The sequence below is a fragment of the Actinomyces sp. 2119 genome (assembly GCF_003591215.1).
Taxonomy (GTDB): Bacteria; Actinomycetota; Actinomycetes; order Actinomycetales; family Actinomycetaceae; genus Actinomyces; species Actinomyces lilanjuaniae.
This window is the reverse complement of record NZ_QYRR01000006.1, coordinates 171,359-229,029: the sequence shown is the minus strand read 5'-3', so window position 1 is coordinate 229,029 and position 57,671 is coordinate 171,359. Positions and strand designations below refer to the sequence as shown.

Annotated in this window: 42 protein-coding genes (2 of these 42 running past the window's edge); 22 read left to right on the top strand and 20 right to left on the bottom strand. The window is 69.2% G+C overall.

What is annotated here, in order from left to right:
• On the top strand, window positions 1-1,900 hold the 3' portion of the coding sequence (locus tag D4740_RS09050) for a DUF6541 family protein (protein ID WP_147392891.1). 293 nt of this gene lie to the left of the window's left edge; 1,900 of the gene's 2,193 nt are visible here — the last part of the coding sequence; the start codon falls outside the window, past its left edge; its stop codon occupies window positions 1,898-1,900.
• 147 nt (window positions 1,901-2,047) lie between these two features.
• Window positions 2,048-3,994, top strand: coding sequence for a DUF6541 family protein (locus tag D4740_RS09045; RefSeq protein WP_147392890.1), 1,947 nt, complete (start codon window positions 2,048-2,050; stop codon window positions 3,992-3,994).
• 141 nt (window positions 3,995-4,135) lie between these two features.
• On the opposite strand, the gene rfbB is transcribed toward D4740_RS09045, so the two are convergent.
• On the bottom strand, window positions 4,136-5,131 hold the full coding sequence (gene rfbB / locus D4740_RS09040) for a dTDP-glucose 4,6-dehydratase (RefSeq protein ID WP_119836607.1): 996 nt from the start codon (window positions 5,129-5,131) through the stop codon (window positions 4,136-4,138).
• Between the two features lie 377 nt (window positions 5,132-5,508).
• Between rfbB and D4740_RS09035 the strand changes: the two genes are divergently transcribed.
• Together D4740_RS09035 and D4740_RS09030 are read left to right on the top strand one after the other, a co-directional pair.
• Window positions 5,509-7,683 (top strand): N-acetylmuramoyl-L-alanine amidase, encoded by a 2,175-nt coding sequence (locus D4740_RS09035; protein ID WP_119836606.1) that lies wholly within the window; start codon window positions 5,509-5,511, stop codon window positions 7,681-7,683.
• An 86-nt stretch (window positions 7,684-7,769) separates the two neighbouring features.
• Window positions 7,770-10,697 carry a YfhO family protein gene (locus tag D4740_RS09030; protein WP_119836605.1) on the top strand — a complete coding sequence of 976 codons (2,928 nt, stop codon included), beginning with the start codon at window positions 7,770-7,772 and terminating at the stop codon, window positions 10,695-10,697.
• Here the strand turns inward: D4740_RS09030 and D4740_RS09025 are convergent.
• Genes D4740_RS09025 through D4740_RS09015 form a run of 3 tightly spaced genes read right to left on the bottom strand, consistent with a single transcriptional unit; the run spans window position 10,593 to window position 13,971 of the window.
• Window positions 10,593-11,540 carry a lysylphosphatidylglycerol synthase domain-containing protein gene (locus tag D4740_RS09025; RefSeq protein ID WP_119836604.1) on the bottom strand — a complete coding sequence of 316 codons (948 nt, stop codon included), beginning with the start codon at window positions 11,538-11,540 and terminating at the stop codon, window positions 10,593-10,595. The two genes, D4740_RS09030 and D4740_RS09025, sit on opposite strands and share 105 nt — an antisense overlap.
• Window positions 11,537-12,829 (bottom strand): glycosyltransferase family 4 protein, encoded by a 1,293-nt coding sequence (locus tag D4740_RS09020; protein ID WP_119836603.1) that lies wholly within the window; start codon window positions 12,827-12,829, stop codon window positions 11,537-11,539. The genes D4740_RS09025 and D4740_RS09020 overlap by 4 nt, the downstream gene beginning before the upstream one ends.
• Window positions 12,829-13,971, bottom strand: a complete 1,143-nt coding sequence (locus D4740_RS09015; protein WP_119836602.1) for a glycosyltransferase family 2 protein — start codon at window positions 13,969-13,971, stop codon at window positions 12,829-12,831. Before D4740_RS09015 ends, D4740_RS09020 begins: the two co-directional genes overlap by 1 nt.
• Window positions 13,972-14,336: 365 nt before the next feature.
• On the opposite strand from D4740_RS09015, the gene D4740_RS09010 reads away from it, so the two are divergent.
• The 4 genes from D4740_RS09010 to D4740_RS08995 are packed head-to-tail and all read left to right on the top strand — an operon-like array spanning window position 14,337 to window position 18,807.
• The gene (locus tag D4740_RS09010) at window positions 14,337-15,167 is read left to right on the top strand and encodes an ABC transporter permease (RefSeq protein WP_119836601.1); all 831 of its coding nucleotides are present in this window, start codon (window positions 14,337-14,339) and stop codon (window positions 15,165-15,167) included.
• Window position 15,168: 1 nt separating this feature from the next.
• Complete coding sequence (locus D4740_RS09005; protein WP_119836600.1) at window positions 15,169-16,443, top strand: ABC transporter ATP-binding protein; 1,275 nt, start codon at window positions 15,169-15,171, stop codon at window positions 16,441-16,443.
• Entirely contained in the window at window positions 16,433-17,857 is a 1,425-nt protein-coding gene (locus D4740_RS09000; RefSeq protein ID WP_119836599.1) for a glycosyltransferase, read from the top strand. The genes D4740_RS09005 and D4740_RS09000 overlap by 11 nt, the downstream gene beginning before the upstream one ends.
• Window positions 17,854-18,807 carry a glycosyltransferase family 2 protein gene (locus D4740_RS08995; RefSeq protein ID WP_119836687.1) on the top strand — a complete coding sequence of 318 codons (954 nt, stop codon included), beginning with the start codon at window positions 17,854-17,856 and terminating at the stop codon, window positions 18,805-18,807. The genes D4740_RS09000 and D4740_RS08995 overlap by 4 nt, the downstream gene beginning before the upstream one ends.
• 52 nt (window positions 18,808-18,859) lie before the next feature.
• On the opposite strand, the gene D4740_RS08990 is transcribed toward D4740_RS08995, so the two are convergent.
• From D4740_RS08990 to D4740_RS08980, 3 genes are all read right to left on the bottom strand, one after another.
• Window positions 18,860-19,687, bottom strand: a complete 828-nt coding sequence (locus D4740_RS08990; protein WP_119836598.1) for a hypothetical protein — start codon at window positions 19,685-19,687, stop codon at window positions 18,860-18,862.
• 3 nt (window positions 19,688-19,690) lie between these two features.
• Window positions 19,691-20,605 carry a site-specific DNA-methyltransferase gene (locus D4740_RS08985; RefSeq protein ID WP_220475028.1) on the bottom strand — a complete coding sequence of 305 codons (915 nt, stop codon included), beginning with the start codon at window positions 20,603-20,605 and terminating at the stop codon, window positions 19,691-19,693.
• Between the two features lie 184 nt (window positions 20,606-20,789).
• Entirely contained in the window at window positions 20,790-23,543 is a 2,754-nt protein-coding gene (locus D4740_RS08980) for a glycosyltransferase (protein ID WP_147392889.1), read from the bottom strand.
• A 120-nt stretch (window positions 23,544-23,663) separates the two neighbouring features.
• Between D4740_RS08980 and D4740_RS08975 the strand changes: the two genes are divergently transcribed.
• The 3 genes from D4740_RS08975 (at window position 23,664) to D4740_RS08965 (ending at window position 27,161) form a co-directional block, all read left to right on the top strand.
• Window positions 23,664-24,080: a hypothetical protein gene (locus D4740_RS08975; RefSeq protein ID WP_119836595.1), complete on the top strand. Its 417-nt coding sequence runs from the start codon at window positions 23,664-23,666 to the stop codon at window positions 24,078-24,080.
• Window positions 24,081-24,084: 4 nt separating this feature from the next.
• Window positions 24,085-25,497: a glycosyltransferase gene (locus D4740_RS08970; protein WP_119836594.1), complete on the top strand. Its 1,413-nt coding sequence runs from the start codon at window positions 24,085-24,087 to the stop codon at window positions 25,495-25,497.
• 137 nt (window positions 25,498-25,634) lie between these two features.
• Window positions 25,635-27,161 (top strand): bifunctional dTDP-4-dehydrorhamnose 3,5-epimerase family protein/NAD(P)-dependent oxidoreductase, encoded by a 1,527-nt coding sequence (locus tag D4740_RS08965; RefSeq protein WP_119836593.1) that lies wholly within the window; start codon window positions 25,635-25,637, stop codon window positions 27,159-27,161.
• Between the two features lie 130 nt (window positions 27,162-27,291).
• On the opposite strand, the gene rfbA is transcribed toward D4740_RS08965, so the two are convergent.
• Window positions 27,292-28,167: a glucose-1-phosphate thymidylyltransferase RfbA gene (gene rfbA, locus D4740_RS08960; RefSeq protein WP_119836592.1), complete on the bottom strand. Its 876-nt coding sequence runs from the start codon at window positions 28,165-28,167 to the stop codon at window positions 27,292-27,294.
• 194 nt (window positions 28,168-28,361) lie between these two features.
• Here rfbA and manA point away from each other — a divergent pair, with 194 nt between their 5' ends.
• A complete protein-coding gene (gene manA / locus D4740_RS08955; protein WP_119836591.1) occupies window positions 28,362-29,552 on the top strand; it encodes a mannose-6-phosphate isomerase, class I in 1,191 nt (396 codons plus the stop codon).
• Window positions 29,553-29,562: 10 nt separating this feature from the next.
• Here the strand turns inward: manA and D4740_RS08950 are convergent, their stop codons facing one another.
• Window positions 29,563-30,348, bottom strand: coding sequence for a TIGR03089 family protein (locus tag D4740_RS08950; RefSeq protein ID WP_119836590.1), 786 nt, complete (start codon window positions 30,346-30,348; stop codon window positions 29,563-29,565).
• 337 nt (window positions 30,349-30,685) lie between these two features.
• Between D4740_RS08950 and D4740_RS08945 the strand changes: the two genes are divergently transcribed.
• From D4740_RS08945 to D4740_RS08935, 3 genes are read left to right on the top strand one after another with little or no spacing between them, the layout of a single operon-like run.
• Window positions 30,686-31,006, top strand: coding sequence for a WhiB family transcriptional regulator (locus tag D4740_RS08945; RefSeq protein ID WP_119836589.1), 321 nt, complete (start codon window positions 30,686-30,688; stop codon window positions 31,004-31,006).
• Entirely contained in the window at window positions 31,003-34,944 is a 3,942-nt protein-coding gene (locus D4740_RS13545) for a glycosyltransferase (RefSeq protein WP_119836588.1), read from the top strand. Before D4740_RS08945 ends, D4740_RS13545 begins: the two co-directional genes overlap by 4 nt.
• Window positions 34,941-36,668 (top strand): DUF5719 family protein, encoded by a 1,728-nt coding sequence (locus D4740_RS08935; RefSeq protein ID WP_119836587.1) that lies wholly within the window; start codon window positions 34,941-34,943, stop codon window positions 36,666-36,668. Before D4740_RS13545 ends, D4740_RS08935 begins: the two co-directional genes overlap by 4 nt.
• A 143-nt stretch (window positions 36,669-36,811) precedes the next feature.
• On the opposite strand, the gene D4740_RS08930 is transcribed toward D4740_RS08935, so the two are convergent.
• Window positions 36,812-37,270: a metallopeptidase family protein gene (locus D4740_RS08930; protein ID WP_119836586.1), complete on the bottom strand. Its 459-nt coding sequence runs from the start codon at window positions 37,268-37,270 to the stop codon at window positions 36,812-36,814.
• Between the two features lie 59 nt (window positions 37,271-37,329).
• On the opposite strand from D4740_RS08930, the gene D4740_RS08925 reads away from it, so the two are divergent.
• The gene (locus D4740_RS08925; protein WP_119836585.1) at window positions 37,330-37,770 is read left to right on the top strand and encodes a DUF3499 domain-containing protein; all 441 of its coding nucleotides are present in this window, start codon (window positions 37,330-37,332) and stop codon (window positions 37,768-37,770) included.
• Window positions 37,771-37,879: 109 nt separating this feature from the next.
• Here the strand turns inward: D4740_RS08925 and D4740_RS08920 are convergent, their stop codons facing one another.
• Entirely contained in the window at window positions 37,880-38,707 is an 828-nt protein-coding gene (locus D4740_RS08920) for an RDD family protein (RefSeq protein ID WP_243107078.1), read from the bottom strand.
• A gap of 143 nt (window positions 38,708-38,850) precedes the next feature.
• On the opposite strand from D4740_RS08920, the gene D4740_RS08915 reads away from it, so the two are divergent.
• Window positions 38,851-39,846, top strand: coding sequence for a stage II sporulation protein M (locus D4740_RS08915; protein WP_119836583.1), 996 nt, complete (start codon window positions 38,851-38,853; stop codon window positions 39,844-39,846).
• Between the two features lie 116 nt (window positions 39,847-39,962).
• Here the strand turns inward: D4740_RS08915 and D4740_RS08910 are convergent, their stop codons facing one another.
• The 5 genes from D4740_RS08910 to D4740_RS08890 are packed head-to-tail and all read right to left on the bottom strand — an operon-like array spanning window position 39,963 to window position 45,414.
• A complete protein-coding gene (locus D4740_RS08910) occupies window positions 39,963-41,255 on the bottom strand; it encodes a DUF58 domain-containing protein (RefSeq protein WP_119836582.1) in 1,293 nt (430 codons plus the stop codon).
• Window positions 41,256-41,273: 18 nt separating this feature from the next.
• A complete protein-coding gene (locus D4740_RS08905) occupies window positions 41,274-42,287 on the bottom strand; it encodes a MoxR family ATPase (RefSeq protein WP_119836581.1) in 1,014 nt (337 codons plus the stop codon).
• On the bottom strand, window positions 42,284-43,438 hold the full coding sequence (locus D4740_RS08900) for a DUF4350 domain-containing protein (RefSeq protein WP_119836580.1): 1,155 nt from the start codon (window positions 43,436-43,438) through the stop codon (window positions 42,284-42,286). The genes D4740_RS08905 and D4740_RS08900 overlap by 4 nt, the downstream gene beginning before the upstream one ends.
• Window positions 43,435-44,229 (bottom strand): DUF4129 domain-containing protein, encoded by a 795-nt coding sequence (locus D4740_RS08895; RefSeq protein WP_259390763.1) that lies wholly within the window; start codon window positions 44,227-44,229, stop codon window positions 43,435-43,437. The genes D4740_RS08900 and D4740_RS08895 overlap by 4 nt, the downstream gene beginning before the upstream one ends.
• Window positions 44,230-44,232: 3 nt before the next feature.
• Entirely contained in the window at window positions 44,233-45,414 is a 1,182-nt protein-coding gene (locus D4740_RS08890) for a hypothetical protein (protein ID WP_119836579.1), read from the bottom strand.
• Window positions 45,415-45,753: 339 nt separating this feature from the next.
• Between D4740_RS08890 and mtrA the strand changes: the two genes are divergently transcribed.
• From mtrA to D4740_RS08875, 3 genes are read left to right on the top strand one after another with little or no spacing between them, the layout of a single operon-like run.
• The gene (mtrA, locus tag D4740_RS08885; RefSeq protein ID WP_119836578.1) at window positions 45,754-46,434 is read left to right on the top strand and encodes an MtrAB system response regulator MtrA; all 681 of its coding nucleotides are present in this window, start codon (window positions 45,754-45,756) and stop codon (window positions 46,432-46,434) included.
• 53 nt (window positions 46,435-46,487) lie between these two features.
• Window positions 46,488-48,362: an MtrAB system histidine kinase MtrB gene (gene mtrB / locus D4740_RS08880; protein ID WP_119836577.1), complete on the top strand. Its 1,875-nt coding sequence runs from the start codon at window positions 46,488-46,490 to the stop codon at window positions 48,360-48,362.
• Window positions 48,362-50,068 (top strand): GerMN domain-containing protein, encoded by a 1,707-nt coding sequence (locus D4740_RS08875; protein ID WP_119836576.1) that lies wholly within the window; start codon window positions 48,362-48,364, stop codon window positions 50,066-50,068. The genes mtrB and D4740_RS08875 overlap by 1 nt, the downstream gene beginning before the upstream one ends.
• Window positions 50,069-50,221: 153 nt before the next feature.
• On the opposite strand, the gene hpf is transcribed toward D4740_RS08875, so the two are convergent.
• Together hpf and D4740_RS08865 are read right to left on the bottom strand one after the other, a co-directional pair.
• Complete coding sequence (hpf, locus tag D4740_RS08870) at window positions 50,222-50,866, bottom strand: ribosome hibernation-promoting factor, HPF/YfiA family (protein ID WP_119836575.1); 645 nt, start codon at window positions 50,864-50,866, stop codon at window positions 50,222-50,224.
• Between the two features lie 183 nt (window positions 50,867-51,049).
• A complete protein-coding gene (locus D4740_RS08865) occupies window positions 51,050-51,742 on the bottom strand; it encodes a ComF family protein (RefSeq protein WP_119836574.1) in 693 nt (230 codons plus the stop codon).
• A gap of 578 nt (window positions 51,743-52,320) precedes the next feature.
• Between D4740_RS08865 and secA the strand changes: the two genes are divergently transcribed.
• Window positions 52,321-55,236, top strand: a complete 2,916-nt coding sequence (secA, locus tag D4740_RS08860; RefSeq protein WP_119836685.1) for a preprotein translocase subunit SecA — start codon at window positions 52,321-52,323, stop codon at window positions 55,234-55,236.
• 77 nt (window positions 55,237-55,313) lie between these two features.
• Here secA and D4740_RS08855 read toward each other — a convergent pair whose 3' ends face one another.
• Together D4740_RS08855 and D4740_RS08850 are read right to left on the bottom strand one after the other, a co-directional pair.
• Entirely contained in the window at window positions 55,314-55,643 is a 330-nt protein-coding gene (locus tag D4740_RS08855) for a hypothetical protein (RefSeq protein ID WP_147392887.1), read from the bottom strand.
• 149 nt (window positions 55,644-55,792) lie between these two features.
• Complete coding sequence (locus tag D4740_RS08850; protein WP_119836572.1) at window positions 55,793-57,187, bottom strand: AAA family ATPase; 1,395 nt, start codon at window positions 57,185-57,187, stop codon at window positions 55,793-55,795.
• A gap of 80 nt (window positions 57,188-57,267) precedes the next feature.
• On the opposite strand from D4740_RS08850, the gene D4740_RS08845 reads away from it, so the two are divergent.
• Window positions 57,268-57,671, top strand: partial view of a GuaB3 family IMP dehydrogenase-related protein gene (locus tag D4740_RS08845; RefSeq protein ID WP_119836571.1) — the beginning only. It continues 721 nt past the right edge of the window; the window shows 404 of its 1,125 coding nt (coding positions 1-404); the start codon lies at window positions 57,268-57,270; its stop codon lies off the right edge, out of view.

Here is a 57,671-nt window from a genome sequence, read left to right as displayed (position 1 = left end):
GGGCTGGAGAAAGACGGGTGGCTGGTTGCGGGGGCGCAACCGTCCCGGGGACCTGGCCAGGTCGCACGGTCCCGTCCTCCTTGCCGTCCTGCTCACCGCCGTCGCCTGGACGACGGCCTACGGGTGGGGGGCCGTCAGCCCCCGGTGGCCCGCACAGGCCTTTGATGCGGTCTTTCACCTCAGTGCCGTCGCCGCAGTCCGGGAAGGAGGAGACGCCTCCCTGCTGGGGGGGCTGGAGGCGCTCTACCAGGGGCAGTCCGTCTACTACCCGACACCGTGGCACGCCATGGTCTCCCTCCTGCCCGCGGGTCCCGTCCAGGCCACCAACGCGGCGCTGCTGGGAACAGGGGCGCTTGTGTGGCCCAGCGCCCTGGCAGGGATGCTCACCGGAGTGCGAGACCTGCTGCCGGGTCCTGGGCCCGTGCGTGAGTGGGGTGTCGCGCTGACAGTGCTCCTGGGCGGCACCGCCATCGCCTTCACCATGCTGCTGACGTCTCTGGCCGTGTGGCCCTACGCCCTCAGCGTCGTGGCGCTGCCCGGGGTCCTGCTGGCGCTCCACCTGCTTGTCCCGACCAGGGTCCTGCCCGTTTCCCCCTCAGCGCCCGGACAGGACCCCGGAACGCAGGGGAGCGGCCCGGGGCTGGATCGTGGTCCGCAGTGTCGTTCTGGTCCCGGGGTGCTGCCGCTGGTGCTCCTGCTTGTCATGTGCACCGTGGGAGCAGCGGCAGCTCACGGCGTTGCCGTGTTCAGCGTGATGGTCCTGGGGGCTGGATGGCTCCCCGCCGTGTGGCGGGTGGCCACGGCAGGGGTCCGCGCCCGCGTCCGGGCGACTGCCGTCGTGGTGGTGGCAGCCCTGGGGGGGCTGTGGGCCGTGCGCCGTCCACTGGGCAGCGTCCTGGGGTACTCCCGTCCCGACGGCGGCTGGGAAGGCCTGGTCGCGACACTGGGACAGGCCCTGGCGGACCTACCCGCCTATGGGACGGTCTGGGGCTGGACCTCCCTCCTGGGACTGGTGACGGCGTCGCTGACCCTCCTGGGTGCGTGGCTGGCCTGGCGGCAGTCGGCAGCGCGCTCCTGGCTCAGGGCATGGGTGGCGGCACTGCTGCTGACGGTCATGGTCGGGGGGCCGTCCTGGTGGGGACGCCAGCTGGGAGCACCCTGGTACCTGCAGAAGGCCCGGCTGGTCCCGCTGGTCCTGCTACCCGCGCTGGTCCTGGCCGCGCTGGCCTGCTCCCACCTGCTGGCACGGGTGCGGACCTCCAGGCAGCGCCGCTTCGGTGGCCGGGACAGCGGCCGCCTTCTTGCCCGGGATGGTGGCCGGCCGGGTGGTCGGCCCGGTCGACCCGGTGGGCGCCGTGGCTCCCGGCGCGTGCTGCCCGGCGTGGCCGCTGCCGTGTTGGTTGTGGTGCTCGCCGGGGGCAGGCTCCCCCTGCAGCGGGACCTGGTCGCCAGTGTCCACGATCCTGAGCAGGTCCAGTACGGGACCCTCGTCACGGCCAGGGAGATCGACTTTATCCAGGGGGCCTCCTCGCTGCTTCCACCTGACGCAGTGGTTGTGGGACCTCCCTCGCGGGGGGCCTCAATGCTGTGGTCTCTTGGTGGTGTCCACGTGGTGTACCCCTCCCGCTCCAGGCCGTCGGCCCACAGTGCTGAGCACCAGCTCGCGGATGCCTGGCCTGGCCTGAAGAAGGGGACCGGGAGCCAGGAGGTGTGCAGGCTGTTGAGGGAACTCGGGGCATTCTACCTGTACACGGACTACTCCCGTGACGCGGAGGGGGCTCGTCACGGGCAGCCCCCCTACCGTTGGGACGTCGGGTTCGCCCAGGTCCCCCTGGAGGACATCGAGCTCGTGGCCAGTGACGGCCACTACGCCCTGTGGCGTATCAACGCCTGCGACTAGACGCTGCTGCGAGGCGGAGCGGGGCCGTGACAGCTGCCTCCGGGGTCTGTGAGGTCACCCGGGCCAGGGGGTGAGTGCTGGCAACATCTCGGCATAACCGGTGGTACAGGCCCGCCTGTCTGCGCGCCGCTGGGCTAGCCTAGCGACGTGCTGGAATGGCTTGCTGCGGTGCTCCTGGCCGCCATCTCCCTGTTGCTTCTGCTTCTTCCCGGCCTCGTTTTCCTCGGGTCCCTCGGGGCGGGGCCTCGCCTGGCCGTGGCGGGGGCGCCCGGTACGGGCATTATCGTGGTGACCGCAGGTACTGTCGTTATGCCGCTGCTCGGACTGAGGTGGACCCGGCCGGGTGCTGCCGTGCTCCTGCTCCTGGTGTGCCTCCCGGCCGGGCTGACCTGGTTGGTCAGGAGCCGTCGTGCTCGCCGCAGGGACGGAGCCGACGGGTCCTGGCGCGGCCTGCTCGCTTCGCCCACGACCTGGGCAGCGTTTGTGGGGATGGGGGTAGCGGCGCTGCTCCAGCTGACTGTCCTGGTCCGCGCGGCTGCCAGTCCCGCAGCGGTCCTGCAGAACCACGACGTGATGTTCCACCTGAACTACATCGTCGAGATCATGGAGTCTGGTAACGCCTCCCCCCTGGGCTCCTCGCAGCCGGTCAACGGGGGCGGGTACTACCCGAACCTGTGGCACACGCTCGCCGCGCTCGTGCCGACGGCGGAGGTGCCCACCGCCTTCAACGTCGTCGTACTCATGGTCGTGCTGTTCCTGGCCCCCCTGGGGTGCGTGGTGCTGGGGCGCGCTGCGGGGGGCGGTCCTGTCACTACCGCCCTGGCCCCCTCCGCCGGAGCCGCCACCATGTGGTTCCCCGGGTTTCCGCTCTACTTCCACGGCCAGGCCCCTACCGCCCTGTCGGTGGCGCTGGTTCCCTTCGCCCTGGCGGCGGTCCTGGAGTGGTACAGGAGCAAGAGATCCGTCACTGCCGTGCTTGCCGTCGTGGCGGGGGTCGTCGGTGCGGGAGTCGCCCACGCGGGGGCGGGCCAGCTTCTTGTGGTCGTCGTGGCAGCGCTGACACTGCTGTGGTCCGCCCAGCTGGCTGTACGGGACCGAGGGGTGGCACGGCTGCGCTCCCTGCTGCTGGTGGGCCTGGCGGTCCTGGCGCTGTGGGCCATGTGCTCACTACCAGCCCTGGGGGCCATGAGCGGCTACGACCGTCAGCCGCGGAGCATGGGCGAGGTCCTGCTCGGGGCGCTGACCCTGGCTCCGCTCCAGGGCGACGGCGATACGTGGCGCTACTGGCCCGTGGCCCTAGCCGCCCTGTGCGGCGTGCTTCTCATCCTGTACCGCCGCCGCTGGGAGGTGGCGGCGGCCTGGGGCACCGTGCTGCTCCTGGTCGTGCTGACCGCCAGCCCGCAGGGGTGGTGGCGAGCCCTGGTCGGCGGGTGGTGGCGTGATGACAACCGGTACCTGGGCCTTCTGGCAGTCCTGTCCGGGGTCCTGGCGGCCTGTGCCGTGGAGGCCGTCCTGAGCTGGTGCATGGCTCGGCTGCGCCAGGGCGGACTCGTGCCTGTGGCGGGCGCGCTCCTTGTCGCCAGCACGGTGGCAGCGGCGGGCTGGGTGTCGGTGGGCACGGCGGTCGGGGACACCACGACCTGGGCACGTCGCGGCTATGACGTCTCCGCACTCATCCACTTGCCGTGGGTCACGACCGAGGAGACCCGCTTTATACAAGATGCCGCCCGGGGCCTTCCAGCCGACGCCGTAGTCTACGGGTATCCCGCCTCTGGCGCGGGGCTCTTTCCCGTGATGGCAGGTACCGACAGCATTCATCGTACCTCTACCTCCCGGGGCGCCCCCTACGAGGAGGTCTACCTGGCCAGGCAGTTCAACCTCATCCACACCGACCCGGTTGTCTGCCGGCTGGTCAGCGCCCGGGGCGGGACCCCGGTGTACTACCAGGACACCAGCATCCCGTCCGACGCGATCTCCCCTGACTTCTCCGGGTACGTCAACGTGGACACCTCCCGGGGGTTCAGCCTCCTGGCATCCGAGGGGACGACCAGCCTCTGGCTAGTCACAGCCTGCGACGGGCGGGCCGACACCTAGACTGCTCACCGACTGGCTGCCGGGCAGCCCTGCCCAGATCAGCGCTCAGCTGCCCGGGCAGCTGTCCTGGTCGGCTTCTGGCCAGCAGGCTGCGCCTGCCTGTCAGCAGCCAGGCGGCCGGTCGCTGCTCGACGGCTACTGCTACTGCCCCTGGGCCGCGTACCTGGCCTCGACCTCAGCCTTGAGAGGCCGCCACCACGCCTCGTTGTTCCGGTACCACTCGATGGTGTCCTGCAGGCCGGAACGGAAGTCGGTGTAGCGGGGCGTCCAACCGAGCTCCTCGACCAGCTTGGTGTTGTCGATGGCGTAGCGCATGTCGTGGCCGGGACGGTCCGCCACGTGGTCGTAGTCGTCGGGCTCGTGCCCCATGAGCTCGCAGATCAGCTCAACGACCTCCTTGTTGCTCTTCTCCCCGTTGGCGCCGATCAGGTAGGTCTCACCGGTACGGCCCTTCTCGACGATGTCCCACACGGCGTCGTTGTGGTCGAGGACGTGGATCCAGTCGCGCACGTTCTGGCCGGCGCCGTACAGCCTGGGGCGTACGCCGTCGATGAGGTTGGTGACCTGGCGGGGGATGAACTTCTCCACGTGCTGGTAGGGGCCGTAGTTGTTGGAGCAGTTGGAGATGGTGGCCTCCACGCCGAAGGAGCGCACCCAGGCGCGTACCAGCAGGTCGCTGCCCGCCTTGGAGGAGGAGTAGGGGGAGGAGGGGTTGTAGGGGGTCGTCGGGGTGAACTTTGCCGGGTCGTCCAGCTCTAGGTCGCCGTAGACCTCGTCGGTGGAGACGTGGTGGAAGCGCACCCGGTGGCGACGCACGGACTCCAGCAGCGTGAAGGTGCCCACCAGGTTGGTACGGATGAAGGGGGAGGGGTCCCGCAGGGAGTTGTCATTGTGGGACTCGGCGGCGAAGTGGACGACGACGTCGGCTCCGGCTACCAGCGGGTCGACCGTGTCGGTGTCGGCGATGTCGCCCACGACCAGGGTCACGCGCTCGCCCAGGTCAGCCAGGGAGCCCTGGTTCCCGGCGTAGGTGAGCTTGTCGAGCACCGTGACCGTGGCGTCGGGGTGGCGCGTGAGGGTCTGGTGGACGAAGTTGGCACCAATGAAGCCGGCGCCACCGGTGATGAGGACGTGCATGTGTCTGGGTCTCCGAACGTGTCTGGGCCGGTCAGGACAATGAGGCCGTCGGCTGCTGCTGACCGCTGACATCATGCCACAGGCCTGCAGGAGCCGTCGCAGTAGCACCGGGCGGCAGCACCGGGCGGTCAGCGCTCGTCGGACAGCACGACACGGCCTGTCATATGATTGTGACGTAGAAGTGGTCTCCCTGCGCGGCGCTGCGATGACAGCCCAAGGGCCGTCCCCGTGCGCTGAGAGAGGACTGTGTGCTCGGTGGTGAGACCCATGGCTCTTCCTTAACGAGTGGTGGGCAGGTAGTCTCCCCGGTGGCAACGCGGGTTCTGTGTGGCATGTACGTGCGCAGGTCCCGGTCCGGCCACGTCGAAAGGAGCAATATGCCCGCCTCTCGTCTTCTCCAGGCGGTCGTCGCTGTCCCCCTTGCCCTGCTGGCAGGAGCGGTTCCCACGGCGGAGGCGGACCCTGGCTCGGACCAGGAGGCCCCTGCACCGGTCCAGGTCCTCAGTCTGACCACGGTGGCGGGGGAGGCTACCGACATGGCCGAGGCGGGGCTTGGCGAGGCCCAGGCAGAGGCCCAGGACTCCGCTGGCGGCACAGGTCAGCCCTCTTCCGTGACACCGGCGGGGAGCACTGCCCGCTCGGCTGAGGTGGTGCCTGCGGCGGAGACGGAGTCTGCTACCCCGGAGACTGACGCCGTGCTGCTGACTGAGCCGCTGGAGGTCTCTGACTTCCTGGTGGCAGGATTCACCTGGGCAGGAGACGCCAGCCTGCCCGAGGGGACGCAGATCTACCTGCGGGTGCGCGAGGGCAGCCAGTGGTCGGACTGGTACCTCAACGAGTCGGTCGACTCCGGTCCTGACGATGTGGCGGTGGGTGGTACCGGGGAGTTCATCACCGGCGGCGCCGACGCCGTCCAGGCTGCGGTCCTGGGGGCGCCGGAGGATCTCCCGGCCGACCTCCAGCTGGCGCTGGTCCCCGGTAACCCGGAAGGCGAGCAGGTCCTGGAGGACTCTGACGTGGACACCGCCGAGGCCGACCCCACTCCGGTGTCGCCGCAGTCCCCCGAGCCCGGGCAGACCGGTACCGAGGAGCAGGAGTCCCAGGACGGCGGTTCTGGTGAGGACTCCGGTGAGAGCGGCGGCGCTGCGAGCACCCCTGACTCTCAGGAGGTCTCCCAGCAGCCAGTCGCCAGCTCCTCCGACCCGGCGGGAGCCGGCGTGCTCCCTGCGGTGCTAGGGGCTACGACCACGGCGAACGGCCTGCCGGTGGAGGTGACCACCCGTGCTGAGTGGGGTGCCAACTCCGCCTACATGACGTGGACCCCGACCTATGCCTCGGCCTCGCACGTCGTGGTCCACCACACCGCAGGAACCAATAGCTACACCTCGAGCCAGTCTGCATCGATCGTCAACGGCATCTACTACTACCACGCCGTGACCCTGGGCTGGGGCGACATCGGCTACAACTTCCTCATCGACAAGTACGGCCGGGTCTTTGAGGGCCGCTACGGGTCCACCAGCGCGGCAGCGGGGAAGATGGTGGTAGGAGGTCACGCCCTGGGCGTCAACACCGGCACGATGGGGCTGTCCATGCTGGGCACCTACAGCTCCGTGGCCCCCACGGACACCCAGCTCCAGGCTGTAGGGAAGATGGCGGGCTGGTTCCTGGGACGCGCGGGCGTGTCCAGCGCCACCGGGTCCGCCAACCTCGCTATCAGGACCACGGCGCGCTACCGGGCGGGCACGACGGTGTCCCTGCCCCGCATCATCGGGCACCGCGACGTGGGGTACACGACCTGCCCCGGCGACGTCGGCTACTCCAGGCTGGGGACCATCCGCTCGATCGCGCAGGGCGTCATCGGCTCCGCGGTCGGCAGCATCAACACGATCTACCTCAACAACTCCTGGTCGGCCAGGGCCGACATCGAGTTCCAGTACGGTCGGTCAACCTCCCAGATGCTCTCCGGGGACTGGAACGGTGACGGCATCGACACCCTGGCCCGCCGCGACGGCAACAAGGTCGGGTTCCGCAACACCAACTCCACCGGGGGCAGCCTGCGCACCTTCACCTACGGCAGGGCCGACGACGAGGTCCTGGTCGGTGACTGGGACGGCAACGGGACGGACACCCTGGCGGTGCGCCGAGGCAACACCTACTACTTCCGCAACTCCATGAACGGGGGACAGGCGGACGTCACCATCTCCTACGGCAGGGCCGATGACGAGGTCGTCGTCGGTGACTGGGACGGTGACGGCAGGGACACCCTGGCGGTGCGCCGAGGCAACACCTACTACATCAAGAACTCCATCAGCTCCGGGGCTGCGGACAGGGTCGTCCCCTACGGCCGCTCCAGCGACACCGTGCTGTCGGGTGACTGGGACGGTGACGGCAGGGACACCCTGGCGGTGCGCAGAGGCAACACCTACTACGTCAAGAACACGATCGCCGGAGGACAGGCTGATATAACTCAGGCCTACGGCCGGGCGAGCGACAAGGTCCTGGTCGGTGACTGGGACGGTGACCGTGATGACACACTAGGAGTCGTTCGCTGAGAGCCCCCCGGATGCGGCATGATGGCCGTGCATCGTGCCGGGTGCACGGTGCCTGGCACCTCTGAGCTCCCAGGAGACCCTTCTCGATGCTTCCTGTGCTTCCCGCACGCCTGGTGCACCGGGCACGCTCCCTTCCGTCCCGGCTGCGGACCTGGCCCCACCGTCTGGGTGCTGACGCGGTGGACACCGCCCTGGCCAGGCTGGGCTGGCTGGGGGTGCTGGTCTTCCTGGCGCTGGTCGTCGTCCCTGGGCTCCTGCCCTCGCGCGTCTTCCTCGCGACCGACCTGCTGAGCGTCATGGACCCCTGGGCCGTAGCCGACGGCAACGAGGTCACCAACCGTCTCAGCTGGGACACGATCGACTCTGCCACCCCGATGGCGGTCCTCATTGTGGAGTCGGTCCGCTCCGGGGACATACCCCTGTGGGACCCCTACACCAACGGCGGGACGACGCTGGCGGCGCTGCCCAACTCGGGGCTGCTGTCCCCGCTGTCCCTGCCCTGGTGGGTCCTGCCGCCGACCGCTGCCACTGCGGGCGTCAAGATCCTGGAGGTAGCGGCGGCAGCCCTGGGGATGAACGGCCTCCTGCGGCGGCGCTGGGGCCTGCCTCGGCTCACGGTGCCCCTGGCCACCCTGGTCTACGCCACCAGCGGCTTCATGGTGGCCTGGACCAACTGGCCCCAGACCAGGGTCGCCGCGATGATCCCGCTGCTGTTCTGGGCCACGGACAGGCTTGCCGTGGAACGCAGGTGGCGCGACGTGCTGCCCGGGGCACTCGTCATCGCCTCCATGCTGCTAGGGGGATTCCCCGCCATCGTGGTCTACTCGCTGCTGACGGCGGCGGGCTACCTTCTGGTGCGAGCGCTGGCTCACGGGCTGCGGCCGACCCAGGTGGCGGCCAGCCTGCTGAGGTCCGCCGCAGGCGTCCTCCTGGGCGCCGGCCTGGCAGCTGTCCAGCTGCTGCCCTTCGTGTGGCAGAGCCTCCACTACATCAACTTCGAGTCGCGCACGGCCGAGAACACCCAGCCCCTGCCGCTGCAGAGCCTGGCCTCCGCACTGGTCCCCTCGCTGCTGGGCGACCCCGCTGCCGATACCGGCCGGTGGATCGCCCACCCGGTAGAGGGGTTCTCCTACATCGGTGCTGCCGCCCTGGTCCTGGTCTCACTGGCCCTGCTCGTCACCTCCCGGCGGCGACCTCCCCGGGGCGTGCTGCCCTTCCTTATCACCGCGCTCGTTGTGCTCCTGGTCGCCGTCTACCTGGGCGGTCCGCTGCTGCGGCTGCTCCAGGAGGTGCCGGGCGTGGGAAGCAGCCCTATCGGACGCATGCGCTCGGTCCTGGGGTTCCTGGTGGCTGTCCTGGCCGCGTGCGGTCTGGCGGCGGTCTACGAGGCCGAGGGCCTGAGGGCACAGCTGGGCAGGCTGTGGGGGGTCGCCCGGCCCGTCCGGTCACGGGTGGTGGCCGGGGGTGCGCTGGTGGTGGCAGCCGGGCTGATGGGGGTCATGGTGGTCCTGGCCGTACGCTACCGGGACCCGCAGGACGCGCAGACCTCGTGGCGGCTCATCGGGACCACGCTGGTGCTCATGGGGGTCTGCACGGCGGCGGCGGGACTGGCCTGGGTGCTGCCCCGGCGCTCGACGGCGGTGCTTGCCGTTGTCGTGGCCCTGGTCCTGACGACCCTCACCTCGGTGGACACGGCCCGGCGCTGGTGGCCGCTGAGCGACTCCGACACCTTCTACGCCAGGACCCCGACCCACGAGCTCCTGGAGGACAGGCTCGACGGTAACCGCTACGTGTCGGTGTACACCGCGATGATGCCGGGGACCTCGACCCTCTACCGCCAGCGCGCGCTGAGCGGGCACGCCTTTGTCTCCCCGCAGTGGCGTGAGACCATGTCCCAGGTCGAGGACGGCTTCTTCCAGACTTCCACCTACTCCATGCTGCCCGTGGGCTCGTTGCTCGACGGCGCTGATAGCGGGGTCCTTGACCGCTACGCAGCCAGATACGTCGTGGCCCCGATGTCGGAGTACTTCCCTGGTCAGCGGGAGGAGGGAGCGGCTGCGACGGAGGCGACCACGCTGCGCGCCGACGGGATGGTCCTGGCCTCAGGGTCCTTCGCCGGAGCCGTGCGTGGGATCGTCGTCACCGCCTCCTCCTACGAGTCGCTGGAGACGGACGACGGGCTGCTGACGGTCAGGATCCTCAGCGACGACGACGGCAGCGTGCTGGCCACCTCCACCTCGGACATTGACGGGGCACCGGGTCTTGACGGGTACGTCGCCGTAGCCGGGGAGGACATTCCTGACAACCAGCCCTGGCACGCAGAGGTGGCACTGACCCAGACCGAGGGCAGCCTGGACCTGGGGACACGGGCTGACGGTACCCTGGCGCTGGACCCCTACCGCCCTCTCGACGACGGCCTGCGCCTCGTCCACGCCGGGGACGCTATCGTCCTGGAGCGGCTGAGCGCCCTGGACCGGGTGCGCTGGGCCTCGACCCAGACGGTTGTCGAGGACGAGCAGGAGCGGCTGGCAGTCCTGGAGGAGGGGGAGCTGGCCGAGGACACCGTCGTGCTGGAGGACGCCTCTGACGTCCAGGCCATGACGGAGGGGACCTCGGCCACCGTCACGGAGAAGGACCTCGGCACCGACACCGTGGAGCTGGCCGTGGACTCCGACGGCCCGGGGTGGGTCGTCATCGCCGACCCCTTGCGCGACGGAGGATGGCAGGCGACCCTGGACGGCAGGCAGGTCGAGCTGGTGGAGGCGGACAACGCCGCCGTGGCGGTCTACGTCCCTCAGGCGGGCAACCACACGATTCGCCTGGACTACACCGCCCCGTGGCTGGTCGCGGGGCTGCTGGTCACCGGGTTCTCCTGGGCGGTGGTGCTTGTGGCGTGCCTGCCGGGCCTCCTACGGCGAGCCCGCGCCGTGGCCTCGGTGGTTCCGGTGCGTGCGCGCCGCAAGCAGGCCGAGGCCTCCCAGGGCCAGGTCGGCGACGGTCAGCACCACGCGTGACAGCAGCACGACTACCACGGTGCCGCCGCTGGACAGGGATCCGGCCAGCACCAGGGCAAGCACCGCCTCACGTACCCCGGCCCCGGCGGGGACAAGGACCACGAGGAATCCCACGCTCCAGGCCAGGGCGTACCCCCCAACGCACAGCACGAGCGTGGAGGTGCTGGCCTCCATCCCGGTGCCCACGGCCAGGAGGAACACCTGCAGCCCGGCGGCCGTCCAAGCCAGGAGGCTCCAGGCGGCGCAGGCCAGCACCCCGGTCCAGCTAACCGCCCCCTCCAGCGGGGGCCGCCCAGCCAGGCGCAGCGCGGTGCCCAGCAGGCGGTTGAGGAGGGGCGGCGCCAGCAGGAGCAGCAGGGCCGGGAGCATGGCGAGGCTCCAGGAGTAGGTGGCAGCGACCTGCCGCGGGGCGAAGGGCATGGTCCCCACCGCCAGAGCCAGCCCCGTCACGGTTGACATGGCGACGCTGACAGCCATGACCGAGACGGACCTGCGTCGGGGCACCTGGTGGTCCGCCCCTAGCTCGGCAGCAGCCAGGATGTTCCACACTCCTCCGGGCAGGTACTTGCCCAGCTGGGAGACGAAGAACACGCGGAAGGCCGGCCCGCGGGGTAAGGAGGTCCCCATGTCGGACAGCAGCGACCGCCACGCCAGCCAGGTCAGGACCACGTAGGCCAGGGCGGCGGCCAGCGCACCGCCCAGGAGCCACGGGCTCATGCCTGACATGGCGGCGCGCACCTGCGCCCACTGGGAGGCGACGGCGTAGAGGGCCAGGGACAGGGCGCTCAGGAGGAAGACCGTGCGCAGCCACGGGGAGCGCAGGAGCTGTAGCACCGCCCTCACGAGGCCTCCCGCCGACGGGTGCCACCGGGGACGGGAAGCATGTGCGCCAGGGGCCGGACGACTCGTACAGGGGTAAAGGTCTGGGCGGCAGCGGCGGCCCGGCACCTGGCCTGCTCCAGGGCCTGGGGGCTGCTGGCCAGCGTCTCCAGGGCCTGGGCGAGGGCCTCAGCACTGCCGGGAGGAACGAGCACGGCCGCCTGCCCCAGCGCCCGTCGCTGGGGAGGAGTGTCCGAGGTGACGACCGCGCACCCGGCAGCTATCCCCTGGTACACCTTGTTGGGGACGACGTCGAGAGCCTTGCTCGTGGTCCCCATAATTCCCAGGCACACGTCGTGGCGCGCGACGAGGTCGGGCAGGCGGGCAGGCTCCACCCAGTCGTGCCACTCCACCGTGTCCACCCCGCGTAGGACGCGCTCACACTCGCAGCGGTCCTGTCCTGTTCCGATGAGCGTGGCGCGTACGTTGTCTGCGCGGTCGGCCAGGATCCGCAGCGCGCGTGCGATCGTGGGCGTGCCCTGAAGCGGGGTGAACATCCCGTAGAAGACGACGGACAGCGCACGGGCCGGTGCGGCGGCCGGGGGGCTGCCGGGACCGGCCGCGTGGTCTCGGTCCCGTTCCCGGGCGAGCTGGTTCTCCAGCTCTCGCTGACCGGAGTCGTGCCACTGTCTGGGGGCACCCACGGGGACGACGACGGCGCGGGCGCGCGCACCTGGCTCCAGGCGGGCCGCGTGCTCGCGAGTGTCCACCACCACGACGTCGGCCGTCCTGGTGGCCAGGGTGTCCAGGACCTTAAGCAACCGTACCCTGGTGCCGGCCTCGCCCCGGTCCCGGGCCGTACCCGAGGCGAAGACCAGGTGGTCCAGGACGATGGTGGTACGTGGGAACAGCGCCCTGGCCAGCAGGACGTCGAAGTGTCCCATGTAGCCCACGAGCAGCACGTCGGGAGCATGAGCACCCCGGAAGCGGCGGCTGCCCAGTGCCAGGGCCGACCAGCGGGCGGCCAGCCTCCCGGCAAGGACGGGAAGCCGCCAGGGCTGTTGGAGGATAGCGACCCGCTGCGCCGTTGCCAGGCCGAGGGGCCGGTCCAGCTCGCGCACCGTGAGCCCGTTGCCCCGCAGGCCCTCCAGGAGCACGGCGACCCGGGGGTGCGCCCTGGCGTCGTAGGTGCCGAACCCCAGGACCCGGGTCCTGGGGGAGACTGTCCTGGTGGGGGCCGTGGCGGTGCCCTCAGGCTGTGCGGCAGGCCGCGCAGACTGTGCGCACCCGGGCGCGCCTGTGGCGGCAGGCATCAGCGTCCCACCGGGAGCTGGGCGCCGCTCGTGGCGGGGGCCGCACCGCCTGTGCTGCCTGGGCTACTCGTACCGCCTGTGCTGGCTGCACCGCTGCTGCTCGCGCTGGCAGAGGTCTGCCCTGTGCGGCCCGGGGTGGTGGCAGCGGTCGTGGCAGCAGCAGTGGCGCCGGTGGTGGCATGGCCGGAATCCGCGGTGTCAGGCCGCCCGTACTCCAGGTTCTTCAGGCGTTCCAGCGCCTCCTCGACCAGGATGCGGTTGGTGCGTTGCAGGTCGGCGATGACCAGGAGCGCGACGCTGAGCAGGGAGGCGACGAGCATGGTGACGCCGAAGATGAGGGACTGGACGTGCCCTCCCGCCTGCCCCACGAGCCACAGCACGAGGAAGCGGATGAAGGGGACGAGCCCCAGGACCCCCAGCACGGCTGCCAGCCATCCTAGGACCGCGTGCGGCTTGAACATGAGGTAGGAGCGCGCGATGGCTGAGCCCGACTTGGCCATGTGCTGGAAGATGTTAGTGAACAGGCGTGACTCGCGCGTCTTGGGGTTGGTGGTGATAGGCACGCTGGCGATGCGCAGGCGCTTGTTGCCTGCCTGGATGATGGTCTCCATGCAGTAGGAGAACTGCGTGACCACGTTGAGCCTGATGAGGGCGCTCTTGGAGTAGGCGCGGAACCCCGAGGCGGCGTCGGGCAGGGTGGTGCCGGCGGCGTAGTTGACGACCTGGGAGCCCACGCGCTGCATACGCTTCTTGAACCAGGAGAAGTGGGCGATCCGGGCGGTCTGGCGGTCGGCGATGGCGATGTCGGCCTGGCCGCTGACCACGGGCGCCACCAGGTCGCCGATGTACTCCTGCTTGTACTGGTTGTCGCCGTCGGTGTTGACAACGACGTCGGCTCCATGAGCGAGGGCGTAGTCGACACCGTCCCTGAAGGAGCGGGCCAGTCCCATGTTGCGGGTGTGGCGGACCAGGTGGTGCACGCCGTGGGCGCGGGCTACCTCCACGGTGCCGTCGGTGGAGCCGTCGTCGATGACGAGGACCTCGACCTGGTCGACGCCGTCGATCTGCCTCGGTATGGTGTCGAGCACCATGCCGAGGGTGTTCTCCTCGTTGAGGCAGGGGATCTGGACAAAGAGCTTCATGGTGTCCTGTGTTCGGTAGACGGGGCGGACGCCGGGGCGCGAGGGCCGTGGTACAGCAGGCCCGGGGAGCGTATGGGCACGGGCGTCTGCCCTCTGAGCCGGGCGTCGGCTCTGGCAGCCGCGTTCCGGGCAGCGCTCCCCGGTCGTCGCTGCCACAGTGTAGGGCAGCCGGGCAGGTTGGCGCTGCTGCCCCCGGCCAGGGGTACGGACCGGGCGCAGGTGGGATGTGCCCCACCTCCTGTACGGGTGCGCCTGCGGGTCTGCCTATGATGGTGGGGGCGCACCAGCCGGGCCGCTGTCCTGTCAGCCCTCCTGCCACGGTGCCTGGACCGTGCCCACTGCGTAGCCTGAGCAAAGGACGTGCCTTGCCGATTATCAGTGACCTGCGGGAGTCGCGAGAGCTCCTGTACAACCTCACGATGCGTGAGGTAAAAGGGAAGTACAAGAGGACCGCCCTGGGGCAGCTGTGGTCGCTGGCCAACCCGCTGGCGCTGATGGTGGTGTACTCCCTCGTCTTCAGCATCGTCATCCGCGTCCAGCCCGCCCCGGGTGACCCCTCAGGCCTGGACTACTTCGCCCTGTGGCTCATGTGCGGGCTGCTGCCGTGGTCCTTCTTCTCCAACGTGGTCAACGGCGGCATGGCGGCACTGGTCGGCAACGAGAACCTCATCAAGAAGGTCTACTTCCCCCGCTCGGCACTGCTGGTCTCCAACTCCCTGGCGTGGCTCTACTCGTGGTCGATCGAGATGGTGGTCCTGGTGGTGGCTGTCATCCTGCTGGGCGGTGCCCCCTACCTCTACGTCCTGCCCGCCATGGTGCTCATGGTCCTGCTCACGCTGTTCTCGACGGGGGTGGCGATGATGCTGTCCGTGGCCAACGTGCACTTCCGCGACACGCAGTACCTCATGGGTATCGTCTTCCAGATCTGGTTCTACGCCAACCCGATCATCTACCCGGCCACGATGGTCCAGGAGGTCTCCGGCGGCGTCGGGTCCTTCCTGGGGATGACAGTGTTTGACGTCTACCGGCTCAATCCCTTTTACCACTTCATCCTGGCCTTCAGGAACCTGCTGTACGACAACCGGCTTCCCGCGCTGTCCACCAGCCTGGTCGTGCTGGCCCTGTCCCTGGGGGTGTTCCTTGTCGGGTGGTGGGTGTTCGACCGCCACCAGTCCCGTCTGGCGGAGGTGCTCTGAGATGTCTGCGACGGTCGGCTCTGCCGCGGTCAGCGTGGAGGCAGTGTCCAAGAGGTTCCGGGTCTACCGGGAGCGCAACAACACGCTGAAGTCCGCGCTCATGCGACGCGGTTCCTCCTCCTACCAGGACTTCCAGGCGCTGGAGGAGGTGAGCCTGGAGATTCCCCAGGGGTCCACCTTTGCCCTGGTAGGTGACAACGGGTCGGGCAAGTCCACCCTGCTCAAGTGCATCGCCAGGATCCTGGTTCCCGACTCCGGGACCATCCGCCGCCGAGGCCGGATGGCGGCGATGCTGGAGGTCGGCTCCGGGTTCCACCCCGAGCTCTCCGGCCGGGAGAACATCTACCTCAACGGCTCGATCCTGGGCATGTCCCGCAGCGAGATCGATGCCAAGCTGGACCAGATCGTGGACTTCTCCGGGGTTGAGGCCTTTATCGACCAACCGGTGAAGAACTACTCCTCAGGTATGTACGTGCGCCTGGGCTTCTCGGTGGCCATCCACACGGAGCCGGAGATCCTCCTGGTGGACGAGATCCTCGCCGTGGGCGACACCTCCTTCCAGGAGAAGTGCGCTCAGAAGTTCGCCGACCTGCGCGATGAGGGCCGTACCGTCGTCGTGGTCTCCCACTCCCTGCCCCAGCTGCGCTCCATGGCGGACCAGGCGGCCTACCTCGACCACGGTCGCCTCAAGGCTGTGGGCCCGGCCCGGGTCGTCCTGGAGCAGTACGCGGACGCGGAGCGCACCAATATCCGTACTGACGACAACGGCCGGGTCCGCTGGGGCACAGGTGAGGTCGTCGTGGAGCGTGTGGAGGTCATCGGCCCTCAAGGCCCGGTGGGCGAGGAGGGCCTGGTATCGGGGGACCAGGTCGTGCTGCGCCTGCACTACCACGCCACCAGGCGGGTCGAGCGCCCCAGCCTGGGGCTCACGATGGACAGCGCACAGGGCAGCTACCTGTGGGCCAGCTTCTCCCGCGACCAGGGCTTCAGCCCTGACTACCTGGAGGGGCGGGGCAGCGTTGACCTCGTCATCCCCCACCTGCCGCTCCAGGAGGGCCTCTACGCGGTTCACGGCGGTGTGCTCGGGGCGGGACCGGAGGAGGTGTTCGACTTCGTCCGGGAGATCGCCTGGCTGCAGGTGGGCACCAGCGACCCCCGGGACTCCGGTGGGCCGGTATCCATGGCGGGCCGGTGGAGGATGAGCGGGCAGACGCGTACGGCGGTCGAGGTGGTCTCGGCTCTGGGCACGGGGACAGGAGGTAAGGATGGGCTGTGAGGAGACGCCGGGAGCCGACAGGTCCGGCGAGCGGTCCCAGAAGTCCTCTCAGCGGATCTCCCAGCGGATCGTGGTGGCGACCCTGGACACTCTCGGGGAGAAGATGGCCGGCCCGGCGATCCGGGCCTGGGAGATCTCCTCCCACCTGGCTGCTCAGGGCCACCGGGTGCGTCTGCTGACCTTTGCCGCCTGCCAGCGCCAGGGCGCGGGTTTCCAGGCCGCGCGCACCGACGTCGACGGCTTCAGGCGTGAGGTCGAGGGTGCTGACGTCGTGGTGATCCAGGGCTACATCGCGGCGACCTTCCCCTGGCTCCACGAGGTCCCCCAGAAGATCGTCATCGACCTGTACGACCCCTTCCACCTGGAGTCCCTGGAGGCGGAGAGGTACCAGCCGCTGGACCAGCGTGACGCCGCCCTGTCCCGGGCGCTGCTTGAGCTGGACGCCCAGGTTCTGCGGGGGGACTTCTTCATCTGCGCCTCCGAGAAGCAGCGCGACCTGTGGCTGGGGCACCTGGCAGGCTCAGGGCGAGTCAATCCGCTCACTTACGACGCCGATCCCTCGCTGCGCAGCCTCATTGACGTCGTCGCCTTCGGCACCTCCGACGACGAGGCGGTCCAGACCCGCCACCCCGTCAAGGGGACCGTGCCCGGGATCGGGGCTGAGGACCCGGTTGTCATCTGGGGCGGAGGCGTCTACAACTGGTTCGACCCGCTGTCCGTGGTCAGAGCCATCGACGTGGTGCGACGCCAGGTACCGGACGTGAGGCTCTTCTTCCTGGGTATGCGCCACCCTAACCCGGACGTCCCGGAGATGGACATGGCCGTGCGTACCCGTCAGGAGGCGGACAGGCTCGGACTGACGGGGACCACGGTGTTCTTCCACGAGGACTGGGTGGCCTACGAGGACCGGGTCAACTACCTCATGGACGCTGATGTCGGGGTGTCCACCCACTTTGACCACATTGAGACCGCCTTCTCCTTCAGGACCAGGATCCTGGACTACCTGTGGGCAGGCCTGCCAATCGTGTGCTCGGCAGGGGACTCCTTCGCCACCCTGGTGGAGCGCGACGGCCTGGGGGCGAGTGTCCCCGTGGGTGACACGGACGCCCTGGCCAGCAGCATCATCACTCTCCTGAGCGACGACACCGCAGCGCGCTCGGCACGGGAGGCGGTCAGGGGGACGGCGCGGGAGCTCACGTGGCAGCGTACGCTGCAACCTCTCATCAGGTACTGCGCCCAGCCCTACAGGGCGGCCGACCACGAGCGTGTCGCCGCCTACCGGCCTGCGGGGCAGGTGTCCCTGCTGACGGCCCTGCGCCGGGACCTGCGTGCCGTCTCCCGCACCCTGAGGACCTCGGGAGCGCGCGGGGTGGCGGCTAAGGTGCAGTGGCGCCTGTCAAGGCTGAGGCGATGACCGGGGGGCGTTCAACCGGCGAGACTGCGGCCAACCAGGTGGCCGCCGTGGTCGTCACCTACCATCCGGCACCCTCATGCGCCGACCTGGTTACGGCCCTGTCCGCCCAGTGCCAGTGGGTCGTCGTCGTGGACAACGGCTCCTCTCCCGAGGAGCTCCAGCCGCTGCGGGAGGCGTGCGCGCGCACCGGTGCGCACCTGGCGGAGATGGGCGGCAACCTCGGGATCGCTGCCGCCCAGAACCTTGGCATCAAGCGGGCCCGTGAGCTGGGGGCACACTGGGTCCTGCTGTCGGACCACGACTCCGTTCCCTCACCCGGGATGGTCGACCAGCTGTTGGCGGCCTTCAGAGCCGACCAGCGGGACGACCCCGGTAGTGACAGCTGCGGGGTCGCAGCAGCCGGACCTCTGGTAGGGGAGGACCGCCAGGGTCGCGACCAGCTCGTCTACGTGGCGCGCCGCTGGGGGCCGCGCCGGGCCACGCCCGAGGAGCTGGCGCAGCCCTATCTGACGGTCGCCTTCCTCATCGCCTCCGGGTGCCTGGTGTCGATGGAGGCGCTGGACCGCGTCGGCCCCATGAGGGAGGACCTCTTCATCGACCACGTCGACCTGGAGTGGGGTCTGAGGGCGCGGCGCGCGGGCTACCGGCTGGTGGTAGCGACCGGTACGCCGATGACGCACCGCCTGGGTGACGAGGTGGTCCGGCTGCCCGGGCGTCGTCAGCCGGTGCACGTCCACGCCCCTGTGCGCAGCTACTACCTGGTGCGCAACACGGTGCGCCTGCTGCGCTCGGGCCTGCTCCCGGTGGCGTGGAGGGTCGGCTACACCGTCTGGCTCGCCAAGTACACGGCCTTTAACGCGGCCCTGGCTGACCGTCGTCGGCAGCGGGCCTCGGCGCTGGCCCACGGGCTGGTGGACGGGCTGCGGGGACGGGGCGGGCCGCGCCCCTAGGCCTGGCGCACGGCGCTGAGTCCGGGTGCCAGGGCAGACCTAGGCAGACGTCCTAGGCAGGTGCTGCGCCGATCAGTTGTGGGAAGGGGGAGACGGTCAGCATCTGCGTGAGGTTTGACAGGGTGAAGACCCGCCCGTCGGTGTCCCGGATAACTGGCCCCAGGGTGTCGTTGACGCGCGCCCACCCCAGTCCGGCAAGCACACCCACCAGGGGGACTCCGCCGAGACGGACGGACTCAGCGCGTAGACGCTCAAAGCGGTGCGCCTTGTCGCGTGCGGTGCCGCCGTCGCGGGCCAGCGCTGCTGCGGTGGCCCAGCCGTCGCGGGTGTCGAACTTGTCCTGCTTGGTCCGCAGGCCGTCGGGCGGGTCCCCGAACAGCGTGCCGTCCATAGCCTTGACAATCGTCAGGGCCAGCGTCATGGCAGTGTCCTCCGACGGCCTGGTACCGTGACGCTCCATCCCCTCAATGACACCGGGCGAGACTCTCCTGGGTGACGACGAGGAGCTGACGAGCGTTGTCGCGCTTGCCAGTTCCTTGGTGAGCAGTCCCAGAACTGTGCGGAAGGTCAGCAGCGAGCGGGGCTGGTCAAGGAGTGCGCGCGTCACCGTCTCCTGACTCATGTCAGTAAAGCCCTGCGTGGCTTCTAGGGTCGCGCGGTAGCTGGCTTGGAAGGTGGACAGCTCGTAGAAGTCCATGGAGTGGACGTAGGCGAGGTCCGGTGCGAGATGAGGAACGTAGACCTGGTTGGCTACCTCGGCGTAGATCCTGGTGTGCTCGGCTGTGCCGTGCCGCTGGGCGACCAGACGCATCTGCGCCACACGTTCGTCCCATGAACCGGTGCTGATGATCGCGTTGACGGTCTCCTCGACGGTTGCCATGCTCTAGCCTGCCTGTACCGGGTCGAGGAGCGTCGCATCAGCGGCAATACGCTCGCGGGCGGCCAGCGCGTACTGCTCGTGCAGCTCCAGCCCTCCGGCCTGACGCCCCAGGCGCCGGGCGACGACTGCCGTCGTGCCGCTGCCGGCGAAGGGGTCGATGACGACGCCGTTGCCAGGCGTCATGGCCTTGACGAAGAACTCGGCCAGGCCCTCGGGCATGGGGGCCGTGTGAGTGACGCCCCTGTGCTGGTTGTAGGTCTGACTCACCGGGATGACGTTACCGGGATCGGCTCCGCCGTGGGCATAGGTCGTCACTCGGTTGCGGCCGAACCCTGCCTCGGTGGAGCGACGACCACGGGTGTCCTGCATGCGCCGCCTGATCTCCTCAGGTGTCGTCTTGTAGGGCACACGGACCGCGTCGAGGTCGAAGTAGGGCCTGGGACCGCGTGCGAAGTGGAACACGTGCTCGAAGGCGTCCTTTGTGCGGGGGCCGAACCTGCCAGGGATCGCGTTGGGCTTGGACCAGATGTATTCCTCGATCCACCGCCAGCCCATGTTCTGGAGGGCCAGGACGAGCTGGAACACGTAGGGGTGACGCTGCCCCTTGAGCGGCCCGTCCTTGGCGACGCGGTTCTTGATGTTGATGACGAGCGAGCCCGTCTCGCTCGTGGCCTTGTACATCGATCGGGCGAAGGGCAGGAACCACTCGACGTAGCGGTCCGGGTGCACACGGCTGTAGGCCCGTTGGTCGGCATAGGGCGGGGAGGTGAAGAACAGGTCGACGCTGCCCTCGGGCAGCGCTGGCAGCCACTGCGAGGAGTCACCCCATGTCACGCCCTCCCCAAGGAGGAGGGCGAGCGCACGAGCGGGGTCCTCGGGGACCGGGGGGGCAGGAGCAGGGACAGGATGAAGCGTCACACAACCATCCTGCCGTAACGGTGTGACATCCATCGTGAGGCGCCGCGACCACTTATGTTCCCGGTCCGTTTATGTTCCCGGCCCGTCGGCAGCCGCTCCCGACTACATCGACGACGCCTCCCTGCCTCGACAGGCGGTCAACTGGGTGGGTGCCAGTGCTGTCCGGGGGTGCCCGCAGCAGGTGCTAGCTGCGCAGGTAGCGGGCCAGGCCCCGGGCGGTGCGCCTGGCTACGTGTGTGGCAGCGAGTCTCACCACGGTGCCAGCCCCCTCCGTGCGGGCCACGGCCCTGGCCTGCCACAGGAGCCGGCTGGCACGGGCGGCAGCAGCCGGGGTGGGCACGGCTGCGGGGGGCTGGTCCTCACCGTAAGGGTCCAGGGCGATGGGGGCTGCGGCGAAAGGCTCGTCATCTGCCACAGGGACCCAGGAGGAGGGCTGCCGACGGCCCTCCAGGCGCAGGCGCAGCGCGGCCTGGACCAGGATCTTCTCGTAGGCGCGGCCCTGGGTCAACGGTGACAGCTCCAGCAGGGCCTCCCGCCGGGCCATCGCCCCCATCCGGGAGCGCAGGGCCTGGGAGCCGACCAGATCCTCTAGGGCCTCCTCCCACTGCTCGGTGGTCGTGGCCAGCATCCCGGTGCGGCCGTGGTCGACCACCTCCTGGAAGGGACCTGTGGCAGCTGCGACGACCGGACGACCCACCAGCGCGGCCTCCAGCCACTTGATGGCTGACTTGGCCTCGTTGAACACTGAGTCCCCAGTCAGGGGCGCCAGGCAGATATCGGTGTCTCGTAGCACCCGTGGCAGCTCCAGCCAGGAGGTGAAGGGGACCGTGGAGACTCGCTCGGCCAGTGGCGACAGGGCCTCTGTCGGGCGGAGGTGGCCGCCCAGGACAAGCCGCACATGTGGGTGGCGCCTCATGACAGCGACCACGGCGGGCTCTACCGCCGCCCAGTCCGCGTCATGCGTCGTTGTTCCGGAGAAGTACCCGATAGAGACGGTGGTCTCGCTGCTCCCACGGCCTGCGTTGTCCCCGCTGCCCGTACCGCTCCTGTCCTGCTCGGCGGTACCGGCAGCCTGCGCGCCTGTGGCCCCGGGTATCCCCCTCGTGGCGCGAGCCGACACGACGCGCGCCGGAGGAGTGCGGGCTCCCCGTGCTGCCATGTCGTCCTCCCGGACCACTCTGTCCGAGGCCCGGGCCAGGAGGGCTCCCACCCCGTTGGCGTAACGGTAGGCGGGGAGGTGGGCCAGGCGGGTCGCCTCCTGGCACAGCACCTCGGTTGAGCCGATAAACCCGTCACATGCCTCCAGGGTGGTGCGGTAGCGCTCGACGCCGTGCCACCACAGCCGCTCCTCCCGGGCGGACAGGCCCTCCAGGCCCTCGAGCTGACCGCGCAGGGAGGGGTCGAAGATGAGGTCGTCGACGTCGTAGAGGACCGGGACCGCTGCCGGACGCTCCTTGACCGCGGCGATGAGGTCCAGCACCTGGGTGGTTGCCGGCACCCGGTACAGCACGATGGCGTCCGCCTGGAGGACCTCCGTGCGAAGGCGCGGGTCGCGGTAGTGGCGCACCTCGACCTCGTGGCCTCGCATCCGCAAGGCCTCGGCGGGAAGATAAGCGCGGTAGCGCAGCGGCGCGCCGTCGATACCGACGACGAAGAGCACCCGTCGCAGCAGCTGTGCCTGCGCCCGCGCGATGTCGCGGTGCTCCTGTGGCGCGCAGACCACGCCGGGGGAGCCGAAGGCGTCGTCGCACAGCTCCTCGTAGGTACTGAGCAGCTCGGCTCCCTGCTGGGTGACGGAGCGGATCGGCGAGGCAGAGCCCTGACCGGTCAGTCTCCGTGCCCGCTGTGGGTCCTGGGCGAGGCGGTGCAGCACCTCTGCCAGCGCCTGGGCGTCCCCAGCAGGGACGACGTGGCCATTGACACCCTCGGTCACAGCCTCCTCCGGTCCGAGGGTGTCGGTGCACACCACGCCCAGGCCGGCGGCCAGTGCCTCGCGGGTGAGGATGGAGTGGGACTCGCGCATGACGGAGGGCAGGACCAGCAGGTCGTGGTCCTCCAGGACCTCCAGGAGGCTGTCGGGGCTGAAGGACGGGCGGGGGCGGAACCAGGAGGGCAGGCCAGGTCGTGCCCTCTCGACCCCGTAGGCGTCCAGGAGCAGCCCGCTGTGCTCGCCGACCAGCCTGGCGCTACGGGTCAGGACGTCGACACCCTTCATCTCCTGGTCCCCGCCCGCGTACATGACCCTCAGCGGTCCCGTACCGACTCGTGGCCGGGGCTCGGGGCCGAGGCGCTCCAGCTGGGCGTCAGGAAGGCCGTTCTCGTTGACTCGTACCCTGTCCGGGTCAACACCGTTGGCAACCAGTACCCGTGCCGCCGAGCGGGAGGGCGCCAGGACGAGGTCCACAGCCTCCAGGGCTCGGCGAAGCCGCTCGCGCCGTCCCCGCAGGCGCGGGTGGGAGTCGCAGTCGCAGGAGCCGCACTCCACGACCAGGGAGCAGGGGTGCATTTGGTGATCGACTAGGAACTGCCGGGAGCAGAACCACCAGAAGTCGTGCATAGTCAGCACGACCCGGGCGCCCGACGCCCTGGCGGCCTCCACGAGCCCGACCCCGAGAGTCTGCAGGGAGTGGACGTGCACCACGTCAGGCCGGACCCCCTCCAGCCACCGGGCGAAGGCCTGAGCCGCGCCGGGGTTGTCGTAGTTGAACGGGTCGTCCCAGCCCGTCCACGGAGTCGTGACCAGCCAGGTCACCGCCACCCCGGCCTCGTCGGTCTCGGTCCAGGTCTCCAGGGGGCGGCGCTGGTCGTCCAGGTAGCCGGCGTAGACGTAGGAGTCGTGGCCCTGCGCGGACGTCAGGCGCGCTATCCTCTGCGGCACGAGCGTGCCCCCGGAGACGAAGTTCGGGGGATAGTGGGCAGAAACCTGGACGATCCGCATGAGGCCGATGCTACCGGTACCTGTACCCGCCTGCTGGTCCACGCTCCTGGGGCACCTCTGAGCGCCTCTCCGGGTGTCTGTGCCGGGCTCCTCCTCTGCCTGTGGCCCTATGCTGGGACCATGAGCGACAGCGACGTGGACGTGCCCGCCCGGCGTCCCCTCGACCTGCAGGACTCCCCGGGCGCCGTGGAGGAGGCGGACAGCGTGCTGAGCGGTGACGGTGCTGACGGTGTGACAGAGGCCGCCCCTCCCGCCAGGGCGCTGGAGGCGCTGGAGAGGCGGTGCGACGAGCTGCGTGCCCAGGTGGTCTCCCTCCAGGCTGCGGCCGTGGTGCGCGCCGGGATCATTGAGGACCAGGCTGCCCGTATCCAGGAGAACGAGGAGCGCCTGACTCAGGCGCGCGCCCGCCTGGAGGCCCGTCAGCCCGCCGCAGTCAGCGCCGTGCGGGCGATCGCCGCCCCGCGGACGCTGAGGAGGCTGCCCCTGGGCGGCCTGAGAAGGCGCGCTGCGGCGCTTCTACGTCGGTTGAGAGGCTGAGGTCATGGGTGGTGTCACCGTCATTGTCGCCGACGGTGTCTGGGACGCAAGGCGGGAGAAGCCGGAAGGCCCCACCGGGGCGACCGTGGAGAGCTTTCGTCAGGTCGCCTCCGACGGGGACCGCCTGCTCGTGGGGTCGTGGTGGGAGCGTGCGGACCAGGTAGAGACCGACTACGCCCTGCTGCTGCGTGCTGGTGACACGCTTGAGCCGGGCGCGCTGCGCGCTCTGGAGGAGTTCGCCCGGGCGCGCCGGGTCCGCCTGGTGACCGCCGACCGGATCGAGGACGGCCAGATCCGTCGTTGCCAGCGCTGGTCCCCGACCCTGTTCGAGCAGTTCCCCTACACTGGGCGCCTCATGCTGGTGGAGGCCCCGGTGCTGGCCCAGGTGGTGTCCACCGCCCTTCAGGAGCCGCTCAGTGAGTGGGACATGCAGCTGCGTCTGGTTGACGCGGCGGCTGGTGCCGACCACTGCCCGGTCGTGGCGGTCAACCAGGCCACCCCGGTGCGTGCCGGGGGCCTGGCAGACCGGGTCACTAGCGTCCAGGCCCACCTCGCCCGCACAGGCAGGAGCGCCGAGGTGGCCAGCGCGGGTCCGACAGGTATGCCGCAGGTACGTGCCCGCACGACGGAGGCCAGCCTGGTCTCTGTCATCGTCCCGACCGCCTTCTCCCGTCGCGAGCTGGAGGACGGTACCGTACGCACACTCGTGGAGTGCCTGTTGACGGGGGTCCTGGTCACTGCCGGCCCCCAGCGCTGCGAGGTGGTCCTGGTCGTGGATGACCAGGCCGACTCCCGGTCGGTGGAACGCTGCCGGAGCCTGTGGCCGGGGACGCTGCGGGTCGTGACCACCCGGGGACCCTTCAGCTTCTCCGCGGCTGTCAACGCTGGTGCTGCCGCCTCGCGCGGGGATGTCCTCCTTCTGCTCAACGACGACGTCGAGCCGTGCCACGGCGGCTGGCTGGACCAGATGCTGGGGGTCCTGGAACGTCCGGGCACCGCCGTGGTCGGCGCCCGCCTGCTGCTGGGAGACGGCAGGATCCAGCACCTTGGAGTGGTGTGTCCCCCCGGGGAGCTGCCGATGCATCCTCGGGTCTTCGAAGAGGACAGGACCTCCCATCCCATGGCCCAGGCGGACGTGGAGTACCTGGCGGTGACCGGCGCCTGCCTCATGTGCCGCCGCGAGGACTTTGAGGCCGTGGGCGGCATGGACGAGAGGCTACCGCTGAACTTCAACGACATCGACCTGTGCCTGCGCATGGTGGCCCGGGGCGGCAGCGTCGTGTGCGTCAACAGTGTGAGAATGGTCCACCGCGAGTCCTCGACCCGCCGTCCCCAGATCCTCCCGGAGGAGAGGGCGGCTGTGGAGGGCTGGTACCCGCTGACGGCTACGGACCCCCACATCGAGTACTGGGGCTGACCCCGGTGCCTCGGTAGTGCGGGGACGGCCCGGGCGTCCCCGGGACGTCGACCCGACGGCACGGGGCCGCTCTACGACATACTTCTCCTGCGTATCCTGACTCCTCCGGACTGCGACTTCTCCAGATAGGTGAGCCCATGACTTCTGAGACCTCCAGGCCCCTGCGGGTCGAGACCACGCCGATTCCTGGTTTCCTGCGGATAGACCTGCCTGTGCACGGGGATAACAGAGGCTGGTTCAAGGAGAACTGGCAGCGTGAGAAGATGCTTGCCCTGGGGCTGCCGGACTTTGGCCCGGTGCAGAACAACATCTCCTTCAACCACGAAGTGGGGGTGACCCGGGGTATCCACGCGGAGCCGTGGGACAAGTACGTCTCGGTGGCCTCAGGACGCGTCTTCGGGGCCTGGGTGGACCTGCGTGAGGGGCCGACCTTTGGGACGCTCTACACCTGTGAGATCGATCCCTCCGTGGCGGTCTACGTGCCTCGCGGCGTCGGCAACGCCTACCAGACCCTGGAGCCTGCCACCGCCTACACCTACCTGGTCAACGACCACTGGCTGCCCGACGCCCGCTACACCTTCCTCAACCTTGCCGACAGCTCGGTGGCCGTTCCCTGGCCGATCCCCTTGGAGAAGGCGGTGCTGTCGGACAAGGACCGCTCGCACCCGCCGCTGGAGGAGGTGTCTCCCTTTCCGGCGCCGGGGGCGTCGCTGCCAGGAGCCGCTCCCCTCACCCGTGGTGCGCACAGCGACGGTGCCACGGCACCCGGGGACGAGCCGCACGTCTCCGGTCCTCACGGCGGGAGCAGGCAGGGTCGTCGGGTCCTGGTGACCGGTGCGCACGGCCAGCTCGGTCGTGAGCTCATGCGTCAGCTGCCTGAGGCCGGGTACGAGGCCACGGGCGTGGACCTTCCCGAGGTGGACATCTCTGACGCCTCTGCCCTGGAGGGCTTCCCGTGGGGTGACTACGACGTCGTCGTCAATGCTGCGGCGTGGACGAACGTGGACGGCGCCGAGACCTCTGAGGGGCGTAGGCAGTCCTGGAGGGCCAACGCCACCGGTCCGGCCAACCTGGCCAGGGCCGCCACCGCTCACGGGCTGGTACTGGTGCACGTCTCCAGCGAGTACGTCTTTGACGGGACGGCCCAGGTCCACGCAGAGGACGAGCCTGCCAGCCCCCTGGGCGTCTACGGGCAGTCCAAGGCCGGAGGTGACGCTGCCGTGGCTGCCACCACGCGCCACTACCTGGTGCGTACCTCCTGGGTGGTGGGTGAGGGTGGCAACTTCGTGCGCACGATGGCCCGGCTGGCCGCCCAGGGGGTGCAGCCTAAGGTCGTGGCCGACCAGGTAGGACGCCTGACCTTCACCACCGACCTGGCGGCGGGCATCATCCACCTCCTGGAGACGGGGGCACCCTACGGGACCTACAACCTCTCTGGCGAGGGGGCGGTGGTCTCCTGGGCTGACGTGGCCAGGAGGGTCTACGAGCTGACCGGGCACAGCGCCCAGGAGGTCACCCCGGTGACCACGGAGGAGTACTTCGCGGACCAGGACGTGGCACCTCGCCCCCTCGTGTCCGTACTGGACCTGACCAAGATCGAGTCAACAGGCTTTGTCCCCGCCGACTCGATGCAGCGCCTGGAGGACTACGTCCGGTCCCTGTAGGCCTGGGTAGGCCTGCTCTGGCTTTTCTGGCTTTGTGGTGTGCAGGTCTGAGTACCTGCCGCATGAGTGCCTGCCGTATATCTGCCGCAGGTGCGCTCCGGTGCTGGCGTAGCCGTCGCGGCCTCTGCGCCTAGCCGCGATGCTCACGCTCCAGCAGGTCCAGCAGGTACTGCCCGTAGCCGGACTTCACCAGCGGCTCAGCACGTTGGCGCAGCCCCTCGTCATCGATAAAGCCCATGCGCCAGGCGACCTCCTCAGGGGCGCCGACCTTCATTCCCTGGCGCGCCTCGACAGTGCGTACGAAGGCCGTGGCGTCTGCCAGGGAGTCAAAGGTCCCGGTGTCCAGCCACGCTGTGCCCCGTGGCAGGACCTCGACGCTGAGACGACCGGCTTCGAGGTAGGTGCGGTTGATGTCGGTGATCTCGTACTCTCCGCGTGCCGAGGGCCTGAGGCTGCGTGCGATCTCCACCACGTCGTTGTCGTAGAAGTACAGTCCGGGCACGGCGTAGTCCGACTTCGGGTGCGGCGGCTTCTCCTCAATGGACAGTGCCCTGAGGTCCTGGTCGAACTCCACGACGCCATAGGCGGAGGGGTCGGCTACCTGGTAGGCGTAGACGACCCCGCCCTCCGGGCTGGTGTGGCGACGCAGCTGGGTCCCCATGCCTGGGCCGTAGAAGATGTTGTCACCCAGGACCAGTGCGGCGCTGTCCTCGCCGATGAACTCTGCTCCCAGGACGAAGGCCTGTGCCAGCCCGTTGGGAACCTCCTGCACCGTGTAGGAGAGGCTGACGCCTAGTTGTGAGCCGTCACCCAGCAGGCGGTGGAAACCGGGGGCGTCGTGAGGTGTTGTGATGACAAGCACGTCCTGGATGCCCGCAAGCATGAGGGTGCTCAGCGGGTAGTAGATCATCGGCTTGTCGTAGACCGGAACCAGCTGCTTGGAGGTGCCCAGGGTGATCGGGTTGAGTCGTGTACCGGAGCCTCCGGCCAGGATGATGCCTCGCATGCACGTAGTCTGACCTACCGAGCACGAGTTGGCGGGGCGACGGGGCTGATTTGTCGTGGACGTTGCGGATCAGGTACGGGTGCGTGCGGCTGCGACCACGCAGCACACCGGGAGCTCCGGCTGGCCCCGGCCTGTGAGGCGTCGCAAGGACGTCGTGTAGCCAGCTGTGCGCTGCCGCCGGTACGGTGCCCCCTATGATGCGTCTCGAGGCTGCCCGGCAGCGTTATGGCTGGGGCTCTGCCACAGCCATTCCCAGGTTGCTCGGTGTGCCCTCTGACGGCTGTCCCTGGGCTGAGGCGTGGTACGGCGCCCACGCGGCGGGACCGACGCTGGTGGCAGGAGGACACCCCCTGGCAGAGGTCCTCGGGCGTGAGCCCGTCCGGCTGCTGGGTGATGACGTCATCCGCAGGTTCGGCGCCCAGCTGCCTTTCCTCGTCAAGCTCATCGCCCCGGCCCGGGTCCTGTCCCTCCAGGTCCACCCGAGCCAGGAGCAGGCGGCTGAGGGCTACGCCCTGGAGGAGGAGGCTGGCGTGGCAATGGACAGTCCGGACCGTAACTACAAGGACCCCAACCACAAGCCGGAGATGGTGCTGGCGCTGACGCAGTTTGAGGCGGTGGCAGGGTTTCGGGCGCCTCGGCGTGCCGCTGAGGTCCTTGCCGACCTGGACAGCCCCTTGGCGCGGCGCATGCGGCGCACGCTGAGGCTCAATCCCACCCGCTTCGGCATCCGCCAGGTCTTTACGGACCTGGTCTCGGCAGGTACTCGGCCCCAGGAAGAGGCGGTCGCTGCTCTTGTCGAGGAGATCTCCGAGCGGGTAGAGGCCGGAGCCTCCCCGTCCCCCAGGGTGGACTCTAACGTGCTGGAGATGTCCCGCAGCTTTCCGGGTGACCCGGGTATCGCTGCGGCGCTCCTGCTCAACCCTGTGACTCTTCAGCCCGGGGAGGCGCTGTTCGTCCCTGCGGGCAGCGTCCACGCCTATGTCAGCGGCCTGGGGGTGGAGGTCATGGCCTCCTCCGACAACGTGCTGCGGGCTGGTCTGACTGCCAAGCACGTGGACGTCGCCGGGGTCCTGGCCTGCGTGAGCTACGTGGCTGCACCGCCAGTACGCCCCGCTCCCGAGTACCTGTCGCGCGCGACCCGCGCCTACTACGCTCCCGTGGACGACTTCGAGCTCATGGTCACCTCTGTCGTGCCAGCAGACGGTCGCCTTCAGATACCTGGTCGGGGACCGCGGGTCGTGCTGGCGGTCCAGGGCTCCACGACACTGACAACGGCAGCGGGACAGCTGGGGCTCGCTCGTGGACAGGCTGTCTTCGTCGGTGCCGACGAGCGGACCCTCTCGGTGGAAGGAGAGGGGACCTTGGTCCAGGCGGACGTCCCCTGACCCTTGCGGCCTACCAGGTCGCCCCCTCCTGGCGTGCGGCTGCTTGCGCGACGTCCTCTCCCGCTCCTTCCATGAGCAGCACTGCCGTGCGACCTGCTCGCCAGGTGGTCAGGACGCCGCGCAGTGCCGGTGCCAGGCCGTTTTCGTGTACCAGCACGGCCTGCTGACCCTCAGCAGGCCGTGCTGTCGCTTCTGGACCTGGCGCTTGAGCGCCGACTCTGTCCCCGGCAGGGCGGCTGCCCGGGTGGTAGAGGGCACCCAGGAGGTCGTCCTCAGACCAGTAGGTGTGTCTGCCCTGTCGGTCCAGCTCAGTCAGGGGCACGGATGAGGTGCTCGCCTCGGAGACCGGGGCGTAGTGGTCCGGGTAGGCCATGAGGTCGGCGGCGCCGTCGAGCACCAGTGGTGGCAGCTGTGCGGGCCACCGCAGCGCCAGTGACTGGGGCGGTGCCAGCACCTGGACCTCAGCGTCGGGGCACAGCTGCTCATCATCCAGGGCAACGCTGAGGCCTGGCGACAGGCCCGCTGCCCGGACTGTGTCCGCTGTGCCGACCAGGACGTGCTGACCCGCGAGCCACGCTCCACAGGCCCATATCACCCCTCGCCAGTGCACCCCGGTTCCTATGTGAATTCCATCTCCGGAAAACACCTCATTAGTAATCAGTCCCGCCACCTTGGCGTGCCACATAGACAGCACGCGCCCGGTGAGCTCGATTCGCTGGTCAAGGCCATAACAAACCAGCCACGGCCGGTCTGAGTCGTGGGCGGCGGGAAGGGTCTCAAGAAGTTGCGTATACATGTTGGAGAATTGAGTCAGACCTACTGAGGTGGTGGCGCGGTTGTGGGATATTATCACGGTATCGCGGCGCGGTGAGGCAGTGCCGCGGGCTGCGCCACTGCCCGCGATTCCGCCAGAAACTTGGTACGAAGGTACTGTCAGCGTAGCCCTGGTCTCTTCTCAGGTGTCTTGTAGGAAGTCGCCATATAGTACCCGCAGTGCGAGGCGGTTCGCGGATTGTCAACGAGCGGTGTCGATGGTCACGAGAGGGTGTAGTTTCCTTCTCGGGCTTGACTCGCCCGGTCCGGCGCGCATGTAATTCTTACTGGCAAGCAAGTAAGTTGAAGGGAGGCCGAATATGTGGAACATCCTCGGCGACGGGCCACTGACGCGCCCAGAGGAGCCTGACACCGAGGCGTTGCTGTTCCTTTTCGGCGGTGGTGATGATCTTGATGAGGGTCCCCTGGCGTGGCAGGAGCGTGCTCTGTGCGCCCAGACGGACCCTGAGGCCTTCTTCCCCGAGAAGGGCGGCTCCACCCGTGAGGCCAAGCGCGTCTGTGCGACCTGTGAGGTGCGTGAGGAGTGTCTTGAGTACGCTCTCGCCAACGACGAGCGCTTTGGTATCTGGGGCGGACTGTCTGAGCGTGAACGCCGCAAGCTCAAGCGTCGCGCGGTATGACGCCAGCGGGCCCTGACGACGGGACCGCGAGGGACAGGTCGCAGCCGGAGGCTGACGCGGGTGTCCTGGCCGTCGTCGTGACGGCCGGGAACACCCCGTTCCTGGCTGAGACGCTCAGCGGCCTGGCGTCCCAGGTGCGTCAGGCGGAGATCGTCCTTGTTGTTGACGTCGCCTCTCGGGCTAACGGGCTGGGGGACGGCACGCCGATTGAGGAGGTCGTGGAGGCCTGCGGGCTTGATGCCTCCAGCGCGGTGCGCATCGTACGTGCCGGGGAGGTGGCTACCTTCGGAGCCGCGATCGCCTCGGGGCTTGCCGCCTATACCGACCTCGTGGCCTCAGGGGGGCGTCGCCGTGGTCGATCCGGTGGGAGCCGGGACGTGCCTGAGGGGGCGCACTCCGCAGGGGTGGCTCCTGACCCGGTCGTCGGGGCGCTGTCCCCGGTGACCCGGCAGGAGCGACGTCTGATCGTCCCTGATCCCGAGGAGCAGCAGTCACGAAGGCTGTGGCTGTGGCTGCTTCATGACGACTCCGCACCGCAGCCAGGCTGCCTGCGCGCGCTGCTGGCGGCGGCGGCCAACGCGCGGTCCGTGGGTGTCGTCGGCCCCAAGCAGGTCTCCTGGGACCATCCCGACCAGCTTCTGGAGGTCGGGCTGGGCACGACGGCCTCGGCGCGCAGGGACAACGCCATTGTCCCCGGTGAGGTGGACCAGGGCCAGTACGACGACCGCAGCGACGTACTCGCGGTGGGGACAGCCGGTGCCCTGGTAGCGCGTACCGTGTGGGACGAGGTCGGTGGCATCGCACCGTGGCTGGGACCTTTCGGGGACGGTCTGGAGCTGTCGCGTGCTGCCCGACTGTGCGGCTACCGGGTTGTCGTCGAGCCCCAGGCCGTCCTGCGTCATCGTCGTGCCTCCTACCTTGGCCTGCGGCCCGCTCGGCAGGCCGTTCGCCGGGAGAGTGACGCTCCGGTCACCGACCTGCCGGATCCTGCCCCTGAGCGCTCCTTTCGGGAGCGTCGGGTCGCCCAGCTGACCAACTGGGGTGCTTTCTCCTCTCGTCCCGTGGTCCTGCTGCTAGGGTGGTTCCTGCTTCTGGGGCTGGCTCGCGGGTTGTGGCGGCTGGTCTCCAAGGTTCCTGCGCTCGCCCGCGACGAGGTGGCTGCCGCCTGTGAGGTCCTCAGGCACGCCGGTCGTATCAGGACAGGTCGTCGTCGTCTGTCTCGGTACGCACAGGTGCCGCGCTCCGCCCTGGGAAGGCTCTACGTTCCGGCATCCCGGATTCGTGCGGCGCGTAGGGACCAGGTGCGCCAGGAGCGGGAGCGCTCGGCGCGCTCCAGAGCGCCCAGCGAGCTGGAGGTGCGTGAGCTGGCCGCCCTGGCCCGCACCAGGAGGAGGGTGCTGGTCGCCCTGGTGCTACCTGTCCTCGTTGTGACGGCTGCCGGGCTGTCGGGCGTGGTGCTGACCCGCTCTGTCAGCGGTGGTGCCTCCGCCTTTCTCTCCACCAGCTGGCGTGAGATGTGGGAGACTGCCTGGGCCGCCTGGATCCCCTCTGGCGACGGCTACCCCGGTGGGCCCTCGCCTCTTCTGGCGGTGATGGCGCTGCCGATGGCGTTGGGTGGCCTGGTCGGGGTTGACGGTGACGTAGGGGTCCATGCTCTTCTTCTGGCTGCTGTGCCTCTGGCCGCCCTGGGGGCTTGGTTCGCTGCCGGGACGGTGACGCGTCGGGTGGGGCTGCGCTGGGCGGCCGGGCTCGTGTGGGCGCTCACTCCGAACCTCCTCACGGCAGTGGGGCAGGGGCGCCTGACGGCTGTCCTGGTCCACCTGGCCCTGCCCTGGATGCTTCTTGCCGTGGCCCGTGCGCTGGGGGCGGACCGTCGCGATGTGGTTGTCTCCGGTCTTGTGGGTGCGCACCTGCTCACAGACAGGGAGCGTCAGGAGCTGGACCTCTTCTCCCAGGAACGCGTCGAGGACCTGGCGCATCTTGACCAGGACGCGCCCGGTGAGGATCTCCAGCCCGTGGTAGACCCCGTGGCTGGCTCCGGGATGCCAGAGGACGTTCAGGACGGTCGACACCAGGACGGCCAGGAGCAGGAGAGCGCTCAGGGCGGTGAGGCAGGCCGAGAGGATAGCCAGGAGGGCGACCGGGGCAGCCAGGACAGCCCCGGCTCCCAGGGCGAGGATGGTACAGGCGTGCAGGACCACCCTCCTGCCCAGGACCTGAACCCCAGCGGCCCGGACACGGAAGGGGCGGTAGGCGGCGTGGCCGGTACGTCGTCTCACCGGGTGCCGATGCCCGTGCGGTACGGCCCCGGCTCGGCGGCTGCTGCGGCCACGGCTGGCCTCCTCGCCTCGGTGGTGGTGGCTGCGTCCGCGGCGACGGCTCCGCTCCTGCTTCTTGTGATCGGTGTGCTGGCCCTGAGGTCCTCACGGGGCTACCGACTGCTTCTCACGCTGGTGCCGCTGGTGCTGACAGCCGCCCCGGCCTGGTGGCGCGCCTGGCAGGTGGGCTCGACCACGACCTGGTCGCAGGGGCTGCGCCTGCTGCTAACTGACACCGGCGTGCCGACCGCAGTCGGCTCCCCCAGCGGGGTGGACCTGCTCCTGGGCTCGCCCACGGACCTGGACCTTGTCCTGGCTGACGGCGCCCTGGCCCTGGTTGGCAGGATCCTTCTGGCTGTCGTTCCGGCCGCGGCGCTAGCGAGCCTGCTGGTGTCCGGGCGGCAGGGAGCCAGGGCACGGACCGGTGTCCTCCTGGCGCTTGGCGGCCTGGCGCTGGCGGCCCTGTCCTCCCGCACTGTCACCGCTGTCGGGACCAGCCCAGGTGAGGACACCAGCGTGCTTGTCACCGGGTGGGCCGGGGCCGGGCTGTCCGTGGCCCTGGCTGGCTTTGTCCTGGCAGGCCTGGTTGCTGGCGACGCCTGCCTCGCCCTCCTGGATGCGGACGCGGTCCTGAGGGCAGGGGCGCGTGGCTGGCGGCCGTGGGTAGTGGCGGTCCTGTGCCTCGTCGTGGCAGCCGGTCCTCTGACAGCGGGTGCGGCCTGGGCCTGGCGGGCTCGTGCGGGGTCCGAGCAGGCCGTGGCCCTGCGCAGCGCTGGGCAGCAGGTTCCGCTGATTGCTGCCCAGCTCCAGTCCTCTGGTACCCAGGGCCGGGTCCTGCACCTGGCAGCCTCTCCCGCGGGCCTGCAAGTCACCATCTGGCGGCATGCTGGTACCCAGGTGACCGACGTCCTGCCAGAGGTGCTCAGCGCCCAGCTGCGTACCCGGGTGCCGGACGTCTGGGACCATGGGCTGGTCGCGGCTGAGGGAGCTCTTCCCGATGACGTCCCCATGGTGCTGGGCGACGACGCGGATCTCGCCCTGGCCGACCTGGTCGCCCGGGCCGTCTCCGGGCAGGACGAGGAGGCTGCTGCCGAGCTGGCGGCGCACGGGATCGCTGTCGTCGTCCTGGCCGAGACTCCAGGAGACGAGCTGACTGCTGAGACACGTTCCGGCCTGGCATCGACCCCGGGACTGGACCAGCTGGCGCAGACTGCTTCCGGTACCGCCTGGCGTGTGGCACCGCAGCAGGGCCAGGAGGCCTCACGGCTGACGGTCGTGGATGCCGACGGTCGTAGCGTGCCGTTGTCCTCTGACGGTGGCGAGGTTGCCGCGAGTGCTCGCCTGCCCCGGGGCCAGGACGGACGCACCCTGGTCCTGGCTGAGCGCGCCAGCAGCTCTTGGAGCGCCTCCTTGGACGGGACGCCGCTGGAGCCCACGACCCTGCCCGGCGAGGGCGGAGAGTGGAGGCAGGCCTTTGTGCTACCCGCCGACGAGGGGATCCTGGAGATCACCTATAGGGGCGGGCTCGTCCCGACCCTGCTGACCTATGGGATCTGGGGTGCATGGCTGGTGACGGCTGTGGCCGCCCTACCCCTGCGACGCGGAAGGGAGACGGTGTGAGCGAGCTGGAGAGCACGGCCTCGTCCTCTCAGGGGGCAGGAGACCCCGGGGACGGTCCTGGAAGTCGGCAGGCGGAGGGCCGTCAGCACCGAGAGCCTGCTCAGACTGATGCAGGGACCGACGCAGAGGCTGACGCAGACGCTGTTCAGACGCAGGAGGCAGCCCGTCCGCAGCCTCCTGCCCAGACGTCGGGAGCCTCTGGAGCGTCGACACCGCGTCCTGCGCGGCGGTCGTGGCGTGGTGTCGCGCGACGTGGGGCGGCGCTGGTGTGCGCGCTGGTCCTGGCCTGTGCCGTTGGCGGCGTGACGTGGTGGGGACAGGTCCACCCTCTGGCAGCCACGCCCCGGCTGGCCCCCGTGACCGTGACCCAGGGCGGGGCCCAGAGCGTGTACGTGTGCCCCAGCTCACCCACGAACACGCTGCAGGCCGTGGAGGTGGCGTCGATGACGACGTCCACGACTGTGGTGCCGGTTGGAGAGAGCGCTTCGCTCTCCTACGCTGACGAGCCCCTCCGGGAGGACTCGGCCACGACCATGGACAGCGCGGAAGGCGGCGTTGTTGTGGTCGAGCCTGGGCAGGAAGGGCAGGTCGCGTCTGCTGCGGCCTTTGTCACGACCCTGGCCTCCGGCGGAGACCTTCGGGGCCTGACTGCCGCCCCCTGTGTCCAGCCTTCCGCGACATCCTGGATTGTGGGAGGCTCTACGGCGCCGGGAGCCTCTGCACAGCTGCGGCTGGAGAATCCCGGAGTCACCAACGTGACAGCAAACGTCGCAGTCTACGGGTCCACAGGACAGCTCGATCTTCCCAGTAACGGCCAGGTCACGGTCCCGGCTGGTTCCGACACGTCCCTGCTCCTGGAAGCCGCCAGTGCCAACGACCCTCGCCTGGCGGTGTCGGTCGAAGCGGAGGGGGGCAGCCTTGCCGTGGCGCTGGTTACTGAGGAGCTTGACGGGGAGACGGCGGCGGGAACCGACGTCCTTACGGGCGGTGCCGCCCCAGCCACGGACCTCGTGGTCCCCGGGGTCCAGGTTGCCAGCCCCGAGGAGCAGGGTGAGGTGGCACAGGACTCCACGGGGGCGGTCTCCTCCGACTCGCCTGTCGTAAGAGTGGTCAATCCAGGCAACGAGCCCGCGTCGGTCAACGTGGCCATGCTCGGCGAGGAGGGGTCCGTACCGCTTCCGGGAGCCGAGGGCGTCGTCATTGACCCGGGCAGCGTCTTCGACGTCTCCCTGGAGGGAGTCTCGCCGGGTACTTACGGCCTGCAGGTGACCTCGGACCTGCCCGTCGCGGCGGCGGTACAGCTGGTGCGAAGCGGCGGGGAGTACCCGGAGCGCTCGGGTGCCCTCGTGCATGACAAGGCATGGATTCAGGCCAGCCGCCAGGACGCGCTGGCTGCCAGCGTCCTGGCGGTTCCCCGGGGCGAGGGCCTGAACTCCGTGGTCACCCTGGCCAACGGGGGCCGGGAGACCTCTGTCACTCTTGCCAGCGCTGACGGGTCGTGGCAGGAGGAGGTAGCGGTTCCCGCCGGAGGGGCGATCAGGGTCGATGTCCCCGATGAGGTTGCGGCTGTGACTCTGACTACCTCGGGGGAGAGGGGTGCGGTGGCTGCTGCGACCGTGGTAGCTGCTCGTGTGTCCGGGGACGCCGCAGGAGTCCTGCTCTCCGTCGTCCCGGCCGAGCCTGACGCAGCGGCAGCGGCTGCGCACAGGATCCTCCTCAGCTAAGGGCTGTGCGCACGTGAGCCGCGTTCTCCGGCGTAACCCCGTGGGTTCCTCCTCGAGCAAGGGCTGTGCGAGGACTGAGTGACGATTGGGGTGCGGACGGCAGGGCTGGTGAGGGCTGCTGGTGGGGGTCGGCGGCCCCTGTCTCAGCCGGGGTCGATCTCCTCGGGACGGCGCCCCAGCATGAGAGCCACCTGCTCGACGACCACCTGGCGTACCAGCTCGGCCAGCGCCGTGGGTCCCGCCTGGCTCGCGACCACACGCGAGGCCACTGGGCGCCGGTAGATGATGACGCGTGCAGGCAGGCCCGCTCGTGGCTCCGCCGTGAACCCTCTCCCGAGGACTACCGACCGTTCCCAGGGGGCGGGGTCGGAGGGCGGGACCTCCTCCACCGCGAACTGGATATCCTTGACCTGGGGCCACCGGGTGGCCAGGTCCCGCGCAGCGGCGATGACCAGCTCGTCAAACCGCTCAGCGCGCGTCCGCCACGCCGGCAGGCTCGGTGGGAGCAGCGGCCCGCGCTGTCCCCGTCCGTGCCGGTCGCGTCTGCGCCGCCTGCCGGGGTAGTGCGACGAGGTGGCGACGGGGGAGAACGGGGAGGTCACGTCGCCAGCGTATGCGGGATTCCTCCCCGTCAGGGGCAGCGGCACGGTAGCCTGCGTGCGTGAGAAGAGTCCGACACTGCCGCAGGCCCGGCTGCGAGCGTCCCGCCGTGGCCACCTTGACCTCCGTGTATGCGGACTCCACGATCGTCCTGGGGCCGTTGGCAACTGAGGCGCAGCCCGAGGCCTACGACCTGTGCGAGAAGCACGTGTCCTCCTTTACCGCACCCCGAGGCTGGCAGGTGATTCGGCTGGCGACCGACTTCACGCCCGCCCCACCGAGCGAGGACGACCTGCTGGCGCTGGCGGACGCGGTGCGGGAGGCCTCGCGTGCTCCCCGCCCGGCTCCTCCGCCCGCTGAGCGTCGTCCCCGTCCGGGCGGGGTGATGCCCGGGCCTGTGACGGCTCCGCTGCCTCCGCTGCCGGAGGTGGCTGAGGGAGAGATCCTGCGTCGCGGCCACCTGAGGGTCCTGCGTGGCGAGAAGGAGGAGGCTGAGGACTAGGAGGAGGCTGAGGAGCCCAGGAGGGGCGAGGAGAGGGGGGCTTCGGAGCAGTTGCTGCCTGTTGGGCTCGCGGGAGTCTTCTGCCCCGGGCGTCACCCTGCCCCGGGCGTCACCGGGCGTCGCCGCTGCCGACCTCAAAAGGTAGCCGTGCCATGCTGTGACGTACTGTCTCCTCCAGGTGACGTCTTTCCAGCTCCAGGGCCAGCTCCCGGTCGCGCCGCTGCACCAGTACCGCAGCCAGGAAGCGCTCCGGGTGGGTGCCTGGCGGCGGGGGAGGAGAGACGTACTCGCTGACCTGGGTGGCCAGGTGCGTGCCTAGCTGCTGCCGGTAGGGCTCCCGCAGCCCGGCAGAGCGCTGAAGAAAGGTGCGGGCTACCAGCGTCACGTTGCCAGGAAGCCTTCCCAGGTCGGCACCAGCTGCCCACGCCGCCAGCTCGGGAGGCATGAGCAGCGGTGCCCTGTGAAGGCTGTCGTAGTGGTCGCGCACCACGTAGGTGCCCGCGAGCAGGTCTCCCAGGCGCTTGCCTCGCCTGGTCACCACGCAGCTGACCAGTGCCAGGAGCGCCCCGGTGCCCCAGATCTCGACGGCACCGACTAGCGCCCTGACGAGGCTGTGCCGCAGCCTGACAGCGCCGCCGTCGTCGCGTACCACTCGAGCCCCTGTGACCAGGCGGCCCGCGCTGCGGCCACGAGAGAGGATCTCAACCGCTATCGGAACCACGACGATCCAGGTGAAGGCGGTCAGGGACAGGCTGACGCTGAGGAGGGCGCCGGAGGGAGAGGGCAGTATGCGGGCAGCGGAGAGACGGCCGATGGTGGTAAGAGTCAGTAACGCTCCCACGGCGTAGATGCCGTAGTCGACAGCGCCTGACAGCAGTCGTGAGACGGCGGTCGCGGGCAGTGCCTCCAGGGCGACGGCCTCGGCGGTGACGACCATGTCGCTTGCGATGTCACCTGCGATGTCGCCTGTGATGTCGCCTGCGGTCCCGGGGCGCCCGGACTGGTCAGGATATGAGGACAGTGCTGCCGTGGTGGTCGCGTTTGTCGTTGTTGGCGTGGCTGTCATGGCAGACTCCCGTTGTGGATCTTGACGCCTTTGCTGCGGCACACCGTGACCAGTGGGACCGCCTTGACCGGCTCGTCTCCAGCAGACGACTGACAGGGGCGCAGGCTGACGAGCTTGTCATGCTCTACCGAATGTGCGCCCGTCACCTGTCCCAGGTGCGCTCGGCAGCCCCGGACCCACAGCTGGTCGCCGAGCTGTCCGTGCGTGTAACGGCAGCACGTGAGCGCCTGGCTGGAACGCGTGAGGTGACTTTGAGCACGGCCAGGAGCTTTGTGCTCCAGGCTGTTCCCGCTGCCCTGTACCGCGTTCGCTGGTGGACGCTGGGTGTCACGGTGGCAGAGGTGGCGCTGGCCCTTGTCGTAGGGGTCTGGACGCTGCGTAGCCCGGAGGCGATGAGCCTGCTGGGGACCCCGAGCCAGCGTCACGCCTACGCCCACGAGGCTTTTGAGGCCTACTACACCGCGTACGCCCCGGTGGAGTTCGCCGCCCAGGTGTGGACATCCAACGCCCGTCTCGCGGCTGTCTGCGTGGCCGGGGGCGTCACCGGCGTGCTTCCGGCCCTCGTGCTGTGGGTCAACGCCGTAGCCCTGGGACAGGCAGGCGCGGTCATGGCCGACCACGGCCTGCTGGGGCAGTTCCTCGCCCTGGTCCTCCCGCACGGCCTGCTGGAGCTGACCTGCGTGCTGACTGCGGGCGGAGCCGGGCTGCGTCTGTTCTGGACGCTGCTGGTTCCGGGCAGGCGGTCGCGGGCCAACGCCCTGGCAGTCGAGGGCCGCGTGCTGGTGACAGCTGCTGTGGGGCTGACCATGGCACTGGTGGTGGCGGGCCTGATCGAGGCGTTCGTGACCCCTGCTCCCATCCCGTGGGTGCTCAAGATCGCCGTAGGTCTCGGGGCGGTGGCGCTCCTGTGGGTCTATACGGTTGTCCTGGGACGCCGTGCCATCAAGGCTGATATCACAGGTGACCTGGGACCTCAGGAGGCGGGCTACTCCGCCCCGGAGGCCGGGTAGCTCGGGCCTGTGGGGGCCTGAACGGTCCGGGAGACTGGAGGCTCCGCGGGAGGGGGGCTGACCGCAGGAGGGCGGTGACTCCGGTGACTCCGGTAGCTGCGGTGGGTTCTGACTGCTCACAGGCGTCCTGCGATCTTTAGGTCCAGGTAGGTGTCGGCCAGGTCGGGAGCCAGCCTGCTCCCGCTGGCCTCGACCACGACGACACCGGCTCTGTGCAGGTACCGTCGCACCGCGTCGTGCTCGATGAGGTCCATCTCCGCGGCGGAGGCGGTGTACACCGCCTCGGTGTCGTCACGCCGGGCCCGTAGCTTCTCCAGGGAGGGGTCTGTGGCGGAGGCGAGGACGACCGTGTGCTGGTGTGCCAGGGCGGACAGTGCCTGCAGCATCCCTGCATCAGCACCGGCACCGTCCAGCGCTGCCAGCACCACGACCAGGGCACGCTGGCTGAGCGAGGAGCGGGCCACCGAGGCCATGAGAGGCCAGTTCGGCTCCACCAGCCGTGCCTCCACGGGGGCCAGGCCGTTAGCCAGGGTGCTCATCAGTGCCGGTCCTGACTCGCCTCGGACCTGAAGACGGACAGCACTGTCCAGTGCGGCCACCTCGACCCTGTCCCCGGCGTGGGAGGCGAGAGCGGCCAGGAGCAGGGCAGCCTCGATCTGGAGGTCAAGCCGGGGCTCGTCCCCGAGGCGCACGGCGGACGTCCGACCGGTGCTCAGCAGGACGAGGACTCTCCGGTCTCGCTCGGGACGCCACGTGCGTACCACCACCTCGCTGCGCCTGGCGGAGGAGCGCCAGTCGATAGAGCGCGCGTCGTCCCCGACCACGTAGCCTCGTAGAGAGTCGAACTCAGTGCCCTCCCCCCTGGTGATGACCGCGCTGCGTCCATCCATCTCACGCAGGCGCGCCTGGCGGGAGGCCAGGTGTCGCCGGGAGCTGAAGGCGGGAAGGACACGCAGTGTCGCTTCTGCCTGCAAGGAGGTCTGTCGGCCGGCCAGCCCCAGCGGTCCTGTCGAGCGTACGGTGAGCGGGCCTGCCTGACGGTAGCCCCGGCGCCAGGGGGTGAGCGTGGTGACGTGCTGCCGGTGCTGCCCGGCCGGGACGGTCAGGTCCCCGTACTCCTTGCTGGCTCCGGCGCTGGGTGGCCAGGCGTCTCGTAGGGACAGCGTGACAGCACGCGGGCCGCTGTTGGTGACGGTCACGGTGGAGGTTGTTGACGCTCCTAGGCGGATCGCCCGCGCTGTGCGCCGCTGCGCGCTCAGGTGCCGTGTCGACGGTGTCGCTGCCACGTCGGCGGCCACCAGAAGCGTCACCACGCCGGTCCAGGCAGCCAGCAGTGCCGGGCGGGGCAGGAGCACCACGACCACGATACTGGGGACCATTGCCCACAGCGTGCGCATCGTCAGGAACATCTGGCTCCTCAGGGCTCCTCAGCGGGGGACAGGTACTGATCGCAGGACGGAGTCGACCACGGCCCGGGTGGTAGTCCCTTCCATCTCCGCCTCGGCGCGCAGCAGGATGCGGTGTCGCAGGGCCGGGACAGCCAGGGCCTTGACGTCGTCGGGGGTGACGAAGGAGCGTCCGGCTAGCCACGCCCAGGCGCGTGAGGCTGCCAGGAGGGCTGTGGCACCGCGCGGGGACACGCCCAGGGCCACCGAGGGCATGGCGCGAGTGGCCCTGACCAGGTCCACGATGTAGCCCAGTACCTCCGGTGTCACCCCCACGGTGTGCACCTGCTCCTGTGCTGCAACCAGGTCCTGTCCGCTTGCGACCGCCTGGACCCCGGCCTCTGGCAGGTTGCGCGGGTCGAAGCCGGCGGCGTGGCGCGACAGGACCTCAATCTCCTGGGAGCGGTCGGGCCTGGGCAGGACGAGGTTGAGCAGGAAGCGGTCCAGCTGGGCCTCGGGCAACGGGTAGGTGCCCTCGTACTCCACAGGGTTCTGGGTGGCGACGACCATGAACGGCTCCGGCAGGGCGCGGGACTCGCCGTCGACGGAGACCTGTCGCTCCTCCATGGCCTCCAGCAGCGCTGCCTGGGTCTTGGGTGGCGTCCGGTTGACCTCGTCAGCCAGCAGGAGGTTGGTGAAGACCGGGCCCTCGCGGAAGGAGAACCGTGCGGAACGGGAGTCGTAGACCAGGGAGCCGGTCACGTCTCCGGGCATGAGGTCCGGAGTGAACTGGACCCTCTTGGTACCCAGTGTCAGGGTGGTGGCCAGGGTGCGTACCAGGAGCGTCTTGGCTACTCCCGGCACACCCTCCAGCAGGACGTGGCCGCCGACGAGCATGGCGATGACCAGTCCGGTCACTGCCGCGTCCTGCCCCACGACGGCCTTTGCTACCTGGGTGCGTACCGCCACCAGGCGCTCGCGCGGGTCTGCGGTGGTGTCCTCCACCGGTGCTGCGGGGGAGGAGCCCGTCACGGCGGGCGGGTCGACAATACTCATCTGGAACGAACCTCGCTCTCAAGGTGGTCAAGCCGTATGGCCAGGGAGGCCAGAGCCTTGTCGTCAGGGGGCACAGGGCCGTAGAGCAGCATGTCCGCCTGTCGGCGGTCAACACCAGCCAGCCCCTCCAGTGCGTCGAGCAGGTGCTCCCGCCCTGCCTCCGGAGGCACTTGGAGAGTACGCCCCAGACGTCTCGCCGTGCCCGCCCGCAGGGCCGCGGCGGAGCGCTGCCGGTCTGCCGCGCGCCGGTAGAGGCGCCCCCGGGCCAGGGTGGTCTCGGTGGAGGAGACCACGACTGGCAGGTCCTCGGTGACGATGGCACCCAGGCGCCGTCCTCGCACCAGCGCCAGCACCACCGTGATCAGGACGAGGTCCAGCGTGAGGAGAGGCAGCCAGGGAGGCAGGGCGGGTGAGTCCCAGGCCCCCGGGGAGGTGGCGGTCTGGTCGTCGATCCAGGTGACGTGCTCGTGACGGCCTGCGGCACGCACCGCCAGGGCGGCGTGCCCGGCCTCGGCCAGGTGGGCGTTGGTTGCCAGGGACCCGTCGGCGACCAGACGCAGCGTCCCCCCGCTGGGCAACGGCTCGGTCGCGTAGGCGAACCGGTCCTGGGCCACAGGGAAGCAGCCGGTGGCCTGCGGTGCCTTGGACAGGTCGATGGAGGTGGCGGACCTGGCCAGGGACCCGGCGACGGCCGCGTCCTCCTCCCCGCACCCCGGGGCCAGGATGGACGCCGTGGATGCGGAGGTATCGGCGCGGGCGCTGGTCAGCCCCTCAAGGCCGTCCTCCAGGTCGCCGATGACGACGACGTCTCCTCCCGCCTGTGCCAGGGACTCCCGCTGGGCGGTGGTCAGCCTTCCCGGGCTGACCACAACAGCGGTGGCCCCGTCGTGGACCTCATCCAGGGCCTGGGCGAGCGTGCCCGCCCTGGCGACCTCGATCCCCTCGGCGCGGAGAAGCTCCGCCAGCGCCATGGCTCCCTCTGCCTCGGGGTTGTCCGGTGCGCGGGTGACCTCGGACTGGGAAGGGCGCAGCCAGATGACGGCCAGCGTGACGACCAGGAGCAGGCTGGCTGCCAGGACGAGGGGGCGCCACTGCCGGAGCCGGGCACCGACGTCCTCCACATGGCTCTCCCGGGAGGTGACGGTGGTCATGACTCCTCCCTCACCAGGGAGGCTGTGCGCGTCCGCGTGCTGCCGACCAGGTCTGCCACGTCGGCCGCCAGCTGCCGCATCCAGGTGTCCTGGCTGGGGGTGGGAGTGATGTCGCCGTAGAAGACGCCGTCGAAGAGGCTGGCCGCCCTGTGCAGGCGGCTGGCGTCCGTGCCGCCTGCCGGGTGCCTGTCCAGCCTGCCCAGGGAGGTGCTGGCTGCGCGAGCAGCCTCGGCTGCAGTCATTCCCGGGTACTCCTCAAGCATGCCGGCCTCGCTCAGGCAGCGGACCACGGCACGGAACCGCTCGACGACGGCGGTGGCATAGTCGGCCTGTGTGGCGGCCTGGTCAGCAGCCTGGGCCAGGGCGGCTGAGTCCCGGTCGTCGTTGAGGACAGCGTCCTCCAGCCCGTGGACCCGGCGTACCACGGCGACGCGGCGTAGGAGAAGTAGCAGGGAGCAGGCGGCAGCCGTGGCGCACAGTACGACGACAGCCACTGACACCCACGGTGGTGCCCCGGGCACCACCGCTGTCACGTCCAGGCGGGTGCTCACCCATGTCCACAGCCTCTCAGCAAGACCTGGGTGGTTGTCGTAGACCCGGCGGGACAGCTCCTCCTGGGCGGCCCGTCGCGCCTCCTCAGCATCCGGCGTCGCCGGCGCACCGCTCATGACGGCCTGGCCCGCGGCGAGGGCCACCGACGGGGACCAGCGGGCCGGGCGGAGCGGGGACGGCAGGAGGAGCGGGGAAGCCGGGACGGTGCTGGGAGTCTCGGTCAGGTGGGGTGGTGGCACGGCTCAGGCCCCTGTAGCCCGGCGCAGCTCGACGTCTAGCCCCTCGGCCCGCATGCGCAGGTCGGTGTAGGTCACGGCGACCACTGCTGCGGAGAAAGGGATGATGACTGCGTTGATCAGGGCGTTGACCAGTCCCATCACCGCGGTGAGCACGGTCAGCGCCTGCGGGGCCAGCCCGATGACCAGGCTGGACACCAGGCCGAGCAGTACCGAGACCACACTGGTGACCACCGTCATGATGAGCAGGGTGAGCACCAGGATGCCCGCGACGCGCCAGAAGTTGCTGCGGACCAGCCTCCAGGAGCGGCGCAGGCTCTCCACCACGCCGGCGTTCTCCAGGACGAGGGCGGCCGGGGCCAGGGACAGCATGACGGCCAGCGCCGGGACGAGGAGAAGGAGGAACAGGGCGACCAGGGCGGTGGCGGCTGCGGCCAGCAGGGTCACCGGGAGGCTGGTACCGCCTGCGGCTGAGACCACCACGTAGGTCAGGCCTCCCACGAGCGCGACGGCCAGGAGGCCGCAGGCGCCGATGACGGCGGTGATCAAGAGGCTCTGCCCGATCAGCGCCCAGATCCTTCCCCTGGTGCGCCGCCACAGCTCCGCAGGGGTGATCACATGCCCCAGGACCATACGTGACACCGGCACGATGAGCAGCCCGTTGAGGACTATGGTTGCTAGGTAGCTCAGCAGGTTCACCGGCACACTCCTCAAGGTGGTGCCGTACATGTACCCGGACAGGTAGCCGGTGGCACTTGCCGCGCTCTCCTCCTCCAGGGCGAGCAGGTCGAGCTCCTGTACCGCCAGGACGCCGATGACGGCGGTGAGGACTCCGATGACGCTCATGACGAGCAGGGAGGGCAGGAGCATAGCCCGGGGACTAGTGCGCAAGGAGGTGAAGGCGCCTTCCAGCACCTCCCCGACACTGAGGGGGCGCATCGGGATGATACCGGGGCGGTGGCTGCCCGGATAGGGAGGTGGGCTGTCCGAGACGGGGGGCAGGCCCCCCACCCTGTCCTGGGCTCCTGGTCCTGGCTGCGTCCCGGCAGGTGGGGGAGACAGGGTGTTGTGCGGAGGCCGGACGGTGCCGTGATGCCCCGCGGCCACGAGGCTGTCGGTGACCTGGCCCGTAGGCTCGCTCGGTGTTGGCGGCTCCCAGGCTGTGGTGTCGGCGGTATCGGCGCTCATAGAGGCATCGTGCCACGCGTGGTGGCTGGTGCCCTCCGTCTGTCGGAGGATATCCGCCGCAGTAGGGTCTCAGCAGGGTCTCGACAGCGACGCACTGGGGTCAGTGTCCTCGTGTCGGCACACTGGTTGGAGCTCGTGGTGCAGCGTTTATGTCCGTGGCGTGGGCGTGCGTCTGGGGGAACTCATCTGTTGACTGCGGAGCGCAGCCTCTTTCCAGGCGATGGTGTGACGACCTTGAGGTAGCTGTGGAAAGGTGTCAATGCCTTAGTTGAAACTGTGAACGCCACTCCAAGGGTGCCGGTGTCGGGCAACCCTACGACCTCATGCCAAGATATGCCCATGAGCACGCGCATTCTAGTAGTTGACGATGATGCCTCCCTTGCCGAGATGATCGGCATCATGCTGGAGTCGGAGAACTACACGCCCACTCTCTGCCACGACGGGGCCAAGGCTATGGACGCTTTTCGGGAGTCCAGCCCCGACCTGGTGCTTCTTGACCTCATGCTTCCAGGGCTTGACGGTGTCGAGATCTGCCGACTGATCCGGGCCGAGTCCGACGTCCCTATCATCATGCTGACCGCGCGCACAGATACTCAGGACGTTGTTGCCGGGCTTGAGGCCGGGGCCGACGACTACGTCACCAAGCCCTTCAAGTCCAAGGAGCTGCTGGCTCGCGTCTCGACACGACTGCGTCGTACCAACCCTGGCGCTGCCGAGCACGTGCGTGCCGGGGATCTCGATATTGACGTTGCTGGCCACCAGGTCAACCGGGGCAGCACCACTATCGCCCTAACACCCCTGGAGTTCGAGCTGCTGGTGACGCTGGCCCGCTCGCCGTGGAAGGTCTTCACCCGCGAGGAGCTCCTCAGCCAGGTGTGGGGTTACCAGCACCCGGCCGACACCCGGCTGGTCAATGTCCACGTCCAGCGTCTGCGGGCCAAGATTGAGAAGGACCCCGAGCGCCCCTCTATCGTGGTGACCGTTCGGGGGGTGGGCTACCGGGTCGGCGAGACCGCGTGAGCCCTGGCGCAGCCCGCGCCTGGACGCACCTTATGTCGTGAACCGCCCTTGTTATGAACCCGGCCCGTCCCCAGGCTGACGACATCCAGGAACGGACGTCCCGTACCGTACCTCTGCCAGGCTTTCTTCGTCGCAGCCTGGAGCTGCGGATGGTCTTCGCTGCCAGCCTCATCGGCCTGCTCCTGATCATCCTGCTGCTGTCGTTCGTGACGGACAGGATTCGCTCGGAGGTGTTTGAGGACCAGCGCAGCACGATCCTGGCTGACGCCGGGCAGCGGGCGCTGGCTGCCCAGGTCGAGTTCGACTCCGCCACCGCCGTGACTGCTGACGAGGTCTCGGCGGCGGCGGAGGAGCAGGTCAATGACGTCAACGACTCCTTTGCCGCCTCCGGTGGCGTCGGCGTCATCATGAGACGCAGTGCGGCTGAGACCTCGCCCACGGTCATCAACGACCTGGAGACGGACACCCGGCTCGCCTCGCTGGTGTCTCCCCAGATGGAGGCGGCGGTGGAGGAGGGCGGTGTGGGGGCCCAGTACTGGCAGTCGGTAGCCGTTCCCGACAACCAGGGGGGCGCGGACCCGGGGATCATCGTGGGGACACGGGTGAGTCTGCCCCTGGCTGGCGACTACGACCTGTACCTGGTCTACAGCCTGGCGGGGGAGCAGAGGGTGGTCTCGCTGGCCTCAAGGAACATCACGATCGGCGGCCTGGGGTTCCTGGTCATGCTTATCCTGGTGGTGTGGGCCATTACCCGCTGGGTCATCAGCCCGGTACGCCACACTGCTCGCGCGGCCGAGCGCCTGGCCTCAGGCGAGCTCAGCGAGCGTCTCAACGTCCAGGGAGAGGATGAGATCGCCACCCTCGCCCGGTCCTTCAACCACATGGCGGCCTCCCTGGAGGACCAGATCGAACGCCTGGAGGCCCTGTCCAAGGTCCAGCAGCTCTTCGTCTCCGACGTCTCCCACGAGCTGCGCACGCCCCTGGCCTCGATCCGTCTGGCCACCGAGCAGATCGAGGACGCCCGCACGGAGATCTCTGACCCTTTCGCGCTGCGCAGCGTGGAGGTGCTGTCGCAGTCCGTGGACCGCTTTGAGAAGATGCTCACCGACCTGCTGGACATCTCCCGTATCGACTCCGGTAATGTCAAGCTACGTCTTGAGGAGGTAGACCTGGCCCAGGTGATTGACTCGGTCGTGGAGACGACGAGATTCCACTTTGACGCCACTGGTACCGAGCTGCGGCTCCACCTGCCCCAGGAGGCTGCCACGGCCGAGGTTGACGTGACACGCGTGGAGCGCATAATCCGCAACCTTGTGGTCAACGCCCTGGAGCACGGTGAGGGTAAGCCCCTGGACCTGACTCTGGCGGTGGATGACGAGGCCGTCGCTATCCGGGTCCGTGACCACGGAATCGGGATGAGCCCGGACGTCGTAGCCAAGGTGTTTGACCGCTTCTACCGGGCCGACCCCTCGCGGCAGCGCAGCCTGGGCGGGACTGGGCTGGGCCTGTCTATCTCCATGGAGGACGCGATCCTCCACGGGGGACGCCTGTCGGCGTGGGGGTGGCCCGCCGACGGCTCGTCCTTCTTGCTGGTGCTGCCTCGTCACCAGGGGGAGGACGGCGGGCCCGGCAGGCTCAGTGGTGCCGGCCCCCTGGACCTGGTCCCCGACGACGCCCCACAGGTCTCCCGGGCGGGGTCGGCAGACGCCTCCGCCGATGCCGGATCCACCTCCCTGGTGTCGCCCCTGGGGCCTGCTCCTGCTACCAGGCGCACGCGCCCGCTCGTCGTCCTGGGTGACATTCCTCTGGCGGGGGAGGACACGCCGGTCCCCGACCTCGGTGCCACCGGACGTGTGGTGGTCGTCCTTCCCGGGGAAGAGGCCTCGCAGCCGACCCCCGACGAGGCCGCTGAGGGGACTGGACGCTGATGGCCTCAGTCTCGGACCGGAAGCCTGCGCGACGTCATCTGCTCCAGTTTGGTGGTGTCTCTGCCGCAGCAGCCCTGCTGGGCTCGTGCACCGCGCTGCCTACCTCCGGGGAGGTCCACGAGTCCGACGTCGCCGCCCGGGACTCAAGCGCCCTGATCCAGACTGCTCCCGGACCCGCCCAGGACGCCACCCCGGAGGAGATCGTCCGCGGCTTCCTCCGCGCTGCCGTCGCCGGCTTCTCTGACGACTTTGACACAGCACGCAAGTTCCTGTCCCAGGGGGCGGCAGACCAGTGGAGCCCCCTGGAGGTCATTGAGATCTACTCGGGGTCCACCGAGCGCCAGATCACTGTCGCCAGCGACGGCTCAGTGACGGTAACTGCCGGCAGCTACGGCCGCCTGGGCTCCAACGGAGTCATGACTCCGGCGCGGCAGGATGCCCTCTACGAAGGTGCCTACTCCCTGGCGAAGAACTCGACGGGGCAGTGGCGCATCGTTCAGCTGCCCGACGGGATCCTCCTGCCCTACGGCCGTCTGACCCAGCACTTCGCTGCCCACAGCCTGTGCTTCCTCTCCAGGGACCGCAGCCGTTTTGTCCCCGAGCTGCGCTGGTTCCCGCGCACGCGCCTGGCCCGCGCACTGGTGGAGGGCCTCATCGGCGGGCCCTCGCCCTGGCTCGCTTCTGCCACCACGTCCCTGATGCCTCGCAATGCTGGTCTAACGAAGGAGGGGGTCAGCATCGAGGACCAGGTCGCTACCGTCCACCTGACCTCAGAGTCCGACCCGGGATCGTCACAGGGCCGGGGGCTCCTGGTGGCCCAGGTCGAGCAGACGCTCACTGCCGTCGGCGAGATCAGCGAGGTCGAGGTGCTGGCAGGCGCCACCAGTCTCGGGCAGGCGCAGGACCTGCCTGCGCTGGTGCCCGACGTAGGCGGTGTCATCGGCATGTCCGGCGGGGCGGTGGTCAGGGGGACCGGGACGACCCGCTCCACCCTGGCTACAGCCCAGGCTCTGGGGGTGGATGACGCCCGGTGGCCCAGCCTGGGTGCCGACGGCAACGTCTACGCGCTGTCTGACTCCAGCCTGCTGTGCCTTCCTCGGGATCGCAGCGCCGCCAGCGTGATCCTGTCCGTGGGGGACCCCTCGGCTGGGGCCGGGGGGCTTGGCGCACCGGTAGCCGACCGGCACGGTTGGGTCTGGCTGCTTGCTGAGGGGTACCTGACCGCAGTTGATGCCGAGGGTCAGCGTGCGGTGCTGGAGGACTCGTGGGTCCACGGGCAGGAACTGGTCGCCTTCGACCTGTCCGTGGAGTCGGAGCGGCTCGCCCTGCGCCGTTCGGATGGAACAGTGGTGCTGGCGGCTGTGCTGCGCGATGACAGCGGCAGACCGGTGGGGCTGGGTGACCCTCTTGAGCTTCCCCCCGCCGGGGGAGGCTCAAGCTCGGGAATGGCCTGGTGCTCTCCCACCGCTGTCGGCTTCCTGGTGGAGGCTGAGGAGGAGGGGGGTGTCCCCCAGGTCCGGCTGGCCCAGGTCGGAGGCTCGGTGACGACGATGGTCGGCGTCAGTGGCGTCGTGTCGGTGATCGCTGACCGGTCCGAGGAGACGGTCCTGCTCGCTGACGCCAGGGGGCAGACCTGGCAGAGACGCGGCGCGACCTGGCGGGTGCTCACGGAGGAGGTGACGGACCTGGCCTATGCGCTGCCCTGACCGTTGTACCCTGCTACGGGATGTCTGTGCCGCGCAGGGTCTGCTGGGTGAGTCTGCCCGGGCCGTCGGCCTGGCCTCCCGGTTGCACCGGGCAGCCAGGCCGTCAGTCCGTCCAGGCCGTCGCGGCACCAGCATGCAGGTGCCTCAGCCTGTCTACTGGACGCGGGCGTCTAGGCGGATGACCCCGTAGGTCCAGCCGTGTCGGTGGTAGACGGCGCAGGGCTGCTTGCTGGAGGACTCGACGAAGAGGTAGAAGGGGTGGCCCACCAGCTCCATCTGGTAGAGCGCCTCGTCCACGCTCATCTCACGGGCCTCGTGCAGCTTCTGGCGCACGATGACCGGTGAGTCCCCCAGCTGGGACTCGACGGCCACACCGTGCTCGGTCGGGGCGGAGGGGGAGTCCTCCGCGGGGGCGTCGTCGGTGTCGGGGACCTCGTCCGTCGAGGTGCGAGAAGCCTCCGGTGCCGGCGGGGTCACGACAACCGGGTAGCGGCGGTGGTCCTTCTTGCGGTCCCGGGCGCGGCGTAGGCGCTCGGTGAGCTTGCCCATGGCGATGTCGAAGGCGGCGAACCGGTCGGAGGAGGAGGCCTCGGCCCGGATGATCGGGCCCTTGGAGATGACGGTGATCTCGACGCGTTCGGCGGTGTCGGCCTGACGTGGGTTGCGCTCGTGGGTGACCTCGACCTCGACGCGCTGGACTCGGGGGTCGTACTGCTCGGCCTTGACGACCTTGTCCTCGACGTAGTCACGGAGCCGAGGGCTGATCTCGGCGTTGCGACCGACGACGGTGATGTCCATAGGTAGAACCTCTTTCTGGGGCTCAGGTCTGTGGCCCTGGCGGGCTGTGGGCGGGTGCGCTCACCGTCGGCTGACGGCGAACTGTGAAACGGTGTTATCACCTCCTGACGGTCCGCTGGCTGTGGTGTGTCCGCACAACCAGCGCTTGTGCTCTGTGCCACAAATCTACACTATTTGAGCAGGTCATGCCGTATTTGGATGGGGTGGGTGGCAGCTGATCGCCTGCGGCGGACAGGCTGGCGGGGCTCCCGGAACCCTGGTCGGGTGCCGCCCGGGCCGCTGCGCCGCGGCCAGCGTGACGGCACCAAGGACGTGGGCCCCGGCCTGTCGCAGTGCTGCGGCGCACGCGCCCAGCGTGGCGCCGGTAGTGACGACGTCGTCGACCAGGAGGACGGGCAGCCCCCGAACGTCTGCGAGAAGACGGGGTGGTGTGGCGCGGTTGGCCCGGCGCTGCCGCGAGGACAGTCCCGCCTGGCGGGACGCTGGTGCCCGTCGCCGACGTAGCACGTCAGCGCTGAGGACTGTCTGGTGGGGCCGGTGCTCCTGTGCCAGGCGGGCCGCGACACCGAGCGCCACGTGGTCGGCGAGCGCCGCGGCCACGAGTCTGCCGCGCAGCCTGCGCCGCGCCCCGGAAGGGGCGGGCACGACCAGCAGGGGCGAGGAAGGTGCTCCGGCCGGGGACGCGCAGAAGTAGGAGGAGGCCCAGGCCTGTCCCAGCCGGTACCCGACCGTCCCCATGTGGTCGTCAAGGTCCTCGCGTGAACCGCTCTTCCACCCCAGGACCAGCGAGCGGACAGGGCCGACGTAGCGGCAGGCGGCCATGACCGCGAGATCACCTGCGGCGTCGGCCTGATCGACCCGGGTGGGCTCAGTCATGAGCAGGTCGTGGCAGCGTTGGCACAGCCTGGTCTCCCACCGTCCGCACCCGGCGCAGGTTGCCGGCAGGCCCAGGTCCAGGCCCGTGCGCGCCCACTGCGTGAGCCGGGTAAGTGCTGCTGCCCGACGTCGCGGTGGCGGTGCGCACGGTGTCGCGAGGCCGTGGGGGCGTCCGGGGTGGACGGGGGCAGTGGAGGTGGCGGACACAGACCTACGATGCACCGTCTCGCGCCTGCTGCGCGGCGGTAGGCGTCGGTGTGTCCACAGGGCGGTAGAGGGAGCTGACGCAGGCCGGTCCTGTGGTTGTCGGGGTGGTGCAGCGTGGTGCGGCGTGGTGCCAGGGGACACGGGGCCGGTCCGCCGGGCCGGGAGACCCGGCGGCCTTTACTGGAAACCCGCGGGAGGACGGAGGAGAGGCGGTGGGAGGAATCTCCCTGCCCGGGGCACCGCAGGCCCGCTGGCAGGTCCACTACAGTAAGGAGGAGCAGGACTGTCCGCGTCAGGCCTGGTCAGGCTCGTCAGCGGGCTCGCCGTGGCGCGTGGTCATGGCGGAACCCACGGGAGAGGGAGTAAGCAGCGTGTCGATCGTCGACCGAATCCTTCGCATCGGTGAGGGGCGCACCCTCAAGAGGCTCAACACGATCGCGACTCAGGTCGAGTCCCTGGCTGACGCCTTCGCAGAGTTCAGCGACACCGAGCTGCGCGAGACAACCGACGAGCTCCGGGGGCGCTACGAGGACGGCGAGTCCCTGGACGCCCTGCTGCCTGAGGCCTTCGCCGTGGTGGTGGAGGCGGCGGACCGCGTGCTGGGGATGAGGCCCTACCACGTCCAGATTATGGGCGGAGCAGCTCTCCACCTGGGCAACATCGCTGAGATGAAGACTGGTGAGGGCAAGACCCTGGTGGCTACCATGCCCTCCTACCTGCGGGCGCTGACCGGCAAGGGTGTGCACGTGGTGACCGTCAACGACTACCTGGCTGAGTACCAGTCCGACCTCATGGGCCGCGTTCACCGGTTCCTGGGGCTGACCACGGGGTGCATCCTGGTGGGGCAGACCCCCGCCCAGCGGCGCAGGCAGTACGCCATGGACATTACCTACGGTACCAACAACGAGTTCGGCTTCGACTACCTGCGTGACAACATGGCCCAGCGGCCTGAGGACCTCGTCCAGCGTGGCCACGCCTTCGTCATCGTTGACGAGGTGGACTCGATCCTTATTGACGAGGCGCGTACGCCGCTCATCATCTCCGGTCCCGCCGGCGGCGACGTCAACAAGTGGTACAAGGAGTTCGCCCGCCTGGCGCAGCGCCTTCGCGTGGACAAGGACTACGAGGTCGACGAGAAGAAGCGCACTGTGGGCGTGCTGGCCCCCGGTATCGAGCGTGTCGAGGACTACCTGGGGATCGACAACCTCTACGAGTCGGAGAACACTCCGCTGATCGGCTTCCTCAACAACGCCATCAAGGCCAAGGAGCTCTTCGCTCGGGACAAGGACTACATCGTGCGTGACGGCGAGGTCCTCATCGTCGACGAGCACACCGGGCGCGTGCTGCCGGGGCGGCGCTACAACGAGGGAATGCACCAGGCCATCGAGGCCAAGGAGCAGGTGGAGATCAAGGCGGAGAACCAGACCCTGGCCACCATCACCCTGCAGAACTACTTCCGCCTCTACCCCGAGGGGTCGCGCTCAGGCATGACCGGTACGGCGGAGACCGAGGCGGCAGAGTTCGCTGGCACCTACAAGATGGGCGTCGTCCCGATCCCTACCAACAAGCCCATGATCCGTGTGGACCAGCCGGATCTGGTCTACACCAACGTGGCCTCCAAGCTGGAGGCGGTCGTGGACGACATCGCCGAGCGGCATGAGGCGGGCCAGCCGGTCCTGGTGGGGACCACCAGCGTGGAGAAGTCCGAGCTGCTCTCCGGGATGCTGGACAGGCGCGGTATCCCTCACGAGGTACTCAACGCCAAGCAGCACGCCCGTGAGGCGGCGGTTGTGGCCCTGGCCGGGCGCAAGGGGGCGGTGACCGTGGCTACCAACATGGCTGGTCGCGGGACGGACATCATGCTGGGCGGCAACGCCGAGCACATTGCCGTGACCGCCCTGAAGGAGGCGGGCCTGGACCCCGAGGAGGACGCCGAGGCCTATGAGAAGGCCTGGCCTCAGGCCCTGGCTTCCGCCAAGGCGGCCTGTGCCGCAGAGCACGACGAGGTCGTGGAGTTGGGCGGCCTGTACGTGCTGGGGACGGAACGTCATGAGTCCCGCCGTATCGACAACCAGCTGCGAGGCCGCTCCGGGCGCCAGGGAGACCCCGGGGAGTCCCGTTTCTACCTGTCCATGGAGGACGACCTCATGCGTATGTTCGCCTCAGGGCTGGCCCAGCGCATCATGGCCTCGGGTGCCTACCCCGACGACGTGCCCCTGGAGTCGAAGATGGTCACCCGTGGTATCGCCAACGCCCAGCGGCAGGTGGAGTCCCGCAACTACGAGATCCGCAAGAACGTCCTGAAATACGACGACGTCATGACCGAGCAGCGTGAGAAGGTCTACTCCGAGCGTCGCCGCGTCCTTGACGGAGAGGACCTGGAGCCCCAGCTGGAGGCTTTCCGGAAGCAGGCTGTGGACAACATCGTCTCCGCGAGGACAGCCGAGGGGCGGCCTGACCAGTGGGACCTCGACTCGTTGTGGAACGACCTGGGCCACCTCTACCCTGTGGGACTGAGCCAGGAGGAGGTCGTCGAGGCCCTGGGCGGGCCCGACGCGCTGAGCGCGGACAGGCTCGTCGAGGAGATGAGCGAGGACGTGGCCGTGGCCTACGAGGAGGCGGAGGCCCGGCTGGCTGCCAACGCCGTGGCTCAGGCGCAGCTGGGTGAGGAGCCTATGCGTGCGCTGGAGCGCCGTATCCTCCTGGCGGTGGTGGACAAGCGCTGGCGTGAGCACCTCTACGAGATGGACTATCTCAAGGAAGGGATCGGGCTGCGGGCCATGGCCCAGCGTGACCCCCTGGTGGAGTACGCCAACGAGGGCGCGCGCATGTTCAAGGCGATGATGGAGGGGATCCGCGAGGAGACCGTGGAACAGGTCTTTGCCAACGTGGCTCGGTTTGACAAGGCTGCTGAACGCGCGGCTGCCGACGGGACGCAGGAGGCGGCCCAGGCGGTCACTGGCCGTGCCGACGCGACCTCCGTGTCGGGTATCCGTGTGGGAGGCGCCGGGCAGGGCACGGTCCTGGGGGACACCGGCCGGGCTCCTCTGAGCGCCTCCAGCCAGGCGATCAGCTACTCGGGTCCCGGTGAGGACGGTGAGGTGTCCTCCCGCTCTGGTGCGGCTGCGGCCTCCGGGCCGGTAGGTGCGTCGGCCAGGCCGCGGGGCGTGAAGCTGGCTGCCGCGGCCAGGGGCACGGAGGCTGGTGCCGGGCAGCAGGTGCCTGCCAACCGCGCCCAGCGTCGCCAGGCAGCCAGGAAGAGCGGCGGAAAGAGGCGCAGGCGCTGAGACTGAGGGCTGACACTGAGGGTAGCGGCAGGGCGGCTGAGGGGCCGGTCAGGTCGCCCTGCCGCGTGTTGGCACTGCTATGACGCGAATGCGTCGAGTGTGTGGTCCAACGTCCACACCCGGACGTCACGCAGGCCTGTACGGGTACAGTACTGGTCGCGTTCCACCAGGATGCTGAGGTCGCCTCCTCCCAGCGACTGCTGGCAGGCGTGCTCCACCCACGGCTGGCCTGTGGCAGCACCGTTGAGAAGTGAGTGAAGGAAGTCGTTGTCCCACTGCACCTCGTCGAGAAGCCACGGTGACTGCCTGGTGATGACCTTGTCCAGGACGTCGTGGAAGAGCTGGGCCGCTTTCCTGCGCTGCTGGCCGTCCTTGACCTGGCAGATGTGGTTGCCCGTCTCGATCACGGTGGTGATGGGTAGGAGGAACTGGTCTCCGGCAGCATGCCTCGCTTTGAAATCCTCCCTTGCCTTGTCCTGGTCCGGGGAATCTCGCCTTGACAGGCCAGGAACCTGGAGAAGGTGCACCAGCACCGAGGTGTCAATGAACCAGACCGTCAGCAGTCTGCTCCGATAAGTGCGAGGAAGTCAGAGTAGTCCGGTTCTGGGCCGGGCCTGGCTGCATCATCAAGAAGACCACGGGTCACAACGGTCCCCAGCGTACCTGCGCTCATGGCCTGGGCGTATCCGGGCAAGTCAACCAGTCGGGTGACCTGCTGGTGGTGGCAGACCAGGACGTCTCGGAGCTGCTTCCCGCTCAGCGCGTCCAGCAGAGCGGGGGAGTGCGTGGTGACCAGCGCGCTGACCTGGCCACGCTGTGTGGCCTCTTCGACTAGGTGGAGCAGCCTGCCAGCATTGGAGGGGTGTAGACCGTTCTCGATCTCCTCCACAGCCAGCAGTGCACCAGCACTCGGGACGGAGATATCGCTGGTGTAGGTGGCAGTGACTGAGTCAAGATCCAGGTCGCTCGCCGGGGTGGACAGGGCCGTGGCGATCGCAAGGAAACGCAGTAGGCCGTCGCTCATGGAGCGGGCCGTCGTCAACGCGGTTGGCTCGCCTGGTTGACCGTCGCCGTGCTCCTCCTGGACGGCAATCATGATGTCTCCCGTATCTGTTGAGCTGAACTCCAGAGCGCGTATCGGGCAGTCGGCAATCTGGCGTGCCAGCTCCTCCAGCCGGGAGAACGTACCAGGGGCTTGGTCCTGAAGGTGCCTGAGGACGGGAGCCAGGTTCTCACCGGTGCGACGCAACTGGGTCTCCCGGAGGGGAACCCAGTCCCGCATCAGGCTTGGAGCAGGGTCAAAGTGAAAGGTGCTGCGCAGCGCTGCTGCGACGTCCCGCTGGGCGTCAAGGATGTCCCGATCTGCACGGGTGGTACCGAGGAGCACCGCGGGGAGCTGGCTGAGCACGGAGCGGTCGTCGCGCAGCACGATGTGTCGGTTGGGGCCTCGTTTGCCTGTCGAGACAGCAGCATCCAGCCCGATGCCACCGCTTCCGGGACCGGCGGACACGAGGATCTGCTGGTTCCAGCGACCGCTCTTGGCAGCACGCTGGGGCCCCTCTAGGGTCTCGCTGACGACACGGGTGAAAGGAGCAGTCTCTAACTCGACGTCGTAGCGGTAGTCGTAGTTCCCACGTGGGTGGGTGACCGTGACGGTACACCCCAGTGAGAACCGGGTGCTGCCGTGCGGGGCACACCCTACAGCACCGCTGCGCACCGGACCGCCCTCCCGCCGTCTCCCGTCCAGAGCGTCGGTCAGGTTCTCTGCGCTGGTCAGCCGGTGGAGCACGTCGAGCGCATCCAGGATATTAGATTTGCCGCTGGAATTGCGTCCAGTCAGGACAGTCATCTTCTCCAAGGGCACGTTGACCTCGCGGAAGTTCTTGAACGCCGTCAGACGCAGTTGTGAGATCCGTGAGGTGGCCTCGCCGTCGGATCCTTGCTTCTCCATGGCGCACAGTATGCCAGCGGGGCCGCTGCGCACCGGGCGAGGTAGTGACCGCCGACCCACCGGCTGCGTAGGATCGGCCCATGAGCTCTGAGATCGAGATCGGGCGCTCCAAGCGAGCCCGCCGTGCCTACTCCTTTGAGGACATCGCGCTGGTTCCAGCCCGTCGCACCCGTGACACCTCTGAGGTCCGTGTGGGCTGGCAGATCGACGCCTACCACGTGGACCTGCCGGTCATGGCCTCACCCATGGACTCGGTCATGAGCCCGGAGACCGCCATCCTGGTAGGGCGGCTCGGCGGGATCGGGGTACTCGACCTGGAGGGCCTGTGGACCCGCTACGAGGATCCGGCCCCGGCCCTGGACCGTATCCGTGCCGCTGGTCCCGAGGAAGCCACCCGGGTGCTCCAGGAGGTCTATCAGGCGCCGGTGGACCCTGACCTTATCACCGAGCGCCTGACCCAGGTCCGCCAGGCAGGGGTCGTCGT

Excerpts from the sequence above, each read along its gene's own strand:
- mtrB (WP_119836577.1), top strand. The coding sequence starts at position 46,488 with ATGAACCCGGCCCGTCCCCAGGCTGACGACATCCAGGAACGGACGTCC.
- D4740_RS08850 (WP_119836572.1), bottom strand. The coding sequence starts at position 57,187 with ATGGAGAAGCAAGGATCCGACGGCGAGGCCACCTCACGGATCTCACAA.
- D4740_RS09000 (WP_119836599.1), top strand. The coding sequence starts at position 16,433 with ATGGGCTGTGAGGAGACGCCGGGAGCCGACAGGTCCGGCGAGCGGTCC.
- manA (WP_119836591.1), top strand. The coding sequence starts at position 28,362 with ATGATGCGTCTCGAGGCTGCCCGGCAGCGTTATGGCTGGGGCTCTGCC.
- D4740_RS09005 (WP_119836600.1), top strand. The coding sequence starts at position 15,169 with ATGTCTGCGACGGTCGGCTCTGCCGCGGTCAGCGTGGAGGCAGTGTCC.
- D4740_RS08990 (WP_119836598.1), bottom strand. The coding sequence starts at position 19,687 with ATGGCAACCGTCGAGGAGACCGTCAACGCGATCATCAGCACCGGTTCA.
- D4740_RS08950 (WP_119836590.1), bottom strand. The coding sequence starts at position 30,348 with ATGTATACGCAACTTCTTGAGACCCTTCCCGCCGCCCACGACTCAGAC.
- D4740_RS08905 (WP_119836581.1), bottom strand. The coding sequence starts at position 42,287 with ATGAGTATTGTCGACCCGCCCGCCGTGACGGGCTCCTCCCCCGCAGCA.
- D4740_RS08865 (WP_119836574.1), bottom strand. The coding sequence starts at position 51,742 with ATGACTGAGCCCACCCGGGTCGATCAGGCCGACGCCGCAGGTGATCTC.
- D4740_RS08920 (WP_243107078.1), bottom strand. The coding sequence starts at position 38,707 with ATGGTCGTCACCGCCGAGGCCGTCGCCCTGGAGGCACTGCCCGCGACC.
- D4740_RS08890 (WP_119836579.1), bottom strand. The coding sequence starts at position 45,414 with ATGAGCGCCGATACCGCCGACACCACAGCCTGGGAGCCGCCAACACCG.
- hpf (WP_119836575.1), bottom strand. The coding sequence starts at position 50,866 with ATGGACATCACCGTCGTCGGTCGCAACGCCGAGATCAGCCCTCGGCTC.
- D4740_RS08945 (WP_119836589.1), top strand. The coding sequence starts at position 30,686 with ATGTGGAACATCCTCGGCGACGGGCCACTGACGCGCCCAGAGGAGCCT.
- D4740_RS13545 (WP_119836588.1), top strand. The coding sequence starts at position 31,003 with ATGACGCCAGCGGGCCCTGACGACGGGACCGCGAGGGACAGGTCGCAG.
- rfbA (WP_119836592.1), bottom strand. The coding sequence starts at position 28,167 with ATGCGAGGCATCATCCTGGCCGGAGGCTCCGGTACACGACTCAACCCG.
- D4740_RS08875 (WP_119836576.1), top strand. The coding sequence starts at position 48,362 with ATGGCCTCAGTCTCGGACCGGAAGCCTGCGCGACGTCATCTGCTCCAG.
- D4740_RS08900 (WP_119836580.1), bottom strand. The coding sequence starts at position 43,438 with ATGACCACCGTCACCTCCCGGGAGAGCCATGTGGAGGACGTCGGTGCC.
- D4740_RS08910 (WP_119836582.1), bottom strand. The coding sequence starts at position 41,255 with ATGTTCCTGACGATGCGCACGCTGTGGGCAATGGTCCCCAGTATCGTG.
- D4740_RS09015 (WP_119836602.1), bottom strand. The coding sequence starts at position 13,971 with ATGAAGCTCTTTGTCCAGATCCCCTGCCTCAACGAGGAGAACACCCTC.
- rfbB (WP_119836607.1), bottom strand. The coding sequence starts at position 5,131 with ATGCACGTCCTCATCACCGGTGGCGCCGGCTTCATTGGTGCCAACTTC.
- D4740_RS08965 (WP_119836593.1), top strand. The coding sequence starts at position 25,635 with ATGACTTCTGAGACCTCCAGGCCCCTGCGGGTCGAGACCACGCCGATT.
- D4740_RS08975 (WP_119836595.1), top strand. The coding sequence starts at position 23,664 with ATGAGCGACAGCGACGTGGACGTGCCCGCCCGGCGTCCCCTCGACCTG.
- D4740_RS08995 (WP_119836687.1), top strand. The coding sequence starts at position 17,854 with ATGACCGGGGGGCGTTCAACCGGCGAGACTGCGGCCAACCAGGTGGCC.
- D4740_RS09030 (WP_119836605.1), top strand. The coding sequence starts at position 7,770 with ATGCTTCCTGTGCTTCCCGCACGCCTGGTGCACCGGGCACGCTCCCTT.
- mtrA (WP_119836578.1), top strand. The coding sequence starts at position 45,754 with ATGAGCACGCGCATTCTAGTAGTTGACGATGATGCCTCCCTTGCCGAG.
- D4740_RS09020 (WP_119836603.1), bottom strand. The coding sequence starts at position 12,829 with ATGCCTGCCGCCACAGGCGCGCCCGGGTGCGCACAGTCTGCGCGGCCT.
- D4740_RS08980 (WP_147392889.1), bottom strand. The coding sequence starts at position 23,543 with ATGCGGATCGTCCAGGTTTCTGCCCACTATCCCCCGAACTTCGTCTCC.
- D4740_RS09035 (WP_119836606.1), top strand. The coding sequence starts at position 5,509 with ATGCCCGCCTCTCGTCTTCTCCAGGCGGTCGTCGCTGTCCCCCTTGCC.
- D4740_RS08970 (WP_119836594.1), top strand. The coding sequence starts at position 24,085 with ATGGGTGGTGTCACCGTCATTGTCGCCGACGGTGTCTGGGACGCAAGG.